The organism is Pantoea dispersa (assembly GCF_014155765.1).
In the GTDB taxonomy this organism is placed as follows: domain Bacteria; phylum Pseudomonadota; class Gammaproteobacteria; order Enterobacterales; family Enterobacteriaceae; genus Pantoea; species Pantoea dispersa.
This window is the reverse complement of the sequence record NZ_SCKT01000006.1, coordinates 1-57,671: the sequence shown is the minus strand read 5'-3', so window position 1 is coordinate 57,671 and position 57,671 is coordinate 1. Positions and strand designations below refer to the sequence as shown.

The window sequence follows — 57,671 nt, the reverse complement described above, 5'->3', positions numbered from 1 at the left end:
GAGCTGGCTAAGAAACACTGGAAGCAATGTGAGCAATGTCGTGCTTACCCGGTTTGTCAGGAGACGCTGCCGGATTCGCGTTGACAATAATAATCATTATCATTCGCGTCTGTAAAGCCCTTTCCCGATTTTTTTACCGTTGACGTTGCGCGCGAATTCCCTGATGTTAAAGGGGATTTCATTCACTGAGTGCAAGGAGCTGCTTTATGAGTCAGGTTACTGTTCGTCACGCAACGCCCGAAGATGCCGCCGTTCTGACGCGTATCTATAGCCAGCCGGAAACCCAGGCGGGCACGCTGCATCTGCCGTATCAGTCACCGTCACTCTGGCAGGAGCGGCTCGCGAATCCCCGTCCCCATGTCACCATGCTGGTGGCCTGTATTGACGGGCAGGTTGTCGGTCAGCTGACGCTGGAAGTTATGGCGGTGGCACGCCGCCGTCACTGCGCCACTATCGGCATGGGCGTTGATCCGGCATTCCATCGGCGCGGCGTGGGTAAAGCGCTGATGGCGGCGATGGTGGATCTGTGCGATAACTGGCTGCAGGTCACGCGGATTGAACTGACGGTGTTTGCGGATAACCACCAGGCCATGGGTTTGTATCAGCAGTTTGGTTTTGAGATTGAAGGTACCGCCAGAGGTTTCGCGGTCCGCGACGGCCAGATGATCGATACGCACTACATGTCGCGTCTGAAAGGGAATGCGCGATGAATCGCGCCGCTACCGGCCGGTGCACGGTGAGGTAGCGGCGCAATTTATTGCGCGACGTTAATACCCGGCACTCAAATCATCCACCGAGCGCGGGTCGGACGCGCCGTAGCGCATGCCGTCCGGGCCAATCATGATGCTCTGCGTGCTGCCCATCGCCGGCAGCACTTTCACATGCTGACCTTTTGCTTCCAGCAGACGCAGCGTATCCGGGCTGAAGCCCTTCTCGACGCGCAGCTGATCCGGCAGCCACTGATGGTGGAAGCGCGGCGCATTGGTAGCTTCCGCCACGTTCATGCCGAAATCGATACTGTTCACCACCATTTGCAGCACGGTAGTGATAATCCGACTGCCGCCCGGGCTGCCGGTCACCAGCCAGGTTTTACCGTCTTTCGCCACAATGGTTGGCGACATCGATGACAGCGGACGTTTGGCCGGCTGAATCGCGTTCGCCTCACCGCCCACCAGACCATAGACGTTTGGCGTGCCCGGCTTGGCGGAGAAATCATCCATTTCATTGTTCATCAGAATGCCGCTGTTACCGGCCACCACGCCGCTGCCAAAGTAGGTATTCAGCGTGTAGGTCACCGCCACCGCGTTGCCGTCTTTATCCACCACCGAGAAGTGGGTGGTTTGATTGCTCTCGTACGGTGCCAGCTTGCCGGGCTTGATGTCGGCTGAGGGGCGCGCCTTGTTGACGTCAATCTGCTGGGCCAGCGTTCTGGCGTAGGCTTTGCTGGTCAGCGCCTGCTGTGGCACCTTAACGAAGTCGGGATCGCCGAGATACTCGGAGCGGTCGGCGTAGGCATATTTTTCCGCTTCGGCCATAACCTGCATCGCGTCCGCGCTGCCAAAGCCCCATTTCGCCAGATCGAAGTTTTCCAGGATATTGAGGATCTGCACGATATGAATGCCACCGGACGACGGTGGCGGCATAGAGAACACCTCGTAGCCACGGTAGCTGCCGCTTACCGGCTTGCGTTCCACTGCGCGGTAGGCCGCCAGATCCGCCTTGCCAATCAGTCCGCCGTGCTGCGCCATTTCGGCAGCGATCTCATCGGCAATTTTGCCTTTGTAGAAAGCATCCGGCCCCTGTTGGGCAATCAGCTGCAGGCTGTGCGCGAGGTTTTTCTGCACCAGGCGATCGCCCTTCTGGTAAGGCTGACCGTCGGCTTTGTAGAAAATGGCGCGACTGTTGTCGTGGTTGATCAGGTTCTCTTTACCGTAGGTAGCGAGATCGTCAGCCAGCGCATCGTTAACGATTATGCCGTCGCGCGCCAGCTTGATCGCCGGCGCCAGCAGCGTGCTGAGCGGCAGCGTACCATACTTTTGCGCCGCCAGGGCAAAACCGGCTACGGTTCCCGGCGTGCCGGAAGCCAGATGAGAAGTGAGTGATAACTTACTATCCGCATTGCCCTGCTTATCCAGGAACATATCGCGCGAGGCACGCGCCGGCGCCATCTCGCGGAAATCGATGGCGGTGGTGCGGCCGGCAGCGGTGCGCAGCAGCATAAAGCCGCCACCGCCCAGGTTGCCCGCCTGCGGGTGAGTGACCGCCAGCGCAAAGCCCACCGCAATCACTGCATCTACCGCGTTACCCCCCTGTTTGAGGATATCGACGCCCGCCCGGGTTGCCATGGCGTCCACTGACGCAACCATCCCGTGCTGCGCTTTCACCGGGTGAAAGGTGTCGCTGTCGACGCCATATGACACTGGCGGTGCGCTGGCTGGCGCCGCCTGCGCCCCCTGCACCACGGTAAAACTCATTAACAGCGCCCAGCCGAACTGGCGCACACCGTTATGTATCCTCATCCCGCCACCATCCTTTCAGTTGTTTACATTTGTTATTGATTGCTGCAAGTGTTTGCAAATACTGTAAAAAAGATAGCAGTTAAGCCAAATTAGGTGCACTCCTGGTTTTGGGGTTTGTGATATCGCATAAACTTATGGTTGCGGCGGTTGCTGCCGGGTGGCGAGCAACCTCACACAGCAGGCCGCACTGATGGAGGAACACCATGAAAAAATGGCTGATTGTTATCGCGGCACTGATGCCGCTGAGCGGCATGGCGAACATGCTGAACAACACTAACCAACCGAATCAACCCGGCTATAACCCAAGCCAGCAGCGGATGCAGACGCGCATGCAGGTCCAGCAGCAGCAACAGCAGCAGCAGTTGCGTCAGGATCAGCAGCAGCAAAATCAGGAGATGCAGCGTAAGCTGCAGGAGCGGCGCGATAGCGCCCGGCAGCGCGTGATTCAGTCGCAGCCGGGCCAGCAGAACAGCAATGCGCAGACGCAGTACGGCAATTAACGGAAGTCCGGGCCGATAGCATCAATGCGATCGGTACAGATGGCATCCACGCCCCAGCTCAGCAGCTCGCGCGCCCGCGCGGGCTGATTCACGGTATACACCAGAATACGCAGACCGGCGGCTTTAAGCGCGGCGGTGCGTCCGGCGTCCAGCAAGCGATGATTTAAATGGATGGAGACGCAGTCGAGCGCGGCGGTCAACGCCTGCCAGTCGTCGTGCCACTCATCCAGCAGCAGGCCGCGCGGCAGCTCCGGCGCGGCCTGCATCGCCGCTTCCAGCGCCGCGTACGAGAACGAGGACAGCAGCGGTGCCGTTTGTCCCTGCCACAGCGTTCGTGCGGCCAGCGCTACATCACGTCCGGTTTCCACCTCGGTACCGCTGCTGGGTTTGATCTCAATGTTGGCCATCATCCGATGCTGGCGGCAGCGCGCGGCCACCTCGCTCAGCAATGCCAGCGGCTCACCGTCAAATTCACGGCTAAACCAGCTGCCGGCATCCAGCTGCGCCAGCTGCTGCCACGGCAGATCGCCCGCCACGCCCCAGCCGTTGCTGGTGCGGTCCAGCGTGTCATCGTGCAGCAGGAAAATCTGATTATCCTGTGACAGTTTGGCGTCGAATTCGATCATGGTATGACCGTAGTGCGCGCCGACATCAATCGCCGCCAGGGTATTTTCCGGGGCCAGCTTGCCGCCGCCGCGATGCGCAACAATGTGCGGATAGGGCCAGTTTATTACACTCATTCCAGACGCTTTCCATGGGTAGAATCGAAGAAGTGTAACGCATCTGGCGGCAGTTGTAGCCACAGGCCGCTCGCTGTGCGGCAAACGCACCACCAGCCGCGTGTTGCCAATGTGACCATGCGCAAGATTGTCCGCGCCGAGGATCTCCAGCGTATCCACCACCAGCGGCACACCGCCGGCCTCACGGTTGCTGAGCTGAATATGCTCGGGACGAATGCCGAGCGTCAGCGGACGGTTGGCCCATCGCGCTTTGCCTGCGCCGAGCGGCAGGCTGTTGAGCGCGTCGAGCGTAAAGCGCGAGCCATCGCTGTTGATCTGACCGGGTAGCAGGTTCATCGCCGGCGCGCCGATGAACGACGCAACAAACTGACTGGCCGGACGCTCATACACCTCCACCGGCGTGCCCACCTGCTCCACCACGCCTTTATTCATCACCATCACGCGCTGCGCCAGCGTCATGGCTTCAACCTGATCGTGCGTGACGTACAGGCTGGTGGTTTTCAGCCGGCGGTGCAGTTGCTGAAGCTCCAGACGCATCTGCACGCGCAGGCGCGCATCCAGGTTCGACAGCGGCTCATCAAACAGAAACACCGCCGGTTCCCGCACGATGGCGCGGCCCATGGCCACGCGCTGACGCTGGCCGCCGGAGAGCTCGCGCGGACGGCGCTGCAACAGGTGATCAAGCTCCAGACTGCGCGCCGCATCCATCACCCGCTGGGTAATCTGTTCCTTGCCCATGCCGCGGATTTTCAGGCCGTAAGCCATGTTTTCTCCCACCGTCATGTGCGGGTAGAGCGCGTAATTCTGGAATACCATGGCGATGCCGCGATCTTTCGGCTCCATGTCGGTGACGCGCCGATCATCGATGTAGATATCGCCCGAGGTGACGCGCTCCAGCCCGGCCACCATGCGCAGCAGCGTCGATTTCCCGCAGCCGGATGGGCCGACCATCACCATGAATTCACCGTCATTGATGGTGATGTTCAGCGGCTGAATGATTTGGTTTTTGCCGTCATACGATTTCGTCACGGTCTGAAGGGTTACCGCTGCCATCTATTTCTCACTCTCCACCAGGCCACGCACAAAGGCGCGCTGCATCACAAGCACCACCACCACCGGTGGGATCAGGGTTAATAACATCGCCGCCATCACTTCGTTCCACTGCGTCGGACCGCCGCTGGTGTTGATCATACTTTTCACCCCCGCCACGGCAGTGCTCAGGCCGGCATCGTTGATGATCAGCAGCGGCCACAGATACTGGTTCCAGCCGTAAATAAAGGTGATGACAAACAGCGCGGCGAGATTGGTTTTTGACAGCGGCAGCACGATATCCCAGAAAAAACGCATCGGACTGGCGCCGTCAATGCGCGCCGCTTCAATCAGCTCATCCGGCAGCGACATAAAAAACTGGCGGAACAGGAACGTGGCGGTCGCGGAGGCCATCAGCGGCAATGTCAGACCGCTGTAACTGTCCAGCATGTGCAGCGTGGAGATCACCTCCACCGTCGGGAAAATACGCACTTCTACCGGCAGCATCAGGGTGATAAAAATCAGCCAGAAAAACAGCGTGCGCAGCGGAAAGCGAAACCACACCAGCGCAAACGCCGAGAGCATCGACACCGTGATTTTGCCCACGGTGATGCCCAGCGCCATGATCAGGCTGTTCAGCATCATCAGGCCAAACGCCGCGCTGCCGTTGACGCCATCGCGCCAGATGTGGGTGATGTTGTCGATGAGATGCGGGCCGGGCACCAGCGTCATCGGCACCTGATACACCGCGTTGTTATCCAGCGTCGCGGCGACAAACGCCACGTACAGCGGGAACAGAATGGTCAGCACCCCCAGCGCCAGCAGCGTGTGGGCGAAGATATCCAGCCCGCGTCGGTTTTCAATCATTGGTATTGCACCTTACGCTCGACAAAGCGGAATTGCAGAATGGTCAGGCCGATAACCAGCAGCATCAGCACCACCGACTGCGCGGCGGACGACGAGAGATCGAGCCCGGTGAAGCCTTCGCGGTAGATTTTGTAGATCAGCGTGGTTGTAGCCTGTACCGGCCCGCCGCCGGTGGCAGCATCAATCACCGGGAAGGTGTCGAAAAAGGCGTAAACCAGATTCACCACCAGCAGGAAAAAGCTGACCGGCGTAATCAGCGGCAGCGACAGATTAAAGAAACGGCGCACCGGTCCGGCACCGTCAATCGCCGCGGCTTCCACCAGCGATTTAGGAATGGACTGCAGCGCGGCAAAGAAAAACAGAAAGTTGTAGCTCATTTGCTGCCAGATCGACGCTAATACAATCAGGAACATCGCCTGACCGCTGTTCTGCGCATAGTTCCAGTTGTAGCCAAGCTGGTTCAGCAGATGGCTGAACAGCCCCAGCCCGGGATTGAACAGGAACATCCACAGCACCGCCGCAACCACTGGCGCTACCGCATAGGGCAGCAACAGCAGCGTCTGATAGAGCTTTTTCAGCCGGATAACGTAATCCACCAGCGCCGCCAGCAGCAGCGAGAATGTCATGCCGCATACCGTCACCAGCGCGCTAAACACGAGGGTGGTCCAGAACGAATCAAGGTAGTAGTCGTCACTGAACAGGCGGCGGAAGTTATCAAGGCCAACAAAGGTGCTGGAGATGCCAAACGGATCGATGCTTTGCAGCGAGTACCACAGCGCCTCTCCGGCGGGCCAGAGAAAAAAGATCGCGGTGATCGCCAGCTGCGGGGCCACCAGCAGATACGGCAACAAACGGGCACGGAAAACCGGACGTGATGATGAAGACATAGCAGGCTCGTCAGAAAGAGACAGCGGGACGGACTTACCCGTCCATCCCGCCATTACGGAATTACTTCACTTGCTGTTCAAAGCGACGCAGCAGTTCGTTGCCGCGTTTCACCGCGTTGTCCAGCGCTGCCTGTGGCGACTGTTTGCCGGTCCACACGCCTTCCAGCTCTTCGTCGACGATGGTACGAATCTGCGGCATGTTGCCCAGACGCATCCCTTTGGTGAACGGCAGCGGATCTTTATTCAGCATCTGCCGCGTGGCGATGTCCGCGCCCGGGTTTTTGTCATAGAAGCCCTGCTGTTTGGTCAGCTCATAAGCCGCGGTGGTGATCGGCAGATAACCGGTTTTCTGGTGCCATTCTGCCGCAATATCCGGCTGGGCGAGGAACTTCATGAACTCCGCCGCACCTTTATAAGTCGCTGCATCTTTGCCTTTCATCACCCACAGGCTGGCGCCACCGATAATGGCGTTCTGCGGTGCGTTCGGCACGGTGTCATCGTACGGCATCATGCCCACGCCAAAGTTGAATTTGGCGTAATGCTTAATGTCGGCCAGCGAACCGGACGAGGCGGTGGTGATACCGCAGTCGCCGTTGTAGAACTTGGACGTCGACTCGTCTTTACGGCCAAAGTAGGTGAAATCACCTTTCTTATTCATCTCTTCCAGCAGCTGGATGTGGCGCACCTGCACGGGTTTGTTGAACTCCAGCACCGCGTCGGTACCGTCAAAGCCGTTGTTTTTGGTGGCAACCGGCAGACCATGCCAGGCGCTGAAGTTTTCGATCTGAATCCAGCCCTGCCAGCCGCTGGCATAGCCGCAGCTCATGCCGGCTTTACGCAGCGCGGCGGCATCCTGCGCCAGCGCCTGCCAGGTTTTCGGTGGCTGATCCGGATTAAGACCGGCTTTTTTGAACGCGTCTTTGTTGTAGTACAGCACCGGCGTGGAGCTGTTAAACGGCTGTGAGATCAGCTGGCCGTTGCTGTCGCTGTAGTAACCGGCAACGGCAGGGACAAACTGTTTCGGGTCCATCGGCACGCCGGCGTCTTTAAACACTTCATGCACCGGCACGATGGCTTTAGAGGCCATCATGGTGGCGGTGCCCACTTCGTAAACCTGCAGAATGGCCGGCGCCTTACCGCTGCGCACCGCAGCGATACCCGCGGCCAGGCTCTGCTCGTAGTTGCCTTTGTAGGTCGGAACGATTTTGTAATCCGGGTGAGCCTGGTTAAAACGCTGTGCCAGAGAATCGACTTCTTTGCCTAACTCGCCTTCCATTGAGTGCCAGAAAGGGATTTCGGTAGCAGCCAGCGCATTACCGCTGATCGCCAGACCGAGCAGCAGACTCATCAGGCGGGGACGAAGCGTAAAAGCGGACATAAGGGTTTCCTGTGCTTGTGGCGCGCGCGATATCACGCATTTTTTGTTCGCGAAGTAACATGACACGAGGAAATGACGGAAAAATAACAGGATTATGACGGGAATGTGACGGGATAAGCGCAGGGGCGATGGAGTGTAAGTGGGTGGGAATTATTGGTTATTCCGCACTCCGGTTAATGACCGTCGGCGGCGCAGTCAGATTACGGGCGGACAGCGCGCAGCCACCGCAGCGTACATCTAGTACGTGAGGATGGCGAGCACTGCCCAACCGCAATCTGACAAGTAAGCCAGGTCAGGCGCCTAAATACGCGCTTCTCACCGCTTCATTGGATAACAACGCTTCACCGCTATCCTCCAGCACCACGTGACCGTTCTCCAGCACGTAACCACGATCGGCCAGCTTCAGTGCCTGGTTGGCGTTCTGCTCGACGAGGAAGATGGTCATGCCCTCTTTACGCAGCTGTTCGATGGTGTCGAAAATCTGCTGGATAATGATCGGCGCCAGACCCAGCGACGGCTCGTCCAGCAGCAGCAGGCGCGGCTGGCTCATGAGGGCGCGGCCAATCGCCAGCATCTGCTGCTCACCGCCGGACATGGTGCCGGCGCGCTGCACTTTGCGCTCCGCCAGCCGGGGGAACAGCTGATAAACGCGCTCAATGCGCTCCTGATACTGCTGACGCGTCGCGAAGAAACCGCCCATCGCCAGATTCTCTTCCACCGTCATGCGCGAAAACACGCGCCGGCCTTCCGGTACGATGGCAATCGCTTCACGCATGATTTTTGCCGTCTGCCAGTCGGTAATCGTTTTGCCATCAAAGGTGATGGTGCCGCTGGTGGCGCGCGGCTCGCCACACAGCGTACCGAGCAGCGTGGTTTTACCCGCGCCGTTAGCGCCAATCAGCGTCACGATTTCGCCCTGACTGATATGCAGATTAATGTTATGCAGTGCCTGGATCGGGCCATAGTGCGCACTGACACCCTGTAAAGTTAAAATCGGGTTCGCCATGTTACGCCTCACCTAAATAAGCACGGATCACATCCGGGTTGTTACGCACTTCTTCCGGCGTACCGTTGGCCAGCGGCGTTCCCTGATTCACCACATAAATGCGGTCAGAAATGCCCATCACCAGTTTCATATCGTGTTCAATCAGCAACACCGTCACCTTGTGTTCGCCGCGCAGTTCAGCGATCAGCTCATCCAGCTCGTGCGTTTCGCGCGGGTTGAGGCCGGCGGCCGGTTCGTCGAGCATCAGGATTTCCGGACGCGTCACCATGCAGCGGGCGATCTCCAGCCGGCGCTGCTGGCCATAAGCCAGATTGCCGGCCTGACGGTTAGCCAGCTCCAGCAGACCAATGCGCTCCAGCCAGCTGGCCGCGCGGTCCAGCGCTTCGCTCTCGCCGCGCCGGAACGCCGGGGTTTTAAACAGCCCGGAGAACACGCCGCTTTTCAGATGCTGATGCTGCGCCACCAGCAGGTTTTCAATCACCGTCATCTCGCGGAACAGGCGCACGTGCTGAAAGGTCCGCACCACGCCCATGCGCGCAATCTTCTGCCCCGGCAGGCCCTGTAATGACTGATCGCGCAGTTTGATGGTGCCACCCGTTGGCTTATAGAAACCGGTCAGGCAGTTGAATACCGTGGTTTTCCCCGCCCCGTTCGGGCCAATCAGCGAGACGATCTCCTGCGGATGCAGTTCCAGCGCCACGTTGTTGACGGCCAGCAGGCCGCCGAAGCGCATCATCAGGCCTTCAACGGCTAATAAAGGCTGACTCATGCCTGCTCTCCTTGTTTTGCCTGTTTCAGCTTCAGGTGCGGACGCTTCATCGGCAGCAGCCCCTGCGGACGCCAGATCATCATCAGCACCATCAAACCACCGAGCACCAGCATGCTGTACTCGTTCAAATCACGCATCAGCTCGCGCGACACCACCAGCAGAATCGCGGCCAGGATTACCGCCAGCTGCGAACCCATGCCGCCCAGCACCACAATCGCCAGCACAAACGCGGACTCGACAAAGGTGAAAGATTCCGGGCTGACAAAGCCCTGACGCGCGGCAAACAGCGTACCGGCGAAACCGGCGAACACCGCGCTGATGGTAAAGGCCGTCAGCTTGATGCGCGTTGGGCTGAGACCGAGCGAACGGCAGGCGATCTCATCTTCACGCAGCGCTTCCCACGCACGCCCCAGCGGCATGCGCAGCAGACGATTGATGACGAACAGCGTCAGCACCACCAGCAGCAGCGCCACCAGATAAAGGAAAATCACGCGGTGATTGGGATCGTACGCCAGGCCCGTCAGCTCGTGGAAGGTGGTCCAGCCGCCTTCACTGACGCGCCGGCCAAATTCAATACCAAACAGGCTCGGCTTGGGGATCTGCGCGATTCCATTGGGACCGCCAGTGATTGATGTGCTGTTCAGCAGCAGAATACGCACGATCTCACCAAAGCCGAGCGTCACAATCGCCAGATAGTCACCGCGCAGCCGCAGCACCGGGAAGCCCAGCAGCAGGCCAAAGGCACCGGCGACAATACCCGCCAGCGGCAGACTTTCCCAGAAGCCAAAGCCGTAATAGTGATTCAGCAGCGCAAAGGTGTAAGCACCGATGGCGTAAAAGCCGCCGTAACCCAGCACCAGCAGGCCGGACAGGCCCACTACCACATTCAGGCCGAGGCCGAGCATCACGTAGATCAGCGTCAGTGTGGCAATATCCACGCTGCCGCGCGACACGAAGAAGGGCCAGGCGACGGCGGCAACAATCACCAGCAGCATCAGCAGCTTTTGTTTTGGTGTCGAACCGTCAAAACCCGGCAGCACCAGCCCTTTGCCACTGCGCTTAAACTTGCCCTGCAACAGCGGACGCAGCAGCTGGAACACAAACACCACTGCGCAGCCGAGGAAGATCCAGTTCCAGCGCACGGCGCCCGCATTCGCCACCACCAGTTTGGTGCCGTCGAGATCGAGGCGCATACCCATAAAGAAGCTGGCGAGTACCAGCAGCATCACCGTGGAGACCACGGCGTTAACCAGACCGAGGCGTTTCATACTTTCTCCACCTCCGGACGGCCAAGGATACCGGTTGGCATCACCAGCAGCACCACGATCAGCAGCGCGAACGACACCACGTCTTTATATTCGGTCGACAGATAGGCTGACGTCAGCGCTTCCGCAATGCCCAGCACCAGGCCGCCAATCATTGCGCCCGGAATGCTGCCGATGCCGCCCAGTACCGCCGCGGTAAAGGCTTTCATGCCAGCCATAAAGCCGATGAACGGGTTGATGGAGCCGTAAAACTGCCCCAGTAGCACGCCAGCCACGGCCGCCATCGCTGCGCCGATCACAAAGGTCAGTGAGATCACGCGGTCGGTGTTGATGCCCAGCAGGCTGGCCATTTTCAGGTCTTCAGCGCAGGCACGGCAGGCGCGGCCCATGCGCGAATAGCGGATGAACAGCGTCAGCGCCAGCATCGCGAGGAAGGTGACGACCCAGATAACCAGCTGCATGGTGGTGAGCGTGGCGGCAAAGCCGTTGCTCTCACCCAGCGTCCACTGGCCGGTGATCAGGCTGGGCAGCGCCAGATCGCGCGAGCCCTGCGTCAGGCTGACGTAGTTCTGCAGAAAGATCGACATACCAATCGCCGAGATCAGCGCGATCAGGCGTTTGGAGGAGCGCACCGGCTTATACGCCACGCGCTCGATGCTCCAGCCGTAGGCGCTGGAGATAATCACCGCCATCACGAACCCGGCGGCAATCATCAGCCACGAGGTGTCGATACCCATCATCATCAGGGCGGCAATCACGATAAAGGAGACATAGCTGCCGATCATGTACACCTCGCCGTGGGCGAAGTTGATCATGCCGATGATGCCGTAAACCATGGTGTAACCGATGGCGATCAGCGCGTAGGTGCTCCCGAGGGTGACCCCGTTGAACATCTGCTGAATGAAATAGAGAAACTGCTCGGACATAGTGAGGACCTGCATGTAAACGGGAAATCCCCGGTGCGTTCGGCACCGGGTTAGGGTGAGAGCACCGCGTCGCAGCGCCTCATTCAGCGCGCGTGCGCGGTGCCGCACCCTGCCCTCGCCCATCAGGAGAGGGACAATTCAGGAGCGTGCTTACTTAACTGCGGTAGAAGAACCGTCTTTGTGCCATTTGAAGACGCCAAATTCGAAGCCCTTCAGATCGCCCTTCTGGTCCCAGCTCAGGTTACCCATCACGGTGGGCACCGGCGCACCCTCTTTCAGGTTTTTAGCAATCGCATCAGGCTCATCGCTTTTGCTGCGCTCAATGCCCGCCACCAGTGACTGAATAGCCGCATAGGTGGTCCAGACGAACGGGCCGGTTGGATCTTTGCGGTTTGATGCGCTGTTGGCTTTGATCGCGTCCACAATCGCTTTGTTGTCTGGCAGCTGGTCGTAGCGCTTCGGCAGCGTCACGTACAGGCCTTCAGAGGCGTCACCCGCGATGTTAGACAGGGAAGCGTTGCCGACCCCTTCTGGTCCCATAAAGCCGGCTTTCAGACCGGCCGTTTTAGCCTGACGCAGAATCTGGCCCAGCTCCGGGTAGTAACCGCCGTAGTAAACGAAGTCAACGTTCTCTTTCTTCAGGCGCGCAATCAGCGTGGAGAAGTCTTTATCGCCAGCGGTGATCCCTTCGAACAGCACTACGTTGCCGCCTTTCGCCTTCAGGGTTTTCTGCACGGATTCCGCCAGGCCCTGACCGTACTGCTGCTTGTCATGTACCACGGCAATACGTTTTGGTTTGATCTGATCGAGGATGTAGTTGGCCGCGGTCGGGCCCTGATCGGAATCCAGACCGGTGGTACGCATCACGTCGGCATAGCCGCGCGCGGTCAGTTCAGGCGCGGTAGCCGCCGGGGTGATCATCAGAATGCCTTCATCGTTATAAATGTCTGATGCCGGCTGAGTGGAGGAGGAGCACAGGTGGCCGATAACGTATTTGATGCCGTCATTGACCACTTTGTTGGCCACCGCAACCGCCTGTTTCGGGTCACAGGCGTCGTCATATTCTACGCCGACCAGCTTGTCGCCGTTTACGCCGCCTTTGGCGTTGATGTCCTTGATCGCCTGGGCCGCACCGGTGAACTGCATATCACCGTACTGCGCCACCGGGCCGGTTGCCGCACCGACAATCGCAATTTTGATGTCTTTCGCCAGTACCGCATGGCTCATCGCCAGCGCTACGCAACCCGCCAGTAAAGCGCGTCCTTTACTCATTTTCATGCGAACTTCCCCATCTGTTGTGTCGTGTCTGTTGTGATTGGTTATTTATCTGCCAGTCAAAGAGCAAAACTGATTTGAGAATAATGAGTTAGCACTCTTTTCTGGCATTTTTTGTTAAGAAGGCTTTATTTTTCAGGTTATTAAACAGGAACTTTCTTCTGTAAATCAACTGACATATTCAGTAAAAGCTGACGAGAACAGCAGATTACTCTGGTTTTTATGGCCGGTTTTTCACCGCCAGGCCAGCGCGTTATGCTGGCTTTTTCAGCGATCGATGCGGGCTTACTCCACAATCCTGGCAAAGTGGCTGGCATTTGACCTCTTTTCATCGCAAAAAAGTGACAGCGCTCTGACTGTCTAAATTCGCTACACTAAGGCCTTTCTGCCAGTACAGGTAAGGGTTATGAAGCTCACTATTCAGCGCATCAGCACGCTGACGCCGCAGGATCGACTGGATTTAGCCAAAGTCTGGCCGCAACAGGATATCGCGCAGCTGGAAGCCAGCCTCAGTGAAGCGCAGCGGCTGTATGCAGCGCGCTTTAACGATCGCCTGCTTGGGGCGCTGCGGCTGGAGATTCGCGGCACGCTGGGCAAGATTACGCAGCTGGAAGTGCGTGAAGTCACGCGGCGGCGCGGCGTAGGGCAGTATCTGCTGGAAGAGACAATAGCGCAGAACAGCGCGCTGGATCACTGGTGGGTTGCCGATGACGGCGAAGACGATCAGCGCGTACGCGCGGCGTTTATGCAGGCGTGTGGCTTTCGCGCGCAGAGCGACGGGTGGATGCGTTAAGCGGCGATTTTACGCCGTGCAGAGCGGTGCGCATGAATACGTATGTGGCGCAGGAGCGTGATTAACGGTGCGCATGAATGCGCACCCTACGGGGATTGCGAACGAGCGTACAGATTGCGTGGGATCGTGATTAACGATGCCTATGAATGCGCGTCCTGAAGAGTCGCCATTCATGGCGACCGTGCTGCCATCCGCACAGGTCATACGTCGTCGCCGGTTATTGCGCGCATAAAAAAGGGCGACCCGCTGGTCGCCCCATTTATCTGTCAGCCGTTAATCAGGCTTCAATCGCCATACGCAGTTTCTTCATGGCGTTCTTTTCCAGTTGACGCACGCGCTCGGCAGACACACCGTACTGGTCAGCCAGCTCCTGCAGCGTGGTTTTGTTGTCATCATCCAGCCAGCGGGCGCGGATAATGTGCTGGCTACGCTCATCCAGGCTCAGCATTGCGTCACTCAGCTTGTCAGCGGCGTGCGCATCCCAGTTATCCTCTTCGATGCCGTCGGCAAAGTCAGAGGTTTTATCCTGCAGATACAGCACCGGTGCCATCGGCTTGCCTTCGCCCGCATCGTCATCAGACGACATGTCGAAGGTCATATCCTGGGCCGCCATGCGCGACTCCATTTCCAGCACGTCTTTGCTGCTGACACCCAGCTCGCGCGCCACCATTTCGACTTCATCCTGATTGAACCAGCCGAGACGCTGCTTGGTTTTACGCAGGTTAAAGAACAGTTTGCGCTGTGCTTTGGTGGTGGCAACTTTCACGATACGCCAGTTACGCAGCACGTATTCGTGAATCTCCGCTTTGATCCAGTGCACGGCAAACGACACCAGACGCACCCCGACTTCCGGGTTGAAGCGACGCACCGCCTTCATCAGGCCGATGTTACCTTCCTGGATCAGGTCCGCCTGCGGCAGGCCGTAACCGGAATAGTTACGAGCGATATGAACAACAAAGCGCAGGTGAGACAGGATCAGCGTCTTAGCTGCATCCAGATCGCCCTGGTAATGCAGCCGCTCAGCCAGTGCTTTTTCCTCTTCTGCCGTTAATACCGGCCAGTTGTTAGCAGCCCGGACGTAAGATTCCAGGTTGCCCAGAGGAGCAATCGCTAAAGTTTGCATTTCTTTGGTCATTCAAACCCTCACAAATTCAATGGACTTGCTGCTCGTTTCCCTGCGCAGCCGTTACATTATGTCAACGACGCGTGAAAACCAAAAGCAATCTGTGCTACTTGGACGTCAAAGTTATCCACAAGTTCAATTATAGCAGTGAATATTTTACACACAGATGACGGCGGGGGAAATCGGAGAAATCCTCTGCTCCCAGGTCGTCGGCAGCAGAGGAAGAGTATATCAAAAAATCGTTGCTATGGGTTACTGCGGCGTAAAACGACGTAAATGTTGCACCGTCGCCAGCCAGGCGGCAATCCAGCCGATGATGGCCGCGATTAACAGCAGCAGCAGACCTTCATCCCATGAAAAGCCCTCCAGCGCGAAGCTGGTGCCGAAGACGGAGGCGACCTGCGCCACCACCGACTGCAGGCGCAGTACCAGCACTTCCGACAGAATCAGCGACAGCACCGCACCGCTGAAACCGAGCAGCGCGCCGCCGTAGAGGAAAGGCCGCAGAATAAAGCCATCGGTCGCGCCAATCAGCTTCTGTACGTTGATGGTGTCACGCCGGGCAAAAATGCTCAGGCGCACGCTGTTGCCAATCACCAGGAACACCGCCACCACCATCAGCAGGCCGATCATTGACGCCACCTGCCCCACCAACCCGGTGAGTGCGGCTAAACGCGCAAACCAGCTGTCATCCATGCGCACTTCATCCACGCCCTGCACTTTCGCCACGCGATCGCGCAGATTGGCCATGGTATCGGAGTTCTGGAAGTTCAGCTTCGGCGTGATGATCGCCACCGCCGGCAGCGGGTTCTGCTCCAGCATATCCATCGCACCACCAAAACCGGACCAGTTGCGGAACTCGCTTTGCGCCTCTTCACGCGTCAGGTAGTTCACCTTGTCCACGCCATCGAGCTTTTTCAGCTCGGCGGTCACGTTCTCTGCCGCCGTGTCATCCAGCGCTTTGTCGAGGTAAACCGTCAGCTGCGGCGCCGGGTACCACTGCGCGGCGGCCTGGCTGACGTTTTTCCACACCATGTAGCACACGCTGGGCAGCGTCAGCGAAATTGCGATGACCATTACCGTCAGCAGCGTCGCCAGCGGCTGACGATACATGTCGGACAGCGTACCGCGCCACGCGTAGCGCCACTGCTCCTGCCAGCCGCCTTTCAGCGCTTTGCTCTTTGACGGCTGCTTCGCCGTTTTCGGCGCAGCCGGACGCTTGTTACGTTTATTGACCATCGTGGCCTCCGTGCAGACGTCCCTGATTAAGCGTCATCACGCGATAATTGCGGCGTGCGATCAGCCCGATGTCGTGCGTCGCCATCAGTACCGTAACGCCCACGCGGTTGAACTCTTCAAACAGGCGCAAAATATCTTCCGACAGCGCGTTATCGAGGTTACCGGTCGGTTCATCCGCCAGCAGCACGGCCGGTTTATTCACTACCGCGCGGGCAATGCCGACGCGCTGCTGTTCACCGCCAGAGAGCTGAATCGGATAACTTTTTGCTTTGTCGAGCAGGCCGACTTTGTCCAGCGCCGCCGACACGCGACGGCGAATATCCTCGCCGCTGGCCCCGGAAATAATCAGCGGGATCGCCACGTTGTCGTAGACCGAACGATCCATCAACAGGTGGTGATCCTGGAAAATCATGCCGATCTGACGGCGCAGGAAAGGCACTTCGCTGTGACGCAGCCGGGAAATATCGTGACCGCTGAACCAGATTTGCCCGGCGCTCGGGCGCTCAATGCCACAAATCAGCTTCAGTAAGGTACTTTTCCCCGCGCCTGAGTGGCCGGTCAGAAACGCCATCTCACCGGGACGCAAATGGAAATCCACGCCCTGCAGCGCCTGGCGTCCTCCCAGATAAGCCTTACTGACCTCTTCAAAGCGAATCATGCCAATTATTCCTCTCGGGCAAACAGTGCCTCAATAAAGTCGGCGGCCTTAAACGGCCGTAAATCTTCGATGCCTTCCCCGACACCGATATAACGAATCGGAATGCCAAACTGATCGGCCACCGAGAAGATCACGCCACCTTTTGCGGTGCCGTCGAGCTTGGTCAGGGTGATGCCGGTCAGGCCGACCGCTTCGTGGAACAGCTTCGCCTGGCTGATGGCGTTCTGGCCGGTGCTGGCGTCAATCGTCAGCATCACCTCATGCGGTGCCTCATCGTCCAGCTTCTTCATCACGCGGGTGATTTTTTTCAGCTCTTCCATCAGGTGCGCTTTGTTCTGCAGGCGGCCGGCGGTATCGGCGATCAGCACGTCAACGTGGCGCGATTTCGCCGCCTGGATGGCGTCAAAAATGACCGATGCAGAATCCGCGCCCGTATGCTGCGCGACCACCGGAATATTGTTGCGCTGGCCCCAGACCTGCAGCTGCTCTACCGCCGCCGCGCGGAAGGTGTCACCCGCCGCCAGCATGACGGACTTGCCCTGCGCCTGATACTGACGCGCCAGCTTACCGATGGTGGTGGTTTTACCCACGCCGTTAACGCCGACCATCAGGATAACGAACGGTGTTTTGCCCGCCACGTCCAGCGGGGCATCGACCTTTTCCAGAATGCCGGCCATTTCAGCCTTCAGCAGGCCATACAGCGCTTCGGCATCGCGCAGCTGCTTACGGCTGGCCTGTTGCGTCAGGCTGGTGATGATGCGGCGCGTGGTTTCCACGCCGACATCGGCAATCAGCAGCTGCTCTTCCAGCTCTTCAAACAGCTCGTCATCGATTTTTTTGCCGCGGAATAGGCTGATAAAGCCGGATCCGAGGTTTTCACGCGTTTTGACCAGGCTGCGTTTCAGGCGGGCAAAGAAGCCCTCTTTGGTGGGGCGCTCCTGCTCCTGGGCCACAATCGGCGCGGCCGCCAGCGGCAGATCGCTCACGGTGTCTGTCGCCACGCGCTCTTCTGCCGCGTCTTCGGCATAGGTTTCCGCTAACGCCAGCGCTTCCAGCTCTTCATCGCTCAGCGGTGCGTCTGCGTCCTCTGCGTCCTCTGGCTGAGGCTCCTCAGAGAAAACCGGTGCTTCAATAATCAGTTCTTCAGCCTGCGGCTCCTCTTCAACCGGCATCAGCTCCGGCTGCGGATGATCTTCCGGCAGTACCTCTTCTTCAATCGCGCTGACGGCAGTGGTTTCTGCGTCATCAGCGTTAGCATTGGATTCGGCTGCGGTTTCTGCTTCCGCAACGGGATGCATTTCAGCGTCGGCGTGAACCGACGATTCGGCCTGCTGTTCTGCCACCTGCTCAGTGACGATCACGGTTTCGGCGGCCTGCGCTTCGGCGCTTGCTAACGCGCTCTCTTCAGCGGCGGGTGCCGGTTGATCGGTCGGCTGCTGCTGCGCCTGCTCTTCCGCTGGCTGCTGCTCTTCTTTGCCAAAGCCCAGCCAGGAAAAAAAGCCGCGTTTTTTCTCTTTTGCCATTGTGTGACCACACTCCTCGATGGCTTATTCCCGGTAGCACGCTGTTCCCAGGGGATAAAAAATTCACTTTTTCGCGCGTGAGCGGCGTAAAAATCAGGCAATTACGTCCGCTTTATCAACTTAGTAGTCTAACACTTTCCTGCCAGCGCACCACAGCACCCTTTTTTAACGTTTCTTCTGCCTGCTACGCCCGTTAAACTACGCAACAAATTATGACGAGTTGTGAGCGAAATGAGTAAATCCCCCCGCAACAGCGGCGCGGCAGGCCAGATTCGCCTGATTGGCGGACAGTGGCGCGGCCGCAAATTGCCGGTGCCGGACAGCGCCGGCCTGCGCCCGACCACCGACCGCGTGCGTGAAACGCTATTTAACTGGCTGGCGCCGGATATCCAGCAGGCGCGCTGCCTCGATTGCTATGCCGGCAGCGGCGCGCTGGGCTTAGAAGCGCTGTCACGCTATGCCGCCTCCGCGACCCTGCTGGAACTGGAACGTCACGTGGCGCAGCAGCTGACGCAAAACCTGCACACGCTGCGCGCCAGTAACGCCAGCGTCGTCCAGACCAATACGCTGCAGTGGCTAAGCCAGCCCGGCGAGCCGTTTGACGTGGTGTTTGTTGATCCGCCGTTCCGCAAAGGCCTGCTGCAGGAGACACTAACGCTGCTGGAGAACAATGGCTGGCTCGCCGCCCACGCGCTGATTTATGTTGAGAGCGAAGTGGAACACGGCCCCCCGCTGGCACCGGCTAACTGGGATCTGTATCGCGAGAAGATTGCCGGTCAGGTGGCCTATCGCCTCTATCAACGCCAACAGGAGACCGATGATGTGGCTTAATCTGGGACGTTTGCTGATGATTTGCGTCTGGGCATTTCTGCTGCTTAACCTGGTGCACCCTTTCCCGACGCCGCTGCGCTACTTTGTCCACGTTGCGCTGTTCTTTATGGTGGTGATGCACGGCCTGCAGCTGGTACTGCTGCGTGCCACGCAACCAAAGGAGGCGCCAAAGCTGAGCCGCGTCACGCAGGCGAAAATCTTCTTCTTTGGCGTATTTGAACTGCTGGCGTGGCAGAAAAAGCACTATCCGTCGTAACGTAAGACAGCGCGCGCGGCTTCAGCCCCGTGCGCTTTAGTGCCTATTGCGCCGGGGTAAAGCTGACAAAGCGCGTGCCCTGCATTTTCAGCTCACCCTTCACGCCTTTGTCCATCTGGTGATAATCGCTGGCGCTGACGTTGACCTTAAAATCACCGGCGCCGTTCAGCGGATGGAACCAGGCTTCATACTTCATCTCTTCCGCCACAATCTCTTCGCGCTGACGCGAACGGCGATTGGGGGCCGGAAACTCTCGCTTGGTTTTCACTTCCACACTCATTGAGCGCACCGGTGAAGCGTCGTTGACCGCGGCTTCGCGGCGCTGCTTGATAAACTGACGGGTTGCCAGGATGGCAATTACAGCCAGGACGATAAAAAAGATTAGCGGTGGTTTGCTCATGTTTTCTCTCGCACTTTACGTCGGGGGTTAACAGATAAAAGACGCCAAAGCATACAACCAGAGTTGCCCGATTGTCACATTTGCCGCCAGTAACTTAAACTGAGATCGCGATTTTGGGAAAATTCATCAATGTGGGCGACACGTTCACAAAAGGGAGAAAAAATGCTTTGGTCTTTCCTTGCAGTCCTTTTTTCCGGTTGGCTGTATGTCGATGCCTCCTACCGCGGCCCGCAGTGGCAGCGCTGGCTGTTCAAACCCGTTACGCTGCTGTTGCTGGTTGCCTGGGCGTGGCAGGCTCCCACGCTTAACACCACCGACTACCTGATTCTGGCTGGCCTGGTCGCTACGCTGGTGGGCGATGCGTTAACCCTGCTGCCGCGTCAGCAGATGCTGTATGCGCTCGGCGCCTTTTTCCTTTCGCATCTGCTGTACACCATCAGCTTTGCCGCGCACATGACCATGAGCTTCTTCTGGCCGATTCCGCTCACCTTCCTGGTGATTGGTATCATCGTGATCGCCATTATCTGGTCAAAACTGGATACGCTGCGCTGGCCGATCTGTACGCTGATTGGTATGACGCTGGTGATGAACTGGATGGCGGCGGAAAATTACTTCTTCCGTCCGACCGATTACAGTTTCTCGCTGCTGGTGGGTGCCGTGCTGCTGTTGCTGGCTAACATCGTGTGGTTTATCTCGCACTATCGCCGTCGCTTCAGCGCTGACAGCGCCATCGTTGCCGCCTGCTACTTCGCCGGTCACTTCATGATTGTGCGTTCACTGTGGCTGTACTGAAAAAAGTGACCTCACCGCTTGACTCTGGAGTCCACTCCAGAGTGTAGCATGCAGACTGCGGGCATCGGCCCGCTTCTGCAACCGGAGGTCACATGCATCAACATGCCCACTCTTGCCGCTGTGGCAAATCACACCGTCAGCCAAAACCGCTGTGCGCGGTACGCAGCGTTCAGCCTGCATCCCTGAAGATTTCCGCCGCGCAGCCGGTGGCCGCGTCCAGTGATTGCGGCTGCTGCACCAGCGATGACGACAGTCCCGGCGGCGGCGACGCCGACAGCGACAGGCGCGCATCCGCGCCCTATCAGTTCCGCTGGCAGATTGCCGGCATGGACTGCCCGAGCTGCGCCCGCAAAATCGAAACCGCCGTGCAAAAGCTGCCGCAGGTCGCCAGCGCGCGGGTGATATTCGCCAGTGAAAATCTGCTGGTGGAGGCGCACAGCGATATTCGTCCGGCTATCGAACAGGCCGTTAACCACGCCGGCTTTAGCCTGAAATCCACTGAGAACCCCGCACCGGCGGCGCGCCGCTGGCGCGATAATGCCTCGCTCATACTGCTCACGCTGTTGATGATCGCCAGCTGGCTGCTGAGCCAGCTCACGCCGCTGTGGGGCGATCGCCTGTTTGTGCTTACCACGCTGGTTGGTCTGGTGCCAGTAGCCCGCAGCGCGTGGCAGGCCATACGCAGCGGCTCACCGTTCAGCATTGAAACCCTGATGACCCTCGCCGCCGCGGGCGCGCTGGTGATTGGCGCCCATGCCGAAGCTGCCATGGTGCTGCTGCTGTTCCAGCTGGGAGAACGGCTGGAAGCCTATGCCGCCGCGCGGGCGCGCCGTGGCGTCACCGCGCTGATGGCGCTGCGTCCGGACACCGCCACGCGCGTCAATGGCACACAGCGTGAGCAGGTGGCACTGGCGGCGCTGCAGCCTGGCGATGTGATTGAAGTGGCGGCAGGCGGTCGTCTGCCCGCCGATGCCGAGCTGCTGCACGCCAGCGCCAGCTTTGATGAAAGCGCGCTGACCGGCGAATCGCTACCGGTGGCCCATCAGCCGGGCGATGCCGTGATGGCAGGCGCAACCAGCGTGGATCGGCTGGTGACGCTGCGCGTGACCTCACAGCCGGGCCACAGCGCTATCGACCGCATTCTGCAGCTGATAGAAGAAGCTGAAAGTCACCGCGCGCCGGTGGAGCGTTTTATCGATCGCTTCAGCCGCCTCTACACGCCGGCCATCATGCTGCTGGCACTGCTGGTGATGGTGCTGCCGCCGCTGCTCGGATTAGGCGCCTGGCCGCCGTGGATCTACAAAGGGCTGACGCTGCTGCTGATTGGCTGCCCGTGCGCACTGGTGATCTCCACGCCTGCCGCTATCACTTCCGGCCTGGCGGCGGCGGCTCGCCAGGGCGCGCTGATTAAAGGCGGCGCGGCGCTCGAACGCCTCAGCCGGGTGCAGGCGCTGGCGTTTGATAAAACCGGCACCCTGACCGCCGGTAAACCGCAGGTTACCGACGTGCAGCCGTTTGGCGCGGATGCACAGCAACAGCTGCTCAGCCTCGCGGCCGCTATTGAGCAGGGCTCCGGCCATCCGCTGGCGCGGGCGATAGTCGCGGAAGCGCAGCGCCAGCAGCAGGTGATTCCACCGGCGCAGCATCAGCAAACACTGGCCGGCAGCGGCATTCGCGCGCAGATCAACGGCGTGATGCACCAGCTGCTGGCACCGCGCGATGTGGCGGCGCTGAGTGACGCGCAGCAGCAGCAGATTGCGCAGCTGGAGGCACAGGGCAAAACCGTGGTGGTGCTGTTGCGCGAAGCACAGCCGCTCGGGCTGCTGGCGCTGCAGGATTTGCTGCGCGAGGAGGCCCGCAGTGCGCTGGCGGCGCTGCAGGCGCTGGGGATTCGCAGCGTGATGCTGACCGGCGATAATCCGCGCGCCGCCGCCGCGATTGCCGCCGAACTCGGCATCAGCTATCGCGCCGGTCTGTTGCCTGCGGATAAGGTAGCCGCCGTGCGTGAACTGGGCGAACAGCAGCCGCTGGCGATGGTCGGCGATGGCATCAACGATGCGCCAGCCATGAAGGCCGCAGCGCTGGGAATTGCCATGGGCAGCGGCACCGATGTGGCGCTGGAAGCGGCCGATGCGGCTCTGACGCAGAATAACCTGGCGATTCTGCCGCGCACCGTGCAGCTGGCACGCCGCACGCGCGCCATTATCCGTCAGAATATTGCGCTGGCGCTGGGGCTGAAGGCGATTTTCCTCGTCACCACGCTGCTCGGCTTTACCGGCCTGTGGCTGGCGGTGCTGGCCGATTCGGGTGCCACCGCGCTGGTCACCGCCAACGCGCTGCGCCTGCTGCGTCAGCGCTGAGGCGGGCGGATGCCGCGATCAGGCCTCCGCGCCTTTCTGGATCAGATACTGGTACGGCAGGCTCTCGGTCTGCTGTGCCAGCAGCTGATGCTCCATAAAGCGGCAGAAGCCGGGAATATCACGCGTGGTCGCCGGATCGTCGGCGATGATCAGCAACGTTTCGCCCGCCTGCATGGTACGCACAGTTTTGCGCACCATCATCACCGGCTCCGGGCAGCGCAGCCCAAGCGCATCAAGCGTATGGTCCGCAGCGGAAAAAGGATCGCTCATGATTCTCTGTCTTTATTCAGGGTGGGCGCTCATTCTAACGCGCTACAGCGCGCGCGCAAGGCGAGAACGATTGCGTTAAAATTAACCATTGCATTTGTTGCGCAACACGCTAAGATGCCGTCCGATTTTTTAATGTTACTGCCAATTCCTCAAAATAATTCAGGTTTTAGGAAGGCGGCAAGCCTGCTCACCCCAGGAGCTTACTGAAGTAAGTGACTGGGGTGAGCAGGCGCAGCCAACGCACATAAAACCTGAAGTATGAAGAGGATGGGTTCCCTCACCCCATTTTTAAAAAAAGGCCTTTATGATTAACTTCTCTGCTCGTCAGCGCATGCATGCGCTATTCTGGCTGTCGCTGTTTCACCTGCTGGTGATTACCTCCAGTAACTATCTGGTGCAGCTGCCGGTCGCGATTTTCGGTTTCCACACCACCTGGGGTGCGTTTAGCTTCCCGTTTATTTTTCTCGCCACCGATCTCACCGTGCGTATTTTTGGCGCACCGCTGGCACGGCGCATTATCCTTGCGGTGATGATTCCGGCGCTGTTTATCTCCTACATCGTGTCGTGCGTGTTTTATCAGGGCGCGTGGCAGGGCTGGGCCTCGCTGCAGGAGGTCAATCTGTTCGTGGCGCGTATCGCCTGCGCCAGCTTTATGGCCTATGCGCTGGGGCAGATCCTTGATGTGCACGTGTTTAACCGCCTGCGTAAACTGCCGCAATGGTGGATTGCGCCTGCCTGTGCCATGTTCCTCGGCAATATCAGCGATACGCTGGCCTTCTTCTTTATCGCCTTTTATAAGAGTCCGGACCCGTTCATGGCCAGCCACTGGGTGGAGATCGCACTGGTGGATTACAGCTTCAAAGTGCTGATCTGCATGGTTTTCTTCCTGCCTGCTTACGGTGTTCTGCTCAATGCGGCACTTAAGCGTCTGGCGGAACGTTCGGCTCAGCGCCAGATGAATTTCGGCTAATTGAACGTAGACGAAACGCCACGGCACGCTAAGATTTCCTGACAAAGCGCTGATTGCTTTTAAGCACCGATTCCGTTTTGATAACGGCTGATGGAAACCTTACGAAGGGATAAGAATGCGTAACTTAGTGAAATATGCGGGCATCGGCCTGCTGGTGTTAGGCCTGGCGGCGTGTGATCAGAAGAAAGACGACACGGCGGCAAACAGCAACGGCGCCAGCGCCAGTCAGTCAGCACAGACAGTAAACCTGATGGACGGTAAGCTGAGTTTCAGCCTGCCAGCAGGCATGTCAGATAAGAGCGGCAAGCTGGGTTCGGAATCCACCAATATGCACGTGTATGCCGATGAAACCGGCCAGCGCGCAATTATCGTGATTGCGGGCGATCCGACCAGTGAAGGACTGGATGCGCTGGCTCAGCGTCTGGAGCAGCAGCAGCGCAACCGCGATCCGCAGCTGCAGGTGGTGTCGAACAAAGCGGTAACGCTGAAAGACCAGCCGGCACAGCAGCTGGATACGGTGATTTCCGCCAATAACCAGACCTCCTGGTCCTCGGTTATTCTGGCGAAGGTGGACGGTAAACTGCTGACGCTGCAGATCACTCTGCCCGCCGACAATCAGCAGCAGGCGCAGAGCGATGCCGATGCGATTGTGAAGAGTATTACTCTGAAGTAAGCCGTTACCAGGTGCGCATTAATGCGCACCCTACGACAAACAGCAAAGGTTGTGGGATTGAGCCAGTTGCGCATCAATGCGCACCCTGTGACAAACAGCAACGGTTGTGGGATTGTGCCAGTTGCGCATTAATGCGCACCCTGTGACAAACAGCAGCGGTTGTGGGATTGTATCCGATGCGCATCAATGCGCATCGGGCCATATTTTGTAGGGTCGCCATTCATGGCGACCTTTTTTATAACCTCACCGGCGAAATATGCCAGATCTCATCCGCGTACTCCTGAATGGTACGGTCGGCGGAGAAATAGCCCATATTGGCGATGTTCAGCGCCGCACGCCGCTGCCACTCTTCCGGCTGGCGATAAAGCTTATCCACCTTATCCTGGGTATCCACATAACTGCGGTAATCCGCCAGCAGCTGATAGTGATCGCCAAAGTTGACCAGCGCGTCGAACAGGTTACGGTAGCGCCCCGGCTCCTGCGGACTGAAGACGCCGCTGGCGATTTGCGTCAGCGCCTGGTGCAGTTCCGCATCCTCTTCATAGTATTTGCGCGGGTTATAGCCCTCAGTGCGCAGCTTCTCCACCTGCGGCGTGGTGTTGCCGAAGATAAAGATATTTTCTGCGCCGACGTGCTCGCGCATCTCCACGTTGGCCCCGTCCAGCGTACCGATGGTCAGCGCGCCGTTTAGCGCAAATTTCATGTTACTGGTGCCGGAGGCTTCGGTGCCGGCGGTAGAGATCTGCTCGGAGAGATCCGCCGCCGGAATGATGATCTGCGCCAGGCTGACGCCGTAGTTAGGGATAAACACCACCTTCAGCTTGTTCTTCACCTGCGGATCGTTGTTGATCACGTTGGCGACATCGTTGATCAGGTGAATGATGTGCTTGGCGACGTAATAGGCCGACGCCGCTTTCCCGGCGAAGATATTAACGCGCGGCACCCACTCTGCGGTCGGATCGGCTTTGATGCGGTTGTAACGCGTGATGACGTGCAGCACGTTCAGGAGCTGACGTTTGTATTCGTGAATACGCTTGATCTGCACGTCGAACAGCGCCTGCGGATCCAGCACGATATCCATATTCTTCGCCACCCACTCCGCGAGGCGCTTCTTGTTGGCGAACTTGGCATCGGCGATCTGTTCAATAAACGCCGGATAGTCAATGTGCGGCACCAGCTCGCTCAGCTGAGCCAGATCGGTACGCCAGGTGCGGCCAATGGCGTCATCCAGTACCTCTGACAAGGCCGGGTTGGCCAGCGCCAGCCAGCGGCGTGGCGTCACGCCGTTGGTTTTATTGCAGAAACGCCCCGGGAACAGGCGGGCAAAATCGGCGAACAGCGACTGCACCATCAGATTAGAGTGCAGCTCCGACACGCCGTTAACTTTGTGGCTAACCACCACCGCCAGCCACGCCATGCGGATGCGGCGACCATCGTTTTCGTCGATGATCGAGATGCGCGCCATCAGATCCCAGTCGTCCGGATAGTAGTCCTGAATGGTCTTCAGGAAGTAGTCATTGATTTCGAAGATGATGCTGAGGTGACGCGGCAGGATCTTGCCGATCATGTCCACCGGCCAGGTCTCCAGCGCTTCGCTCATCAGCGTATGGTTGGTGTACGAGAACACCTGACAGGTGACTTCAAAGGCGTCGTCCCAGGTAAACTTGTGCTCATCAATCAGCAGACGCATCAGCTCGGGAATCGCCAGCACCGGATGGGTATCGTTGAGGTGGATGGCAATTTTGTCGGCCAGGTTGTCCCAGGTTTCATGCATCTGCCAGTGGCGATTGAGGATATCCTGTACCGTGGCGGAGACGAGAAAATACTCCTGGCGCAGACGCAGCTCGCGCCCGGAGTAGGTCGAGTCGTCGGGATAGAGCACGCGCGACACGTTCTCCGAGTGGTTTTTATCTTCCACCGCCGCGAAGTAGTCGCCCTGATTGAACTTGCCGAGGTTGATTTCGTTACTGGCCTGCGCGCCCCACAGCCGCAGCGTGTTGGTGGCATCGGTGTCGAAGCCAGGGATGATCTGATCGTAAGCCATCGCCACGATCTCTTCGGTCTCAACCCAGCGTACCCGGCTGCCTTCATGCTGCAACCGCCCGCCAAAACGCACTTTGTAGCGGGTATTAAAGCGCTGGAACTCCCATGGGTTGCCGTATTCCAGCCAGTAATCCGGCGATTCACGCTGCTGCCCGTCAACAATGTTCTGTTTGAACATGCCGTAATCGTAGCGAATGCCGTAGCCGCGCCCGGGCAGGCCCAGCGTGGCCAGCGAGTCGAGGAAGCAGGCCGCCAGCCGGCCAAGACCGCCGTTGCCGAGTCCGGGGTCGTTCTCTTCTTCCATCAGCTCGCTGAGGTCGAGTCCCATCTCATCCAGCGCCTGGTTGAGATCGTCATAGATACCCATCGCCAGCAAGGCATTGCCCAGCGTGCGCCCCATCAGAAACTCCATCGACAGGTAATAAACCTGGCGCACATCCTGCGACAGCTGCGCACGGCTGGAGCGCAGCCAGCGCTCCACCATGCGATCGCGTACCGCCAGCAGCGCGGCGTTCAGCCACTCATGCTTGTTGGCGATCGACGGATCTTTACCAATGGTAAACATCAGCTTATAGGCGATTGAGTGCTTGAGGGCGTCAACCGTCAGCGTGGGTGAGGCATAGGTGAAAGGTGCGTTCATATGCGGTATCCCAATCTCTCATTACAGCAAGCGTTGATAAAGATCGCGGTAGGCTTGTGCTGCCACCTGCCAACTAAAATCCATCCCCATCGCCTGGCGCTGAACATAACGCCAGAGTGAAGGACGGGACCATAAAACAAAAGCACGACGAATCGCGCGCAGCAGTGACCAGGCATTGCTGTCTTCGAAGCTGAAGCCGCTGGCTACGCCGTCGGCGAGGTTTTCCAGCGAGCTGTCCTGTACCGTATCCGCCAGTCCACCGGTGCGCCTGACCAGCGGCAGCGTGCCATATTTCAGACCGTACAACTGCGTCAGACCGCACGGTTCGAAACGGCTGGGCACCATAATGACGTCCGCACCACCGACAATGCGGTGCGAGAAGGCTTCGTGATAACCAATTTGCACGCCGACGCTGCCCGGATGCTCAGCGGCTGCGGCGAGGAAGCCCTGCTGCAGTTCCGCATCGCCCTGACCCAGCAGCACCAGTTGCCCGCCCTGCGCCAGCAGTCCCGGCAGTGCTTCCAGCACCAGATCCAGCCCTTTCTGTTTGGTTAAACGGCTGATAACGCAGAACACCGGCACTTTGTCATCAACCTTCAGCCCCATGGCAATCTGCAGCTGACGTTTATTCTCCGCTTTGCTCTCCAGCGTGTCGCGGTCGTAGCGGGCGGTAAGCAGCAGGTCGTGTGCCGGATCCCAGATGCCGGGATCGACGCCGTTGAGAATACCGCTCAGCCGTCCTTCGCGCAGCCGCTGCTCCAGCAGCGCTTCCATGCCGTAGCCGAACTCCGGACGGGTGATCTCCAGCGCATAGGTCGGGCTGACCGCAGTTATATGATCGGCATAAAACAGGCCGGCCTTTAGGTAAGAAATCTGGCCGTAGAATTCCAGCCCGTGCATTTCAAAATAGGCGCGCGGGATCTGGATTTCGTCCAGATGCCGCGCGGAAAACAGCCCCTGATACGCCAGGTTATGCACGGTAAACACCGTTTTCGCCGGACGTCCGCGTGCGGCGATATAGGCCGGAGCCAGACCGGCGTGCCAGTCGTGCGCGTGCACGATGTCCGGCTGCCAGTATGTATCCAGCCCGCTGGCCAGCTCAGCCGCCATCCAGCCGAGCAGCGCAAAGCGCAGGTAGTTATCGACATAGGCAAACTGCGACGTATCGTGGTACGGGCTGCCGGGACGATCGTACAGTCCCGGCGCATCAATCAAATATATCCCCACGCCGTTGAAGGGCCCAAACAGCAAGCGGACCGGCCCGGCAAAGGTTTGCAGCTCCGCCACCACTTCGGTATCAGGAATCCCTTTACGCAGATCCGGAAACGCCGGAATCAGCACCCGCGTGTCCATACCTTCGGCAATTTGTGCCTGAGGCAATGCGCCGACGACATCAGCCAGTCCGCCGGTTTTTAGCAGCGGGAAAAGCTCTGAACAGACATGTAAAACCTGCATCCTGACCCCCTATTGTGTTATCGCCCGCGTTCCACGCGGCAATGTTCTTTGCCTTTCGTCACTTACTGACCCGCAGCGGCCAATTTGGCCAGCATGGCGCGCGTCACCAGTACGATGCCCTCTTCTGAACGGTAAAAACGGCGACTATCCTCATCCGGATTTTCGCCAATCACCATGCCTTCCGGAATGACGCAGGCACGGTCTATGACGCAGCGACGCAAACGGCACGATCGCCCGATAACCACATCGGGCAGCAGCACCGCCGAATCAATATTGCAAAACGAGTTAACGCGCACGCGCGGGAACAGCACCGAATTCACCACCACCGAGCCGGAAATAATGCAGCCGCCGGAGACCAGCGAGTTCATGGTCATGCCGTGACTGCCGGATCGATCCTGGACAAATTTGGCCGGCGGCAGCGGCTCCATGTGGGTACGAATCGGCCATTCGTGGTCATACATATCGAGTTCGGGCGTCACCGAGGCCAGATCGAGGTTGGCGCGCCAGTAAGCTTCCAGCGTACCGACGTCGCGCCAGTAAGGTTCCGCGTTTTCGTCGTTCTGTACGCACGACAGCGTGAAGGAGTGCGCGTAGGCTTCGCCGCTGGCGACGATCTTCGGCAGCAGATCTTTACCGAAATCGTGGCTTGAGTCGGCGATCTGCAAATCCTCCTCCAGCAGCTCATAGAGGTAATCGGCGTTGAACACGTAAATGCCCATGCTGGCCAGCGCTTTGCTGTCGTCGCCCGGCATGGACGGCGGCTGCGCCGGTTTCTCAACGAAATCGATTACATTGTTGTCCGCATCGACTGCCATCACGCCAAACGCGGTGGCCTCATGCAGCGGTACGGGCAGACAGGCGATGGTGCACTTGGCGCCACGATCGGCGTGGTCGAGCAGCATGCGCGAGTAATCCATTTTGTAGATGTGATCCCCGGCGAGAATCACGATGTACTGCGCGTTGTAACGGCGAATGATGTCGAGATTCTGCGTGACCGCATCGGCGGTACCGCGATACCAGTGTTCGGTCGAGGCGCGCTGCTGCGCCGGCAGCAGATCGACAAACTCATTCATCTCTTCGTTGAACAAGGACCAGCCGCGCTGAATGTGCTGCGTCAGCGTATGTGACTGATATTGGGTGATGACGCCGATGCGCCGAATCCCGGAGTTGATACAGTTGGAGAGCGCAAAGTCGATGATGCGGAACTTGCCGCCGAAGTGCACGGCAGGCTTGGCGCGTTTGGCGGTAAGATCTTTCAGGCGCGTACCGCGCCCGCCAGCAAGGATCAGGGCAACCGTCTGTGTAGGGAGCTGGCGCGCCAGCATCAGGGGGTCGTTTCTATCTAATTTCACCATGTCTGACTCCTTATGATTGCTTTAGGAACACACACACGCCGTGTGCGGGCCCGTGCCAGACAGTTGTCAGGATGGGGTTATCTTCCCCGGCGAAAGGAGGAATGGCTCGCCATTCTCCGTCTGGTAAGGCAAGGTCACTCACCGAATCCGTGGCGTTTATCGTTAGTAACCAGCGGCCGGAGAGCAGGATCTGCAGTCTGTGCATCCCCTGTTCCCACTCATCCCTTTCCAGTGGTTTGCCGCTGGCATTTAACCACTGCACGTTGCCATCGCCCTCCTGCCACCAGCTGTCCTGCGTCAGCGCGGGAATATGCTGACGCAACCGGATTAACGCGGCAGTGAAGTCGACCAGTCCAAAATCATCCTGTTGCCAGTTCAGCCAGGTGAGCGGGTTATCCTGACAGTACGCATTATTGTTGCCGTGCTGGCTGTGACCGCGTTCGTCACCGGCCAGCAGCATCGGCGTGCCCTGCGCCAGTAGCAGTGTGGTCAGCAATGCGTGCACGCTGCGCCGCCGCCGCTCGACCACATCGAAGTTGCCCTGCAGCCCTTCAAAACCATGGTTATGGCTGAAATTACTGCTGCTGCCGTCGCGATTATCTTCGCCGTTGGCCTGATTATGCTTCTGGTTATAACTCACCACGTCACGCAGCGTGAAGCCGTCGTGCGCGGTGATCAGATTAATGCTGGCGTGCGGCAGACGCGCCGCGCGCTGAAATACATCGCTTGAGCCGGCAAAGCGGCGGGCAAAATCACCGTTACTCAACTCACCGTGCAGCCAGTAGCGGCGCGCCGTATCGCGAAAATGGTCGTTCCATTCAGCGAAGCCCGGCGGAAAGTTGCCCACCTGATAGCCGCCGGGGCCGATATCCCAGGGTTCAGCGATCAGCTTCACCTGCGACAGCACCGGGCAGGCCTGCATGGCCACAAACAACGGCGCATCCTGGCGATAATCCGGCGTGCGCCCGAGCACGCTGGCCAGATCGAAACGAAAGCCGTCAACGTGGCAGGTTTGCACCCAGTAACGCAGCGCGCCCAGCGCCCAGTCAAGCACCTGCGGATCGCTGAGGTTCAGCGTATTACCGCAGCCGGTCCAGTTGTGATATTCACCGTTATCGCCCAGCCAGTAATAGCTGGCGTTGTCGACGCCGCGCAGCGACAGTGTCGGGCCAATCTCTTCCAGCTCGGCGCTGTGGTTGAACACCACGTCCAGAATCACTTCAATGCCCGCCGCGTGCAGCGCTTTTACCGCCTGCTGAAACTCCTGCAGCGGCGTCTGGCCCGCTTCACCCGCCGCGTAATGCGGATGCAGCGCCCACAGCGCAAACGGGTTATAGCCCCAGTAGTTGCTCAGGCCGAGCCGTTGCAGGCGCGGCTCGCTGGCAAACGCGGCTATCGGCAGCAGCTCCAGCGCGGTGATACCCAGCCGGCGCAGATAGCTCACCATAGCAGGATGCCCCAGCGCCGCATATGTCCCGCGTAGCCTTTCCGGAATTTCCGGATGCTGCTGCGTCAGGCCGCGAACGTGCGCCTCGTAAATCACCGTCCTGCCCCACGGCGTGCGGGGCGCACAATCGTCCTGCCAGTCAAAATCGTCGGCGATCACCAGCGATTTGGGCGCAACGCCAGCGCTATCGGCATCATCCTGCTGCCACTCTCCACCCAGCAGGCGCGCGTCGTCTGGCACCGCGCCGCATACCGCTTTGGCACAGGGATCGACCAGCAGTTTGGCCGGATTGAAACGATGACCGCGCTCTGGCTGCCACGGCCCATGCACGCGGTAGCCATAGCGCTGGCCCGGCTTTAGCGCCGGAACATAGCCATGCCAGATGTCACCGCTGCGCGCCGGCAGAGGAAAACGCTGCTCACTCCCCTGTTCATCAAACAGGCACAGCTCCACCCGCTCCGCGTGGCGCGAGAACAGCGTAAAGTTGACGCCGCGCCCGTCATAATGGGCACCCGGCGGTACCGGCTGGCCCGGCTGGAGCATCAATCGCCCTCCCGCACCAGCCACAGCGTGGCGAGCGGCGGCAGCGTCAGGCTTAGCGACTGCGCGCGCCCGTGGCTTGCGATGTCATCGGAATGGACGATACCGTGATTGCGCAGATCGCTGCCGTGATAATCATGCTGATCGGTGTTCAGCACTTCGCGCCAGCCGCCGCGCTGATTCACGCCGAAGCGATAGTTGTGACGCGGCACCGGCGTGAAGTTACTGGCGACGATCAGTTCGTTGCCCTCGCGGTCGCGGCGTACAAATACAAAGACCGAGTTTTCGTGATCGTCGACCACCAGCCACTCGAAGCCGCTGGCATCGAAATCGAGCTGATAGAGCGGCGAAAAGTGGCGATAGCTGTGGTTCAGGTCACGTACCAGACGCTGCACGCCGTGGTGCCAGTTATCCAGCCCCTCCAGCAGATGCCAGTCGAGGCTGGTGTCGTGGTTCCATTCCCGCCCCTGAGCGAATTCGTTGCCCATAAACTGCAGTTTTTTGCCGGGAAAGCCCCACATCCAGCCGTAATAGGCGCGCAGGTTGGCAAACTTCTGCCAGGTATCACCCGGCATGCGGTCGAGGATCGACTTTTTGCCGTGGACCACTTCGTCGTGCGACAGCGGCAGCACGAAGTTTTCCGTGTAGTTGTACAGCATGCCGAAGGTCATCAGCTGATGATGGTAGCGGCGATGCACCGGATCGAGCTTCATGTAGTCGAGGGTGTCGTGCATCCAGCCGAGGTTCCATTTGAACCAGAAGCCCAGGCCGCCATCCTCGGATGGCCGCGTCACGCCGGGATAATCGGTAGACTCTTCCGCCACGCTGATGCTGCCGGGTGCGGCGCGGCCCAGCGTGCGGTTGGTATGGCGCAGGAAGGCGATGGCTTCGAGATTTTCACGGCCGCCAAACTGGTTAGGTACCCACTCACCCTCTTTGCGGCTGTAGTCGCGATAGATCATCGACGCCACCGCATCGACGCGCAGGCCATCGATACCGAAGCGCTCCATCCAGTACAGCGCATTGCCGGAGAGATAGTTGCTGACCTCGCGCCGGCCAAAGTTGTAGATCAGCGTATTCCAGTCCTGATGGTAGCCTTCGCGCGGATCGCTGTGCTCGTACAGCTCGGTACCGTCGAATTTGGCGAGGCCAAAATCGTCGCTGGGGAAATGGCCCGGCACCCAGTCGAGCAGCACGTTGAGACCCGCCTCGTGGGCTGCGGCGATAAAGTGACGAAACTCATCGCGCGTGCCGAAGCGGCGCGTCGGCGCGTACATGCCGAGCGGCTGATAGCCCCAGCTGCCGTCGAACGGATGCTCGTTGATCGGTAACAGCTCGATATGGGTAAAGCCCATCTCTTTGACATAGGGCACCAGCTGTTCGGCCAGCTCTTTGTAACTCAGCCAGAAATTGTTGTCGGTGTGGCGACGCCACGAACCGAGATGCACCTCGTAAATGGAGATCGGCTGGTCAAAGCCGTTGGCGATTTTGCGCTGTGGCTGCATCTCCAGCTTCGGCGGCAGGCCGCAGATCATCGAGGCGGTCTGCGGGCGCATTTGCGCCTCGAAGGCGAACGGATCGGCTTTGATGCGCATCTGACCGTGCGCATCAATGATCTCGAATTTGTACAGCTGGCCATTAACCGCGCCGGGGACAAACAGCTCCCAGATGCCGAGTTCGCGGCGGAAACGCATCGGATGGCGGCGACCATCCCAGAAGTTAAACTCGCCTACCACCGAAACGCGCTGCGCGTTCGGGGCCCAGACGGCGAAGCGCGTACCGGCGACGCCATCAATGGTGGTGCCGTGCGCGCCGAGCGTTTCATACGGCCGCAGGTGCGTGCCTTCGGCCAGCAGCCAGGCATCCATCTCCGCCAGCAGCGGGCCAAAGCGGTAGGCATCGTCGATCAGGTTTTGCTGGCCGTGCCAGTTGACTGCCAGCTGGTAGCGAAACAGGTTTTTACGGCGCGGGATCACGCCGCTGAAGAAGCCGCGCGAATCAAGACATTTAAGCTGGGCGCATTTGCGGCCGGTGTTGGTTTCAATCACCCAAACTTCGGATGCATCCGGTAACAGCGCACGCACTTCGAGACCTTGTGTGGTCTGGTGCATCCCCAGTACTGAGAAGGGGTCGGCATAATTCCCGGCGAAAAGGGCATTGATCGCATGGCGATCGGGAAGCTCTGACATGACTTTCTTCCTATGATTTTTTGCGCAGGCGACCGGAGAGACAGGATTGTCGCTATAGGTGCGCTGCTTTTCATGAGCCATACATACAGCAGCAAGGAAGGACACCCTCCGTGGGAAAGATCCTGGCCGTGTACAACAACTATTCCATTCGCAAAGTAAAAACAGTTAACAACCGGCACATCACTGTTAAATCATAGCTTGGGGTTGGCAGAAGCCAGGGTGGAACGCAAAAAATTGTTATCGGGCGAGCAAAAAGGGGAAGCTGATCACTTGTCGGGCGCAATTTGGGTTAAGTTTTGCACTCCCGTGGAAAGAAAAAAGGCCGGGAAACCCCGGCCTGTCTGGATTCGCGCTGCGCTTAGTCGATCAGCAAACGCAGCATGCGACGCAGCGGTTCGGCAGCGCCCCACAGTAACTGATCGCCGACGGTGAAGGCCGACAGATACTCCGGCCCCATGTTCAGCTTACGCAGACGGCCCACCGGCGTGGTCAGCGTACCGGTCACCGCGGCAGGCGTCAGTTCACGCATGGTGATGTCGCGATCGTTCGGCACCACTTTCACCCACTCGTTGTGCGCGGCCAGCAGCTGTTCGATTTCGTTCAGCGGCACATCTTTCTTCAGCTTCAACGTGAACGCCTGACTGTGGCAGCGCAACGCGCCGACGCGCACGCACAGGCCATCGACCGGAATGGTGTGACGGGTCGAGAGAATTTTGTTGGTTTCCGCCTGGCCTTTCCACTCTTCACGGCTCTGGCCGTTGTCCAGCTGCTTGTCGATCCACGGTATCAGGCTGCCGGCCAGCGGTACGCCGAAGTTGTCGGTCGGCAGCGTGCCGGAACGGGTAAAGTCAGTCACGCTGCGCTCGATGTCGAGAATGGCGGAGGCCGGATTTTGCAGCGAAGTCGCAACGTGGTCGTGCAGCATGCCCATCTGGGTCAGCAGTTCGCGCATATGGCGCGCGCCGCCGCCGGAGGCCGCCTGATACGTCGCGACGGAGGCCCACTCGACCAGGTCGTTAGCGAACAGTCCGCCCAGCGACATTAGCATCAGACTGACGGTGCAGTTACCGCCGACAAAGGTTTTGATGCCGCTGTCGAGGCCCTGACGAATCACCTGATGGTTGACCGGATCAAGAATAATGATGGCGTCATCTTTCATGCGCAGCGTGGAGGCCGCATCAATCCAGTAGCCCTGCCAGCCGCTCTCGCGCAGCTTCGGGTAGACTTCACTGGTATAATCGCCGCCCTGGCAGGTGATGATGATATCCAGCGCCTTCAGCGCCTCAATATCAAACGCATCCTGCAGCGCACCGGTCGACTTACCGCCAAACGTCGGCGCAGCCTGACCCAGTTGCGAAGTGGAGAAGAAGACCGGATTGATCACATCGAAATCGCGTTCTTCGCTCATACGTGACATCAGCACAGAGCCGACCATGCCACGCCAACCAACAAAACCTACATTCTTCATTTTCTGTCCGTCTCAGGAACTCGGGCCGGGGCCTGGGTGGTGCGAAAAAAGACCAGCGCCAGCAACGCGCCAGTCTGCGTAATAATCAGGTTTACCTATGACCCACAACTCTACAAAATGCAGCACTTCTGGCAAGTGAATTAATTCGATTGCGCTAACTTTTTCAGCAGTACAACTTATAACGGCTGTGGCCGACCTGAAGGGATGGTTTACCTCTGATGACTGAAATGATATCCGCGACCATATTGTTGCTGTTGATTATGGACCCGCTGGGCAACCTGCCGATTTTCATGTCGGTGCTGAAGCACCTAGAGCCGAAGCGCCGCCGCGTGGTGCTGATGCGCGAGATGCTGATCGCCTTGATTCTGATGCTGCTGTTCCTGTTCGCCGGTGAACGCATCCTGGCGTTTCTTAATCTGCGCACCGAAACGGTATCGATTTCCGGCGGCATCATTCTGTTTCTAATCGCCATTCGCATGATTTTCCCGTCCGGCGAGACCAGCACCAGCGGCCTGCCCGCCGGCGAAGAGCCGTTCCTGGTGCCGCTGGCGATCCCGCTGGTCGCCGGGCCCTCGCTGCTCGCCACCCTGATGCTGCTGTCACATCAGTATCCCAACCAGATGACGCACCTGGTCGGCGCCCTGCTGATTGCCTGGGGCGTCACGGTAGTGATTCTGCTGATGTCCGGCCTGTTCCTGCGCCTGCTGGGGGATAAAGGCGTCAACGCGCTGGAGCGATTAATGGGTTTGATCCTGATTATGCTGGCGACGCAGATGTTCCTGGACGGGATTCGGGTTTACCTGAAGCTGTAATGTTTCGCGTTTGCGGTCGCCATGAATGGCGACCCTACAAGATTATTGCGCGTTTTACAGAGGGCGCATTTATGGGGGAACCCTTGACCGTTGAGCGTTTACGGTCGCCATGAATGGCGCCCCTACAAAGTTATCGCACGTTTTGCAGAGGGCGCATTTATTGCCCCTCTGCAAGGTTATCGCGTGTTTTTTGTAGGGTGCGCATTTATGCGCACCGGCATCAACAGGACGATGGTGCGTAACCGATCGTCATTGATGACCACCGGTACGCATGCCCCGTTATTTCTGCTTCTTCTCAATCGTTTTACCCGACCAGTAACCCGCCAGTAGCGAACCGGAGAGGTTGTGCCACACCGAGAACAGTGCGCCGGGCAGTGCGGCCAGCGGTGAGAAGTACAGTTTGCCCAGCGTGGCCGCCAGTCCGGAATTCTGCATACCGACTTCCAGCGCCAGCGTGCGGCAGGTGGATTCGTCAAAGCCAAACAGCTTGCCACCCCAGTAGCCGCCGAGCAGCCCAATGGCGTTGTGCAGGATCACCGCCGCGATCACCATCAGCCCTACCGAGCCGATAAAGCCCTGGCTACCGGCGACCACCGCGCTAATGATCAGCAGAATACACACCATCGAAAACGCCGGCAGATACGGCTCAACGCGGCGCACCACGCTGTTCATGGAGTGGTGAATAATCAGGCCAAGCCCAATCGGGATCACCACGATTTTGACGATGCTGAGCAGCATGCCCACCACATCGACCTGAATGTGGGTATCTACGTAGAAGCGCGTCAGCAGCGGCGTCGCGAACACGCCCACCAGCGCCGAAACCGACGAGATGGTCACCGACAGCGCCACGTCGCCCTTCGCCAGATAAATCATCACGTTCGAGGCTGTCCCGCTGGCCACGCTGCCGACCAGAATCATCCCGGCGGCCAGATCCGGCGGCATCTGGAACAGTTTCGCCAGCGCCCAGGCCGCCAGCGGCATTACCAGATAGTGCAGGAACGTGCCGGCAATCACCGGTGCCGGACGCACCAGCACGCGTTTGAAATCGTCAATGTTGAGCGTCACGCCCATGCCGAACATGATCAGCATCAGCAGGTAGGTTACCCACGGCCCGATGCCGAGGAAGGTGGACGGCGAATAATAGGCTGCAACGGACAGCAGTACGGCCCAGAGCGGAAACAGGCGGGTGAGTTTGGCGAGCATGAAGAAATGTCCTTAGCGTTTTACTTAATTGGTTTTTTGCCACAGATGAAACGGCGCGCGGGGAACGACCGCAGCGACCTGCGCCGGATCATAACATTTCATTATCATAAGCGTGGCCGACGACAGAAAATGCCTATCGGCTGCTAAAGATCGCCGGGCAGGCATAGGCATTCCGCTGGCATTTGTCCGAAATAGCGTCAGGCTGAACGGCAGAAATAAAAAAAGCCGGACATTGTCCGGCTTCAGGTGGCTTATGCGTCAATTAAGATTCGAACAGATTCTTATGCAGCGCGCGCACCACCTCTTCCGCGTCCGGCGTTGGCACCAGGAAGCACAGGTTGTAGCTGCTTGCGCCGTAGCAAATCATGCGCAGGTTAAACGGCTCCAGCGCGCCGAACACCTCTTTGCCGACGCCGCAGGCTTTCGACAGGTTGTTGCCGATGATCGCCACCAGCGCCAGATTCTCTTCCACTTCCACCCGGCACAGGGAAGAGAGCTCGGTCAGCAGCGCCTGGGTCAGCAGACTGTCGGCGGTGCTGGTTGAACCGGTGGTATCCAGCGTCAGCGCGACGCTCACTTCCGAGGTGGTAACCAGATCAACCGAAATACTGTGGCGCGCCAGGATAGCAAACACTTCGGCCAGGAAGCCGTGCGCGTGCAGCATGTTCAGACTGTGCAGCGTCAGCAGCGTCTGTTTGCGCCGCAGTGCCAGCGCGCGGAACAGCGGCGGATTTTTAGTCTCGTTGCAGACGCGCGTGCCGCCCGCCGCCGGATCTTTACTGGAGCCGACAAACACCGGAATATCACTGCGCACCGCCGGCAGCAGCGTCGCCGGATGCAGCACTTTCGCGCCGAAGATTGCCATCTCCGCCGCTTCTTCAAAGGTGATCTCTTCGATGCGTTTCGCCTGCGGCACCACACGCGGGTCAGTGGTGTAGATGCCCGCCACGTCGGTCCAGATATCCACACGCGTCGCCTGCAGCGCTTCGCCGAGCAGCGCAGCGGTGTAATCGCTGCCGCCACGGCCCAGCGTGGTGGTGCGGCCTTTGCCTTCGCTGCCGATGAAGCCCTGCGTGATCACCAGCGCTTCTGCGGTGCGCGGCTGCAGCTGAGCCGCTGCCAGCGTTTTCAGCTCGGCCACATCCGGCTCGGCGCGGCCGAAACGGTCGCTGGTGCGCATCACTTTGCGTACGTCAAACCACTCGGCATTCACCTGGCGCTCGCGCAGAATCTCCACGAACAGCAGGCTCGACATCAGTTCGCCGTGGCTCACCAGCTCATCGGTCAGCGCGGCCGAACGGGCTAATGCCGCCGCTTCCGCCAGCATGATGATGTTCTCCAGCATGCGATCAATCTCCTGACGGATGACGTCCGGCGACTGCAGGCGATCGATGATGGCATATTGAATGGTGCGGATTTGATCCAGCAGATAAGCGCGCTGCTCGAGTTCCTGGCCTTCAGCCAGCGAAACCAGCAGGTTAGTCACGCCCGCCGAGGCAGAGAGCACCACCAGACGGGTATTGGCATCAGACAGCACGACGTCCGCGCTGCGGTTCATGGCATCGAAATCGGCAACGCTGGTGCCGCCAAATTTTGCCACGATCAACGATTGAGACATGTAACAAAACCTCGTGTCAGGTTATCTCCTCCCATTCGCGGAAGAGAAGATCGGGTAACAGCCTTGGCACAAGAGAAGAGCAGAATTGGACAGACAAGATCAGGAGATGAGTCACCAAAAGCACTTCACCTTGCGAAACGTCCGACTGCGGACGCTTCTGGTGACAACCCAGAGGATTCAGCCCCTGCAGCCGACAGCACAACACTCCGCGTGTTGCACCACCTCGGCGTCGCACCCCCTGATGTGTTCTCGCCGGATACGGATCCTCAAACACACTGCCTGGGCGACGCGCCTCTTCTGGCTTGCACCCGGAGGTGCAAGTCGCGCGCACAAAATACTGATTAATTGTTCCGCTGTCCAGCCTTGCGGCGCCGGGAAAATTCATTTTTACACTTATGCAGCGCATTGCTAAACAAACCCGGAAGCCGCCAGCCGCCTAAAGTAGTCAGCGGTGCGAAAAAACCGGTGTTTTGCTGATGCCGCGCAGAGTAATGCGCGGCGAACCGGCCGACAATCGCCGCCGGATTTACCTGAAACGCTGCGGCTGGCGTCACAAATTTTTTCCTTTCAGTTGCAACTGTGGTCATACTGAAACGCGTGCAAGCCGTAACAAATGCTCAGCATGCCGGGCCAGACAGGATGCGCCCGGATGGAATGACGGTTCTTATATCAACAAGAGTGTTGCCATGAAAAATATCAATCCGACACAAACCGCAGCCTGGAAAGCGCTGCAGCAGCATTTTGATCAGATGAAATCGGTAGAGATTGCCGACCTGTTTGCGCAGGATGCCGATCGTTTTGCGAAATTCTCTGCCACCTTTGATGATCAGATGCTGGTGGATTTCTCAAAAAACCGCATCACCCAGGAAACCCTCGACAAACTCCAGGCGCTGGCGAAAGAGACCGATCTGGCGGGCGCCATCAAATCCATGTTCTCAGGTGAGAAGATTAACCGCACCGAAGATCGCGCCGTGCTGCACGTAGCCCTGCGCAACCGCAGCAACACGCCGATTCTCGTGGATGGCAAAGATGTAATGCCGGAAGTGAACGCGGTGCTGGCGAAGATGAAAGCCTTCTCCGAGCGCATCATCAGCGGCGAGTGGAAAGGTTACACCGGCAAGCCAATTACTGACGTGGTGAACATCGGTATCGGCGGTTCAGACCTCGGCCCGTTCATGGTGACCGAAGCGCTGCGTCCGTATAAAAACCACCTCAACATGCACTTTGTTTCCAACGTTGATGGCACGCACATTGCCGAAACGCTGAAACCGCTTAGCCCGGAAACCACGCTGTTCCTCGTGGCGTCGAAAACCTTTACCACGCAGGAAACCATGACCAACGCCCACAGCGCGCGCGACTGGTTCCTGAACACCGCCGGCGATCAGCAGCACGTGGCGAAGCACTTTGCCGCGCTCTCAACCAACGCGAAAGCGGTCGGCGAATTTGGTATTGATACCGCCAACATGTTCGAGTTCTGGGACTGGGTCGGTGGCCGCTACTCACTGTGGTCCGCCATCGGTCTGTCGATCATCCTGTCCATTGGCTTCGAAAACTTCGAACAGCTGCTGAGCGGCGCGCATGCCATGGACCAGCACTTCGCGAACACGCCAGCGGAGCAAAACCTGCCGGTGCTGCTGGCGCTGATCGGTATCTGGTACAACAACTTCTTCGGTGCCGAAACCGAAGCGATTCTGCCGTACGACCAGTACATGCACCGTTTTGCCGCTTACTTCCAACAGGGCAACATGGAATCCAACGGTAAGTACGTCGACCGCGACGGCAACCCGGTGGATTACCAGACTGGCCCAATTATCTGGGGTGAACCCGGCACCAACGGGCAGCACGCGTTTTATCAGCTGATCCATCAGGGCACCAAACTGATTCCATGCGACTTCATTGCGCCGGCGCAGACCCACAACGCGCTGGCCGATCACCACCAGAAGCTGCTTTCCAACTTCTTTGCTCAGACCGAAGCGCTGGCGTTTGGTAAAGCCCGCGAGGTGGTAGAGAAAGAGTTTACCGATGCCGGTAAATCAGCGGAGTCCGTCGCGCATATCGTGCCGTTCAAGGTGTTTGAAGGTAACCGCCCGACCAACTCGATTCTGCTGCGTGAAATTACTCCGTTCAGCCTCGGCGCGCTGATTGCGCTGTACGAGCACAAGATCTTCACTCAGGGCGCGATTCTCAACATCTTCACCTTCGATCAGTGGGGCGTTGAGCTCGGCAAACAGCTGGCTAACCGTATTCTGCCGGAGCTGGAAAATGACGCGCCAATTAACAGCCACGATAGCTCCACCAATGGCTTAATTAATCGCTATAAATCCTGGCGTTAATTCACCACTCAGCTTCATCAGGCGGCAGCTCCTGCCGCCTTTTTTCTGCCCCGATTTACCGGTCCCGCTGAAATAAGCCGGTTTCACTGCTGCGCTGCGGTTAGAAAATTCTTAAAATGCCCTAAGGAAAATCGGAAGATGCCAGGATTGCCAGCCGGTTCATTGGGTAAAAAATGGATCTGATTTTGCCGCCATTCTTACCTAAGTGACTGATTAATTTTCCCTTTCTATTTTACTGCTTTCAGGAAAATCTGATTATTCCTATTCCGTGCCATTTTTTAATGCAAAAGTGAAAAATCCTGCCGTGCCATTACGGCCTGCGCAAATATTCCAGCCAGCGAAAAAAGCACAATTAAAAAAAGCAGCTATCGCCAATTCGCCTTATTTATCACCAGAATTGTCTCGCTTAAACCCCCTCTTTTTCTGGCGCTGAACTCTGGTAATTTGTTGCCCTATACTGAACGCGCCTTCAAGGCTGCCCTGAATACTTCCCCGCTGTCGCCAGCCGGCCCGGGAAACATGACCGCGCGCTGACCACGGTTAGCCAGCTGCATGCGGCCCAGCGGCCATCGGACGGCAGCGTACGGTATGACGGGTATTATCCTTCATTCACGTTTTATCAAGATGCAGGAAACGTTGTTATGAAAAAACTGATGGTTGCCGGTGCAGCCTTACTTTACGTTGCCGTTTCTTCCGCTGCGATTGCCGCACCGGAAGAAGCCGGTGCTGCAGCAGGCGCGCAGGCGGGAGCAATCTCGACCGGTGCGACCACCGCTGTGGGTATCGGCGCACTCGGTGCGTTAGTGGGTCTCGGCGTTGCCGCTGCTGGCGGTGGCGACGGTGCAAATACCGGTACAACAACCACTACCACAACGAGCACCACTCGTTGATGTAGCACCTTTAAACATAACCACACAGTCGTGTGGTTATTTTTTGTTTTTTTGCCTCTATTGAGACAGGGATACACAGTGCGCCGACTCTCTTTGCTGCTTCTTTGCCTGTTGCTGCAGGCTTGCACACAAACGCAAAAAGGCCTCGAACAGACCGTGATGCTCGCCATCAGCGGTCCGGACGATGTCACCGTCAGCGATGAACAAATCGCTAATCTGCCCTATGCCAGCCTGTATGCGCGCGTCGACAACGGTCCGCGCATTTTTGTGGTGCTGGGCTACCTGGAAAACGGCCAGCAGAAATGGGTAACCCAGGATAAAGCCATGCTGGTGATGCAGCACAGCCGTCTGGTGAAAACCCTCGGCCTGCGCGACAACCTGCAGGCCGTCAGTAACCTGGCGCAGGATCCGCTGGCCGATGCGCTGCGGCTGCAAAATGGCGCGCAGTGGACGCGCGTCGTGCAGTGGCGCGAGCAGGACAACGTGCGCGCCGCCACCGCTCACTCCACCTTTCAGCGCGGTGACGATGAAGTGCTGAACCTCGCCGGCGAGCGGGTGCCCTGCCACGTCTGGCACGAAACGGTAGAGATGGAGAGCCCCGGCGTCATCTGGCAGAACACCTTCTGGATCGATAACCGCGACGGTACGGTGCTGCAGGCGCAGCAGATGCTGGCGGCTGACCAGTTCCCGATTGCAACCACCCTTCTGAAGCCGGCGAAATCATGAAAAAAATCAATTGCTTGCTGGCGGCACTCGCCCTCACGGCGGCCAGCCATGCGCTGGCGGATAGCCAGGTGACGGTACACCCTGCGCACGATCAGCGCAGTTTCCAGATCGATCATGCCAGCACGCTTAGCGAACTGGTAACGAACCCGGCGCTGCACAGCTGGTGGCCGGGCACGGTGATTGCCGAACGCGGTGCGACCGCCGTGGCGCAGCAGCAGCACGCTCAGCTGCTGGCGGATCTGCGCGCCTGGCAGGCCGACAGCGGTACTTCACTGGCCGCAACCATCGGCAGCGTAATCCAGCAGCTCAGCGCCCTGCAGGTTACCGGGCGCCAGTTTACTTCGCTCGATCCCGACTGGGTGCGGCTGCGTCCGGAAGCCAACCGTAAACTGCAGGGCAGCTACGACCTGTACATCGTGGCAGCGCCGACGCAGGTACGGGTGATGGGCGCACTCAGCCATCCCGGCAGTGAGAGCTGGCAGCCAGGACGCACGGTGCGTGACTATCTCGCGCCGCATGCGCGTTTATCGGGTGCCGAACGCAGCGTGGCCACTGTGATTGCGCCGTCAGGTGAGACGCAACAGGTGCCGATCGCTTACTGGAATCAGCGGCATGTTGAAGTCGAGCCTGGCAGCACCATCTGGCTGGGCTTCTCCACATGGAGCCTGCCCTGGGGCCAGCCTGATTTGAATGCGCGCATGCTTTCCGTTCTGACTCACCGGATGCCAGACTGATGAAAAAACAATTACTCCTCAGCCTGTTGGCTGCTTCTGTCGCCGCCGCATGCCAGGTGCAGGCGGAAACCTGGCCGGAACCGGTCGGTCCTTCACAATCTGATTTTGGCGGCGTGGGCCTGATGCAAACGCCGACCGCGCGCATGGCAAAAGAGGGCGAATTTAGCCTGAACTTCCGCGATAACGATCAATATCGTTACTATTCTGCGTCATTGCAGCTGTTCCCATGGCTGGAAACCACGGTGCGCTATACCGACGTACGCACCCGCCGCTACAGTGCGGTGGAAGGCTTCAGCGGCAACCAGAGCTATAAAGACAAAGCCTTCGACCTGAAGCTGCGCCTGTGGCAGGAGAGCTTCTGGCTGCCGGAAGTGGCGGTCGGTTCGCGTGATTTGGGCGGTACCGGCCTGTTCGACAGTGAATATCTGGTGGCGAGTAAAGCCTGGGGGCCGTTTGATTTCAGCCTCGGCCTGGGCTGGGGCTATCTCGGCAACAGCGGCACTATCAAAAACCCGTTCTGCTCCTACAGCGATAGCTTCTGCAGCCGCACCGGCGGCGGTTCGGCGGGTTCCATTAACGGCTCGCAGATGTTCCACGGTCCGGCGGCACTGTTTGGTGGCATCGAATACCAGACGCCGTGGCAGCCACTGCGTCTGAAGCTGGAGTATGAAGGCAACGATTATCAGGACGATTTTGCCGGCCGGCTGGAGCAGCGCAGTAAGGTCAACGTTGGCGCAATCTATCGCCTTACCGACTGGGCGGATATCAACGCCAGCTACGAGCGCGGCAATACCTTTATGTTTGGCGTGACCGTACGCACCAACTTTAATTCGTTACACCAGTCGCACCTTGATAGCGCAAAACCGGCTTATCAGCCACAGCCGCAGGGCGATCTGCTGCAGCCGACGGTGGTCGCTAATCAGCTTACCGATCTGCAATACAATGCCGGACTGAATGGTCCGCGCATCCAGACCAAAGGCCGCACGCTGTACGTCTCCGGCGAGCAGACCAAATATCGCGACACGCGCGAAGGCGTTGACCGCGCTAACCGCATCATCATGAACAATCTGCCGGCTGGCATTGATACGATTGAAGTCACCGAGTCGCGCTTTAACATGCCGCAGGTCACCACGCGCACCGATGTGGCCAGCCTGAATAACGAACTGCGCGGCTATCCGCTCGGTCACGAGCAGCCGCTGCAGCAGACGCGTGAAGAACCGATCGATCCGGGCACCACCGAACAGGGCTATTTCATCCGTAAGGATCGCCTTAACTACAGCCTGTCGCCGGTGCTGAACCAGTCGGTCGGCGGCCCGGAAAGCTTCTACATGTACCAGCTCGGCGTAATGGGCAATGTCGATTACTGGCTGACCGATCACTGGCTGATTGGCGGCAGCCTGTTTGGCAACATCGCCAACAATTATGACAAGTTCAACTACAACGGCGCGCCAGCCGACTCGACGCTGCCGCGCGTGCGCACCCACATTCGCGACTACGTGGAGAACAACGTTTACGTGAATGATCTGCAGGCCAACTACATGCGCTATCTCGGCAATGGCTTCTACGGCCAGGTGTACGGTGGCTATCTGGAAACCATGTATGGCGGCGTGGGCGGCGAGCTGTTGTATCGCCCGGTGGACAGCAACTGGGCTTTTGGTCTCGATGCGAACTACGTGAAGCAGCGTGACTGGGACAACATGATGCAGTTTACCGATTACAAGGCGCCCACCGGGCACCTTACCGCCTACTGGCGTCCGTGGTTCATGCAGGATGTGCTGGTGAAAGCCAGCGTCGGTGAATATCTGGCGAAGGACAAAGGGGTCACGCTGGATGTGTCGAAGCGCTTTGACAGCGGCGTGATGGTCGGCTTCTACGCCACCAAAACCAACGTGTCAGCCGAAGCGTATGGCGAAGGGGATTTCACCAAAGGTTTCTATATTTCGATTCCGATGGATCTGTTTACCGTCACGCCAACCCGTGGCCGTGCGCAGGTGAACTGGGTGCCGCTGACGCGTGACGGCGGTCAGATGCTGGGCCGTAAGTACCAGCTGTACGATCTGACTGCCGATCGCGATGCGCGTTTTAATTAAAGCGTAGCGCGGGGTTAAACCCGCGCCATTTAACGGTGCGCATTAATGCGCACCCTACGTGAACCATGTAGGGTCGCCATTGATGGCGACCGCCTGCCAGCATTTCATTGCGCGCGCTCTGCGCCGGCAATTCATCAATCCGCGTCGTAGCCTAAATTCGGTGCCAGCCAGCGCTCCACGTCGCTGACGCTCATGCCTTTACGCGCCGCGTAATCTTCCACCTGGTCGCGCTGAATCTGCGCCACGGCGAAATATTTACTCTCCGGATGACTAAAATACCAGCCGGACACCGCGGCACCGGGCCACATGGCAAAAGATTCGGTCAGTTTCATGCCGGTGTGATGTGCCACATCCAGCAGCTGCCAGATTTGTGCCTTCTCGGTGTGTTCCGGACAGGCCGGATAGCCCGGCGCCGGACGAATGCCCTGGTAATTTTCGCGAATCAGCTCGTCGTTGCTGAGATTTTCATGGGCGGCATAGCCCCAGATCACCTTACGCACGCGCTCATGCAGATATTCGGCAAACGCCTCCGCCAGGCGATCCGCCATCGCTTTCACCATGATTTTGTTGTAATCATCGTGCTGCTGGTCGAACGCCGCCGCCAGCGCATCCTCCTCCAGCCCGCCGGTGACGGCAAACGCGCCGAGATAATCCGCTTTACCACTGGATTTCGGCGCCACGAAGTCCGCCAGACAGTAGTTGGCGAAGTCGGTTTTTTCCGTTTGCTGGCGCAGATGATGGCTGACGCACAGCACCTCGCGCCGGGTCTCGTCACGGTAGATTTCAATGTCGTCGCCGACGCGGTTAGCCGGGAAAATGCCGACCACGCCGCGCGGCCTGAGCGTGTCCTGCGCGCTGAGGTTATCCAGCATCGCATTGGCATCGGCAAACAGCCGCGTGGCTTCTTCGCCCACCACCTCATCTTCCAGGATACGCGGATATTTGCCGGCCAGCGACCAGGTCATAAAAAACGGCGTCCAGTCGATGTAGTTGCGCAGCGTATCGATACTGGCCTCCACTGCGCTGACGCCGGTACGATGCGCCACCGGTGGCGTGTAGCGTTGCCAGTCAATGACGTAATGATTATCGCGCGCGGCCTGTAGCGTGACCGGCGGCGTGCGCGGCTTTTTACGCGCGTGCTGAATCCGCACGGTTTCGTACTCCTTACGCGTGCGCGCCACAAACGCCTCTTTCAGCGTGGGTGACAGCAGCGAAGAGACCACGCCGACGGTGCGCGAGGCGTTCTGCACATAGACCGTCGGGCCGCTGTAATTCTGCTCAATTTTCACCGCCGTGTGCGCTTTCGAGGTGGTGGCCCCGCCAATAAGTAGCGGCAGCGTAAAGCCCTGGCGCTCCATCTCTTTCGCCACGTTCACCATCTCGTCGAGCGACGGGGTAATCAGGCCGGAAAGTCCGATGATGTCGGCGTTTTCCTCACGCGCGGTTTTCAGGATTTTGTCGCCCGGCACCATCACGCCCAGGTCGATGATTTCGTAGTTGTTACACTGCAGCACCACACCAACAATATTTTTGCCGATGTCGTGCACGTCGCCTTTTACCGTCGCCAGCACGATTTTACCGTTGCTGCGGCCGGCCTCTTTGCTCGCCTGGATAAAGGGTTCGAGGTAGGCCACCGCCTGCTTCATCACGCGCGCCGATTTCACCACCTGCGGCAGAAACATTTTGCCCTCACCAAACAGATCGCCGACCACATTCATGCCGGACATCAACGGTCCTTCAATGACTTCAATCGGCCGTGCCGCGGCCTGGCGCGCCTCTTCGGTGTCCTGCTCGATAAACTCGGTGATACCTTTCACCAGCGAATATTCCAGTCGCTTCACCACGTCCCAGCTGCGCCATTCGGCCTGCTGCTTGTCCTGCTCACCCTCGCCTTTGTTGCCGCGATACTTCTCCGCCAGCGCCAGCAGTCGCTCGGTGCCATCGTCGCGCCGGTTGAGGATCACGTCCTCAACCGCATCGCGCAGCTCCGCCGGCAAATCGTCATAAATCGCCAGCTGACCGGCGTTGACGATGCCCATGTCCATACCGTTGCGGATGGCGTAGTAGAGGAACACCGCGTGAATCGCCTCACGCACCGGTTCGTTACCGCGGAACGAGAACGACACGTTGGAGACGCCGCCGGAGATCATCGCATGCGGCAGTTCGCGTTTGATGTCTTCACAGGCACCGATGAAATCCATCGCGTAGTTGTTGTGCTCTTCGATGCCGGTGGCCACGGCAAAGATATTGGGGTCGAAAATGATGTCTTCCGGCGGGAAACCAACCTCTTCAGTGAGGATGTGGTAGGCGCGGCGGCAGATCTCAATTTTGCGCGCGCGGGTGTCCGCCTGGCCCACTTCGTCGAACGCCATCACCACCACCGCCGCGCCGTAGCGCCGCACTTTGCGCGCGTGCGCAATAAACGGCTCGATGCCCTCTTTCATCGAGATGGAGTTGACGATGCCTTTGCCCTGAATGCACTGCAGACCTTTCTCAATCACCTCCCATTTCGAGGAGTCGATCATGATCGGCACACGCGCAATATCCGGCTCACCGGCAATCAGGTTGAGAAAGCGCACCATGGCCGCTTCCGCATCCAGCATGCCTTCATCCATATTGATATCGATAATCTGCGCGCCGTTTTCCACCTGCTGGCGCGCCACGTCCAGCGCTTCGTTGTACTTCTCTTCTTTAATCAGGCGCTTAAATTTGGCCGAGCCGGTCACGTTAGTGCGCTCACCCACGTTGACGAACAGTGAATCGGCCTGAATATTGAGCGGTTCGAGGCCAGACAAGCGGCAGGCGACGGCTATTTCCGGCAGCGGCCGCGGTGGCACGCCCTCGACCGCTGCCGCCATCGCCGCAATGTGCTGCGGCGTGGTGCCACAGCAGCCACCGATAATGTTGAGGAAGCCGGCGCGCGCCCACTCGCCAATCTGCGCCGCCATCGTCGCCGCATCAAGGTCATATTCGCCGAAGGCATTTGGCAGACCGGCGTTGGGGTGGGCGCTGACATAGCCTTCGGCAATGCGCGACAGCTCCTGCACATACTGGCGCAGTTCGTCCGGACCAAGCGCGCAGTTGAGGCCGAACGACAGCGGCTCCGCGTGGCGCAGTGAGTTGTAGAATCCTTCCGTGGTCTGGCCGGAGAGCGTCCGGCCTGACGCATCGGTAATGGTGCCGGAGATCATCAGCGGCAGCGTCACGCCCATCGCTTCCATCTCGCTCTGTACCGCATAAATCGCCGCTTTGGCATTCAGGGTATCGAACACCGTTTCGATCATGATGATGTCAGCACCGCCGCTAATCAGCGCATGGGTCGATTCGCGGTAGGCGTCCACCAGCTGATTGAAGGTGATGTTACGAAACGCGGGATCGTTGACGTCAGGCGAGATCGAGCAGGTGCGGTTGGTCGGGCCGAGCACGCCAGCAACGTAGCGCGGGCGATCGGGCGTTTTTGCCGTCCACGCGTCGGCGCAGGTGCGCGCCAGTTTCGCCGCTTCGAAGTTGATCTCCGCCGACAGCGCGGCCATTTCATAGTCGGCCATGGCAATCGGGGTGGCGTTGAAGGTGTTGGTTTCGAGAATATCCGCGCCAGCCGCCAGGTAAGCATCGTGGATTTCGCGAATGACGTCCGGCTTACTCAGCACCAGCAGGTCATTATTGCCTTTCACATCGCACGGCCAGTCAGCGAAGCGGCTGCCGCGAAAATCCTGCTCATCCAGTTTGTAACTCTGGATCATGGTGCCCATGCCACCGTCCAGAATCATGATGCGTTGTGCCAGCTGCTGCTGTAGCGTTGCGGTTTTATTGCTCACTCTTGCCCCATCCACGTCATTACGCTGGCTAAATGCCAGCCAGTCATACTGGCACAACTTTCAAATGAGCAAAAGTCACCCGTTTGCGGCCACCGGCGGCAAAATGACCAGCAGATCCGACCAGTCAGCCAGCGTTTGCATTCATACCATTAAAAACGAAAATGGTTTCCATACCTGCAATGACTGTGGAGATGTTATGGCAACCCCTGCGCCCGCGAAACGCGGCAAAAAACCCCGTACGGCTCCGGCGGCCAGTGCCCCTGCCGGCGGCCAGGTACAATCTCTGACGCGCGGGCTGCGTTTGCTGGAGCTGATTGCCGAATCACACGGTAGCGTGGCGCTGACCGAGCTGGCGCAACAGGCCGGGCTGCCCAACTCCACCACTCATCGCCTGCTGACCACCATGCAGCAGCAGGGATTTGTGCATCAGGTGGGCGACCTCGGTTTATGGACCATTGGCGCTCATGCCTTTGTGGTCGGCAGCAGTTTTCTGCAGAGCCGCAATCTGCTGGCGATTGTGCACCCGATTCTGCGCCGGCTGATGGAAGAAGCCGGCGAAACCGTGAATCTGGCGGTGCTGGATCTCAGTGATTATCAGGCGGTGATTATTGACCAGGTACAGTGCACCCAGCTGATGCGTATGTCAGCGCCGATTGGCGGCAAGTTGCCGATGCATGCGTCCGGTGCCGGCAAAGCGTTTCTCGCTCACCTTAGCGATGATCAGGTCACCGCTCTGCTGCATCAGAAGGGATTACATCACTACACGCCGAAAACCCTGATGTCGCCGCATAGCCTGAAGGAGAATCTGGCGCTGATCCGTAAGATGGGTTTTTCGCACGACGACGAAGAGCACGCGCTCGGCCTGCGCTGTGTGGCGGCACCGATTTATGATGAACACGGCGAACCGTTTGCCGCCATCTCCATCTCCGGCCCGCTGGCGCGTATGACCGACGACCGCATTACCGAGCTCGGGGCGCTGGTGATCCGCGCGGCGAAGCAGGTAACACTGAGCTATGCCGGCCGCTAGGCGGCCACTGACGCGTAGCGCGCGCTGAAACGCTGTCCGGCGCGCCACGCCATCACCTCTTCAATATGCCCGGCACGGATCCGCGCCTGCAGGGCGCGCCACCAGCCAGGATCGAACAACTGCGGATGCAGCGCCTGCAGCAGTTTTCCGGTCGCCGGTTCGCTGCACAGCGCGTAGCGGAAGGTTTCCGGAAACACATCATCCGGCCCGACGCTGTACCACGGCTCGGCCTGCAGCTCATCCTCTTCGTAACGCGCCGCCGGAACATCGCGGAACACCAGCTCGGTCATCGGGCGGATTTCATCATAGTCGTAAAACACCACGCGGCCATGGCGCGTCATGCCGAAGTTTTTAAACAGCATATCGCCGGGGAAGATATTGGCCGCCGCCAGCTGACAAATCGCATCGCCGTACTCCTCAATGGCGTGCTGGCGCTGTTCCGGCGTCGCCTGCATCAGCCACAGGTTAAGCGGCTGCATGCGACGCTCCAGCCATAAGTGGCGGATGATCAGTACGTCATCGCGCAGCTCGATTTTTTCCGGAATCTCGCGCTCAAATTCCGCCATCAGCGCCGCCGGAATGCGCGCGCGCGGGATGGCGAAATGCTCAAACTCCTGGGTGTCAGCCATGCGCCCGACGCGGTCATGCTCTTTGACCAGCCGGTAACAGGCGCGCACCTGCGCATCCGTCACCTCTTTTTGCGGCGCGAAGCGATCTTTAATCACCTTAAATACCCGATCAAAACCGGGCAGCGTAAATACCAGCATCACCATACCGCGCACGCCGGGTGCGATGGTGAATGCTTCCTGACTGTGCGCCAGGTAATCTAAATATTCGCGATAGCATTCGGTTTTACCGTGTTTCTGGCAGCCAATCGCCATATAGCGCTCGGCGAGGGTTTTGCCCGGCAAAATCGGCTGCAGCCAGGCCACCAGCGCGGCTGGCACCGGCGCGTATACCATGAAATAGGCGCGGGCAAAGCCAAACACGATGCTGGCGTCATTGCTGTCGGTGAGGCAGGTATCGATCCACAACCGGCCGGCGTCATCGCGCTGAATCGGCAGCAGACACGGCACAATCTCGCCCGCGCTCAGCTGCAGCCGCGCCACAATCCAGGCGGTTTTGTTGCGATAAAACAGCTCGCTGGCGACGTCCAGCGTGGCATGGGCCAGCTGTGCCGCGCTGAACTGCTCGTGCAGATGACGCACAATCCAGCCGATGTCGCGCGTCTGATCCTGCCACGTCAGCCGCAACGGAATGTCATTTAATACCTGACGCAGCGTCTCATGCCAGCTGTGCTGCGGCCGGTACAGGCGCGACAGCGGTCGCTGCGCCGGCGGCGCGGGCGCGTACGGCTGTGACGGCAGGATAAACAGCCGCTCAGGCAGTAAGTGGCTGTGCCCCAGCAAGCGACAATAGACAGAATTAAAAAAGCTTTCGGCAATTTCATGACGCGGATAGCCCGGCAGCAGCGTGGCATAGTGGCTTTTCACCCGCAGCCAGAAGGCGTCATCCCAGTCGGCCATCTCGTTGAGGATGCGCAACTGATTGGCGACCAGCCCGACGTGATGATCATACAAATGGATACGCGCTTTCATCGCCTGCTGCACCGCCTGCCAGTCCGCCTGTTCAAAGCGCTGCTGCGCGCCTGCGGTAATATCGAGAAAGCGACCGTACTGCGCATCAAAACCCTGCAGAATCGTGTGGGCGATAAGGGATTCTCTCGGTGACATCGGCAATCTCCGGCAAGCGTGAGCCAGTGAAACGGTGCGCCATGCTGCGCACCGGGAGTACGCTGATCAGAACTGTGCGGCTTCGGTGGAGCCGGTCAGCGCGGTGACCGACGAGCTGCCGCCCTGAATCACCGTGGTGATGCGATCAAAATATCCGGTGCCCACTTCCTGCTGATGCGCAGAGAAGGTGTAGCCGCGTTCGCGTGCGGCAAATTCCGGCTGCTGCACTTTTTCCACGTAGTGGCGCATGCCTTCGCCCTGCGCATAAGCGTGCGCGAGGTCGAACATGTTGAACCACATGCTGTGGATACCCGCCAGGGTGATGAACTGAAAGCGGTAGCCCATTTCGCTCAGCGCCTGCTGGAAGCGGGCAATGGTGCGATCGTCGAGATTCTTCTTCCAGTTAAACGAAGGCGAGCAGTTGTAAGCCAGTAGCTTGCCGGGATACTGCGCGTGAATCGCCTCGGCGAAGCGCTGCGCCAGCGCCAGATCCGGCGTGGAAGTTTCGCACCACAGCACATCGGCATACGGCGCATACGCCAGGCCGCGGGCTATCGCCTGTTCGATACCGGCATGGGTGCGGAAGAAGCCTTCAGCGGTCCGTTCCCCGGTGATAAACGGCGCATCGCGCTCGTCGCAATCGGAGGTAATCAGATCGGCAGCGTCGGCATCGGTGCGCGCAATCAGCACCGTGGGCACATCCATCACATCGGCCGCCAGCCGCGCCGCCACCAGTTTCTGAATCGCTTCCTGCGTCGGCACCAGAACTTTGCCGCCCATGTGCCCGCACTTCTTCACCGCCGCCAGCTGATCTTCAAAGTGCACCGCGCCGGCACCGGCCTGTATCATCGCTTTCATCAGCTCAAAAGCATTGAGCACCCCACCAAATCCGGCTTCCGCATCGGCGACAATCGGCAGGTAGTAATCGATAAAGCCGTCATCTTCAGGCGACAGTCCGCTCGCCCACTGGATTTGATCGGCGCGCTGAAAACTTTGGTTAATACGTTCCACCACGTTCGGCACCGAATTGACCGGATACAGCGACTGGTCCGGATACATCTGCCCGGCCAGGTTTGCATCGGCCGCCACCTGCCAGCCGGAGAGATAAATCGCCTCAATGCCAGCTTTCGCCTGCTGCACCGCCTGCCCGCCGGTCAGGGCACCGAGGCTGTTGATATAGCCTTTGCGCGCGTCACCGTTCAGGAGTGCCCACAGCTTTCTCGCGCCGCGATTCGCCAGCGTGCAGGCGGGATTAACGGAGCCGCGCAGGTTAATGACCTCTTCGGCGCTGTAAGGACGGGTAATACCCTGCCAGCGTGATGCCAGCCAGCTGTTTTCCAGTTGAGCGATCTGTTGGGTACGATTTGACATAGCAGTATCTCCAGAGTCAGGGCAGCAGGCGGTAGCCCGGCAGGGTGAGGAAAGGAACCAGTTGTTCGTCGGTGGTGATTTGCGCCATCAGCGCAGCCGCATCTTCATAGCGACCGGCGTCAAAGCGCGCGTCACCCAGGCTGTGGCGCAGGGCCGCCAGCTCTTCATCAAGAAACTGTTCGAACAGCGCGGCGGTCACCAGCTGACCATCGCTGAGGATTTGCTTGTGGTGAATCCACTGCCAGATGGAGGTACGGGCAATCTCCGCGGTAGCGGCATCCTCCATCAGCCCATCAATAGGCACGCAGCCATTGCCGCTGATCCACGCTTCCAGATACTGCAGCGCAACGCGGATGTTGGCACGCATCCCGGCTTCGGTGCGCTGACCACGGCACGGGCGCAGCAGGCGCTCGGCGGTGATCGGCGTATCCTGTTCACGACTGACGTGCAGCTGATTGGGGCGATCGCCCAGCTGGCGGTCAAACTCCGCCATGGCGATGTCTGCCAGGCCGGGATGGGCGACCCAGGTACCGTCATGGCCGTTGCCCGCTTCCCGTGCTTTGTCCTCCTGCACTTTCTGCATCACCCAGGCGTTGCGTTCAGCGTCTTTGGCCGGGATGAGCGCCGACATGCCGCCCATCGCCAGCGCACCGCGCCGGTGGCAGGTTTTGATCAGCAGGCGCGAATAAGCCTCGAGGAACGGCTGGTCCATGCTGATCTGCTGACGATCCGGCAGAATGCGGTCACCATGCTGGCCCAGCGTTTTGATGTAGCTGAAAATGTAATCCCAGCGGCCACAGTTGAGGCCAACCACGTGATCGCGCAGTTCCCACAGGATCTCATCCATCTGAAATACCGCGGGCAGCGTCTCGATCAGTACCGTGGCTTTGATGGTGCCGCGCGGCAGATCGAAACGATCTTCACTGAAGCGGAAGATTTCCCGCCACCATGCCACTTCCGCCGCATGCTCGGTTTTCGGCAGATAGAACCACGGACCGTGGCCCTTCTCCAGCAGCGCGGTGACGTTGTGAAACAGATAGAGCGCAAAGTCGAATAACCCGCCGGGAATGGCTCGATCGCGCCACTCAACATGCTTCTCATCCAGATGTAAGCCGCGAACCCGGCACATCAGCAGCGCCGGATCGGATCGTAACTGGTAGATCTTGCCGTTTTCGCTGGTGAAGCTCAGCGTGCCGTTAACCGCATCGCGCAGCGCCAGCTGGCCATCAAGCAGTTTTTGCCAGGTCGGTGCCAGCGAATCCTCAAAATCGGCCATGAACACTTTGACGTTAGCGTTCAGCGCGTTGATCACCATTTTGCGATCTGGCGGACCGGTGATTTCGACGCGGCGATCGCGCAGTAGCTGAGGAATGGGCCTCACCTGCCAGTCACTTTGCCGAATGGAAGCGGTTTCCGAATTGAAATCTGGCAACGCCCCCTGATCGTAGCGCTGCTGGCGCTGCTGACGCGCTTTCAGCAGACGCTCGCGCTCGGGTGCAAAGCGCACCACCAGCGAGTGCAGGAAATCAATGGCTTCGGGCGTCAGCAGCTGCTTTTCCGCGTGGGTAAAGGGCTGGCTAAAGGTCAGTGTCGGGCTGATAACCGTGTCTGTCATGCGGGCTGCCTCCTGGTTTGATCCTTTTTCTAACGACAGGATCGGGCTGTAGGGTATTTTTTAACCGGCAAGATCAGAGCATAATCATTTTTATTTTAATTTCAAAAACTATTTCCATTTTATGGCTTTATTGATTTTATTTATCTGATTTAACTGTAATTTAATCTCACGAAATAAAGGCAATACGTTCCATCATAGAAAAAAGGCAAAAAAAAGCCGCGACCACACGCGGCTGTCACGGCAGGTTTAAACGCGTTGTTAGCGGGCGTTTTACTCGAGCGTTGGATTCATGTGGCGCAGATCGAATGGCGTAATCTGATAGACGTAGTAGTTGAGCCAGTTGGAGAACAGCAGGTTGCCGTGGCTACGCCAGGTGGCGCGCGGCGGCAATTCCGGGTTGTCCTGCGGGAAGTAGTTGAACGGCACCTCAGGGTGCAGGCCGGCCTCGTAGTCCCGATGGTACTCACCCGACAGCGTAAGAGCGTCATATTCCGGATGGCCGGTAACAAAGGCCAGGCGCTTGTCTTTACTCGCCATCAGATAGGCACCGGTGCTTTCTGATTCGGCAAACAGCTCGAGATCGGTATAGTCACGAATCAGCTGGCTGGGAAAATCAGCATAGCGTGAATGCGGTGCCAGGAAGTTGTCATCAAAACCGCGCGTCAGTAGCGCGTGCGGATGAAGGATCTGATGCTCATAGACGCCAGACAGCTTGTTCTGTCGCGTTTGTTTAGGAATGCCATACAGGATGTTAAGCGCCGCCTGCACCGCCCAGCAAACGAACAGGGTAGAAGTGACGTGCTCTTTTGCCCAGTGCAGCACGCGCTGAATTTGTGGCCAGTAGGCAACATCATTGAAATCAACCAGCCCCAGCGGCGCACCGGTGACGATCAGGCCATCAAAGTTATCGTTAGCGATATCGTCGAAGTTGCAGTAGAAGTTGTTCAGATGCTCGCTTGGCGTGTTGCGCGACTCGCGGCTGTCGATGCGTAACAGCTGAACATCGATCTGCAGCGGCGAGTTAGAGAGCAGGCGCAGAAACTGGTTTTCGGTCTCAATTTTTTTTGGCATCAGGTTAAGGATCAACACTTTAAGCGGACGAATCTCCTGAACACTGGCGCGCGATGAGGTCATGACAAAGACATTCTCATTACGCAAAAAATTCACTGCCGGTAATTCGTCGGGGATCCTGATTGGCATAACCTGCTGACCTCTTGCTGATAACCATATAAACGTTTAGACATCCAGATGCCCGAGATTAGCCTGGCTGCCGCTGGATGTCGAGTCTTCATGCGGTTTATGAAAATGTTTCAGCATTGAGCGGCAATAGCCCCGAGCGCCGCGCGGTGAGCAGCAGCAATAAGGTCGGAATAAAAGCGCGTTAGAATTTTTTCAGGATTAAATAAGTCGTTATGGAGGGGTTTTTGGCGGCAAATTTGCCGGAGTGCGGATGTAAAAAAGCCCCGGACTCTCGTCCGGGGCTTCTTCACTTATTTAATGCCTGGCAGTTCCCTA

Annotated in this window: 46 protein-coding genes, 1 pseudogene and 1 riboswitch; of the genes and pseudogenes, 16 read left to right on the top strand and 31 right to left on the bottom strand. The window is 58.6% G+C overall.

The window, feature by feature from the left end; all coding sequences use genetic code 11:
* The first annotated feature begins 206 nt into the window (after positions 1-206).
* Positions 207-710: a GNAT family N-acetyltransferase gene (locus H7K56_RS16695; RefSeq protein ID WP_150360502.1), complete on the top strand. Its 504-nt coding sequence runs from the start codon at positions 207-209 to the stop codon at positions 708-710.
* 57 nt (positions 711-767) lie between these two features.
* Here the strand turns inward: H7K56_RS16695 and ggt are convergent, their stop codons facing one another.
* Entirely contained in the window at positions 768-2,519 is a 1,752-nt protein-coding gene (ggt, locus tag H7K56_RS16690) for a gamma-glutamyltransferase (protein WP_150360503.1), read from the bottom strand.
* Positions 2,520-2,722: 203 nt separating this feature from the next.
* Here ggt and H7K56_RS16685 point away from each other — a divergent pair, with 203 nt between their 5' ends.
* Complete coding sequence (locus tag H7K56_RS16685) at positions 2,723-3,019, top strand: DUF2756 domain-containing protein (RefSeq protein WP_150360504.1); 297 nt, start codon at positions 2,723-2,725, stop codon at positions 3,017-3,019.
* Here H7K56_RS16685 and ugpQ read toward each other — a convergent pair.
* The 10 genes and pseudogenes from ugpQ to H7K56_RS16635 form a co-directional block, all read right to left on the bottom strand.
* Positions 3,016-3,759: a glycerophosphodiester phosphodiesterase gene (gene ugpQ, locus H7K56_RS16680; protein WP_150360505.1), complete on the bottom strand. Its 744-nt coding sequence runs from the start codon at positions 3,757-3,759 to the stop codon at positions 3,016-3,018. The genes H7K56_RS16685 and ugpQ overlap by 4 nt on opposite strands.
* Positions 3,756-4,812 (bottom strand): annotated as a pseudogene (locus H7K56_RS16675) (sn-glycerol-3-phosphate import ATP-binding protein UgpC). Before H7K56_RS16675 ends, ugpQ begins: the two are co-directional and overlap by 4 nt.
* Entirely contained in the window at positions 4,813-5,655 is an 843-nt protein-coding gene (gene ugpE, locus H7K56_RS16670) for a sn-glycerol-3-phosphate ABC transporter permease UgpE (RefSeq protein WP_021508002.1), read from the bottom strand.
* Positions 5,652-6,542, bottom strand: coding sequence for a sn-glycerol-3-phosphate ABC transporter permease UgpA (gene ugpA, locus H7K56_RS16665; protein WP_031279792.1), 891 nt, complete (start codon positions 6,540-6,542; stop codon positions 5,652-5,654). Before ugpA ends, ugpE begins: the two co-directional genes overlap by 4 nt.
* Before the next feature lie 61 nt (positions 6,543-6,603).
* Complete coding sequence (gene ugpB / locus H7K56_RS16660) at positions 6,604-7,920, bottom strand: sn-glycerol-3-phosphate ABC transporter substrate-binding protein UgpB (RefSeq protein ID WP_058757579.1); 1,317 nt, start codon at positions 7,918-7,920, stop codon at positions 6,604-6,606.
* A gap of 292 nt (positions 7,921-8,212) precedes the next feature.
* The gene (gene livF, locus H7K56_RS16655) at positions 8,213-8,926 is read right to left on the bottom strand and encodes a high-affinity branched-chain amino acid ABC transporter ATP-binding protein LivF (protein ID WP_010615896.1); all 714 of its coding nucleotides are present in this window, start codon (positions 8,924-8,926) and stop codon (positions 8,213-8,215) included.
* 1 nt (position 8,927) lies between these two features.
* The gene (gene livG / locus H7K56_RS16650; protein WP_150360506.1) at positions 8,928-9,695 is read right to left on the bottom strand and encodes a high-affinity branched-chain amino acid ABC transporter ATP-binding protein LivG; all 768 of its coding nucleotides are present in this window, start codon (positions 9,693-9,695) and stop codon (positions 8,928-8,930) included.
* Positions 9,692-10,963 (bottom strand): high-affinity branched-chain amino acid ABC transporter permease LivM, encoded by a 1,272-nt coding sequence (locus tag H7K56_RS16645; protein WP_150360507.1) that lies wholly within the window; start codon positions 10,961-10,963, stop codon positions 9,692-9,694. Before H7K56_RS16645 ends, livG begins: the two co-directional genes overlap by 4 nt.
* A complete protein-coding gene (livH, locus tag H7K56_RS16640; protein WP_010615899.1) occupies positions 10,960-11,886 on the bottom strand; it encodes a high-affinity branched-chain amino acid ABC transporter permease LivH in 927 nt (308 codons plus the stop codon). The genes H7K56_RS16645 and livH overlap by 4 nt, the downstream gene beginning before the upstream one ends.
* Positions 11,887-12,036: 150 nt before the next feature.
* Positions 12,037-13,164 (bottom strand): branched-chain amino acid ABC transporter substrate-binding protein, encoded by a 1,128-nt coding sequence (locus tag H7K56_RS16635; protein ID WP_021508007.1) that lies wholly within the window; start codon positions 13,162-13,164, stop codon positions 12,037-12,039.
* A 403-nt stretch (positions 13,165-13,567) separates the two neighbouring features.
* Between H7K56_RS16635 and panM the strand changes: the two genes are divergently transcribed.
* Positions 13,568-13,954, top strand: a complete 387-nt coding sequence (panM, locus tag H7K56_RS16630; protein WP_058774946.1) for an aspartate 1-decarboxylase autocleavage activator PanM — start codon at positions 13,568-13,570, stop codon at positions 13,952-13,954.
* A gap of 277 nt (positions 13,955-14,231) precedes the next feature.
* On the opposite strand, the gene rpoH is transcribed toward panM, so the two are convergent.
* The 4 genes from rpoH to ftsY all read right to left on the bottom strand — a co-directional run bounded on the left by rpoH (position 14,232) and on the right by ftsY (position 18,497).
* Complete coding sequence (rpoH, locus tag H7K56_RS16625; RefSeq protein WP_021508009.1) at positions 14,232-15,089, bottom strand: RNA polymerase sigma factor RpoH; 858 nt, start codon at positions 15,087-15,089, stop codon at positions 14,232-14,234.
* A 240-nt stretch (positions 15,090-15,329) separates the two neighbouring features.
* Positions 15,330-16,316, bottom strand: coding sequence for a permease-like cell division protein FtsX (gene ftsX / locus H7K56_RS16620; RefSeq protein WP_021508010.1), 987 nt, complete (start codon positions 16,314-16,316; stop codon positions 15,330-15,332).
* On the bottom strand, positions 16,306-16,974 hold the full coding sequence (gene ftsE / locus H7K56_RS16615) for a cell division ATP-binding protein FtsE (RefSeq protein WP_021508011.1): 669 nt from the start codon (positions 16,972-16,974) through the stop codon (positions 16,306-16,308). The genes ftsX and ftsE overlap by 11 nt, the downstream gene beginning before the upstream one ends.
* Positions 16,975-16,979: 5 nt before the next feature.
* Positions 16,980-18,497, bottom strand: coding sequence for a signal recognition particle-docking protein FtsY (gene ftsY, locus H7K56_RS16610; protein ID WP_058774947.1), 1,518 nt, complete (start codon positions 18,495-18,497; stop codon positions 16,980-16,982).
* A 231-nt stretch (positions 18,498-18,728) separates the two neighbouring features.
* On the opposite strand from ftsY, the gene rsmD reads away from it, so the two are divergent.
* Complete coding sequence (gene rsmD / locus H7K56_RS16605) at positions 18,729-19,328, top strand: 16S rRNA (guanine(966)-N(2))-methyltransferase (protein ID WP_021508013.1); 600 nt, start codon at positions 18,729-18,731, stop codon at positions 19,326-19,328.
* A complete protein-coding gene (locus tag H7K56_RS16600; protein ID WP_150360519.1) occupies positions 19,318-19,584 on the top strand; it encodes a DUF1145 family protein in 267 nt (88 codons plus the stop codon). Before rsmD ends, H7K56_RS16600 begins: the two co-directional genes overlap by 11 nt.
* Before the next feature lie 43 nt (positions 19,585-19,627).
* On the opposite strand, the gene H7K56_RS16595 is transcribed toward H7K56_RS16600, so the two are convergent.
* The gene (locus H7K56_RS16595; RefSeq protein WP_021508014.1) at positions 19,628-19,984 is read right to left on the bottom strand and encodes a DUF2500 domain-containing protein; all 357 of its coding nucleotides are present in this window, start codon (positions 19,982-19,984) and stop codon (positions 19,628-19,630) included.
* Between the two features lie 162 nt (positions 19,985-20,146).
* Between H7K56_RS16595 and H7K56_RS16590 the strand changes: the two genes are divergently transcribed.
* Complete coding sequence (locus tag H7K56_RS16590; RefSeq protein ID WP_021508015.1) at positions 20,147-20,776, top strand: lysoplasmalogenase; 630 nt, start codon at positions 20,147-20,149, stop codon at positions 20,774-20,776.
* A gap of 92 nt (positions 20,777-20,868) precedes the next feature.
* Complete coding sequence (locus H7K56_RS16585) at positions 20,869-23,136, top strand: zinc/cadmium/mercury/lead-transporting ATPase (protein ID WP_150360508.1); 2,268 nt, start codon at positions 20,869-20,871, stop codon at positions 23,134-23,136.
* Between the two features lie 18 nt (positions 23,137-23,154).
* On the opposite strand, the gene tusA is transcribed toward H7K56_RS16585, so the two are convergent.
* Positions 23,155-23,406 carry a sulfurtransferase TusA gene (gene tusA, locus H7K56_RS16580; RefSeq protein WP_059009884.1) on the bottom strand — a complete coding sequence of 84 codons (252 nt, stop codon included), beginning with the start codon at positions 23,404-23,406 and terminating at the stop codon, positions 23,155-23,157.
* A gap of 304 nt (positions 23,407-23,710) precedes the next feature.
* Here tusA and H7K56_RS16575 point away from each other — a divergent pair, with 304 nt between their 5' ends.
* Both H7K56_RS16575 and H7K56_RS16570 read left to right on the top strand, forming a co-directional pair.
* Positions 23,711-24,376: a 7-cyano-7-deazaguanine/7-aminomethyl-7-deazaguanine transporter gene (locus H7K56_RS16575; protein ID WP_021508018.1), complete on the top strand. Its 666-nt coding sequence runs from the start codon at positions 23,711-23,713 to the stop codon at positions 24,374-24,376.
* A gap of 115 nt (positions 24,377-24,491) precedes the next feature.
* The gene (locus H7K56_RS16570) at positions 24,492-25,049 is read left to right on the top strand and encodes a DcrB family lipoprotein (RefSeq protein ID WP_021508019.1); all 558 of its coding nucleotides are present in this window, start codon (positions 24,492-24,494) and stop codon (positions 25,047-25,049) included.
* A 235-nt stretch (positions 25,050-25,284) separates the two neighbouring features.
* On the opposite strand, the gene glgP is transcribed toward H7K56_RS16570, so the two are convergent.
* The 6 genes from glgP to asd all read right to left on the bottom strand — a co-directional run bounded on the left by glgP (position 25,285) and on the right by asd (position 36,186).
* Positions 25,285-27,732, bottom strand: a complete 2,448-nt coding sequence (glgP, locus tag H7K56_RS16565; protein WP_058769996.1) for a glycogen phosphorylase — start codon at positions 27,730-27,732, stop codon at positions 25,285-25,287.
* 21 nt (positions 27,733-27,753) lie between these two features.
* Entirely contained in the window at positions 27,754-29,187 is a 1,434-nt protein-coding gene (gene glgA / locus H7K56_RS16560; protein ID WP_058757589.1) for a glycogen synthase GlgA, read from the bottom strand.
* Between the two features lie 62 nt (positions 29,188-29,249).
* A complete protein-coding gene (glgC, locus tag H7K56_RS16555) occupies positions 29,250-30,542 on the bottom strand; it encodes a glucose-1-phosphate adenylyltransferase (protein WP_058757590.1) in 1,293 nt (430 codons plus the stop codon).
* A 10-nt stretch (positions 30,543-30,552) separates the two neighbouring features.
* Positions 30,553-32,532, bottom strand: a complete 1,980-nt coding sequence (gene glgX, locus H7K56_RS16550; protein WP_021508023.1) for a glycogen debranching protein GlgX — start codon at positions 32,530-32,532, stop codon at positions 30,553-30,555.
* Positions 32,532-34,718, bottom strand: coding sequence for a 1,4-alpha-glucan branching enzyme (gene glgB / locus H7K56_RS16545; protein WP_031279793.1), 2,187 nt, complete (start codon positions 34,716-34,718; stop codon positions 32,532-32,534). Before glgB ends, glgX begins: the two co-directional genes overlap by 1 nt.
* 358 nt (positions 34,719-35,076) lie before the next feature.
* Positions 35,077-36,186, bottom strand: coding sequence for an aspartate-semialdehyde dehydrogenase (gene asd, locus H7K56_RS16540; RefSeq protein WP_031279794.1), 1,110 nt, complete (start codon positions 36,184-36,186; stop codon positions 35,077-35,079).
* Positions 36,187-36,404: 218 nt separating this feature from the next.
* Between asd and H7K56_RS16535 the strand changes: the two genes are divergently transcribed.
* Entirely contained in the window at positions 36,405-36,998 is a 594-nt protein-coding gene (locus tag H7K56_RS16535; protein ID WP_031279795.1) for a YhgN family NAAT transporter, read from the top strand.
* A gap of 279 nt (positions 36,999-37,277) precedes the next feature.
* Here H7K56_RS16535 and panS read toward each other — a convergent pair whose 3' ends face one another.
* The 3 genes from panS to H7K56_RS16520 all read right to left on the bottom strand — a co-directional run bounded on the left by panS (position 37,278) and on the right by H7K56_RS16520 (position 40,406).
* A complete protein-coding gene (gene panS, locus H7K56_RS16530; protein WP_021508027.1) occupies positions 37,278-38,201 on the bottom strand; it encodes a ketopantoate/pantoate/pantothenate transporter PanS in 924 nt (307 codons plus the stop codon).
* A 262-nt stretch (positions 38,202-38,463) separates the two neighbouring features.
* The gene (gene lysC, locus H7K56_RS16525; protein ID WP_150360509.1) at positions 38,464-39,819 is read right to left on the bottom strand and encodes a lysine-sensitive aspartokinase 3; all 1,356 of its coding nucleotides are present in this window, start codon (positions 39,817-39,819) and stop codon (positions 38,464-38,466) included.
* Between the two features lie 110 nt (positions 39,820-39,929).
* A riboswitch (Lysine riboswitch) is annotated at positions 39,930-40,124 on the bottom strand.
* A 36-nt stretch (positions 40,125-40,160) separates the two neighbouring features.
* Positions 40,161-40,406 (bottom strand): hypothetical protein, encoded by a 246-nt coding sequence (locus H7K56_RS16520; RefSeq protein WP_125309290.1) that lies wholly within the window; start codon positions 40,404-40,406, stop codon positions 40,161-40,163.
* A gap of 99 nt (positions 40,407-40,505) precedes the next feature.
* On the opposite strand from H7K56_RS16520, the gene pgi reads away from it, so the two are divergent.
* The 5 genes from pgi to H7K56_RS16495 all read left to right on the top strand — a co-directional run bounded on the left by pgi (position 40,506) and on the right by H7K56_RS16495 (position 46,592).
* On the top strand, positions 40,506-42,152 hold the full coding sequence (pgi, locus tag H7K56_RS16515; protein WP_150360510.1) for a glucose-6-phosphate isomerase: 1,647 nt from the start codon (positions 40,506-40,508) through the stop codon (positions 42,150-42,152).
* 641 nt (positions 42,153-42,793) lie between these two features.
* Complete coding sequence (yjbE, locus tag H7K56_RS16510; RefSeq protein WP_021508031.1) at positions 42,794-43,042, top strand: exopolysaccharide production protein YjbE; 249 nt, start codon at positions 42,794-42,796, stop codon at positions 43,040-43,042.
* 78 nt (positions 43,043-43,120) lie between these two features.
* Entirely contained in the window at positions 43,121-43,768 is a 648-nt protein-coding gene (locus H7K56_RS16505; RefSeq protein ID WP_150360511.1) for a YjbF family lipoprotein, read from the top strand.
* Positions 43,765-44,502 carry a capsule biosynthesis GfcC family protein gene (locus tag H7K56_RS16500; protein ID WP_150360512.1) on the top strand — a complete coding sequence of 246 codons (738 nt, stop codon included), beginning with the start codon at positions 43,765-43,767 and terminating at the stop codon, positions 44,500-44,502. The genes H7K56_RS16505 and H7K56_RS16500 overlap by 4 nt, the downstream gene beginning before the upstream one ends.
* Positions 44,502-46,592: a YjbH domain-containing protein gene (locus H7K56_RS16495; protein WP_150360513.1), complete on the top strand. Its 2,091-nt coding sequence runs from the start codon at positions 44,502-44,504 to the stop codon at positions 46,590-46,592. The genes H7K56_RS16500 and H7K56_RS16495 overlap by 1 nt, the downstream gene beginning before the upstream one ends.
* A 134-nt stretch (positions 46,593-46,726) precedes the next feature.
* On the opposite strand, the gene metH is transcribed toward H7K56_RS16495, so the two are convergent.
* Positions 46,727-50,410, bottom strand: coding sequence for a methionine synthase (metH, locus tag H7K56_RS16490; protein WP_150360514.1), 3,684 nt, complete (start codon positions 50,408-50,410; stop codon positions 46,727-46,729).
* A 196-nt stretch (positions 50,411-50,606) separates the two neighbouring features.
* Between metH and iclR the strand changes: the two genes are divergently transcribed.
* Positions 50,607-51,437 (top strand): glyoxylate bypass operon transcriptional repressor IclR, encoded by an 831-nt coding sequence (gene iclR / locus H7K56_RS16485; protein ID WP_058757603.1) that lies wholly within the window; start codon positions 50,607-50,609, stop codon positions 51,435-51,437.
* Here the strand turns inward: iclR and aceK are convergent.
* The 4 genes from aceK to metA all read right to left on the bottom strand — a co-directional run bounded on the left by aceK (position 51,434) and on the right by metA (position 57,356).
* On the bottom strand, positions 51,434-53,170 hold the full coding sequence (gene aceK / locus H7K56_RS16480; protein ID WP_136546760.1) for a bifunctional isocitrate dehydrogenase kinase/phosphatase: 1,737 nt from the start codon (positions 53,168-53,170) through the stop codon (positions 51,434-51,436). The genes iclR and aceK overlap by 4 nt on opposite strands.
* A gap of 66 nt (positions 53,171-53,236) precedes the next feature.
* Positions 53,237-54,541 carry an isocitrate lyase gene (aceA, locus tag H7K56_RS16475; RefSeq protein ID WP_150360515.1) on the bottom strand — a complete coding sequence of 435 codons (1,305 nt, stop codon included), beginning with the start codon at positions 54,539-54,541 and terminating at the stop codon, positions 53,237-53,239.
* A 16-nt stretch (positions 54,542-54,557) separates the two neighbouring features.
* Positions 54,558-56,156 carry a malate synthase A gene (gene aceB / locus H7K56_RS16470; protein WP_150360516.1) on the bottom strand — a complete coding sequence of 533 codons (1,599 nt, stop codon included), beginning with the start codon at positions 56,154-56,156 and terminating at the stop codon, positions 54,558-54,560.
* Between the two features lie 270 nt (positions 56,157-56,426).
* The gene (metA, locus tag H7K56_RS16465; RefSeq protein WP_031279798.1) at positions 56,427-57,356 is read right to left on the bottom strand and encodes a homoserine O-acetyltransferase MetA; all 930 of its coding nucleotides are present in this window, start codon (positions 57,354-57,356) and stop codon (positions 56,427-56,429) included.
* Positions 57,357-57,671 lie beyond the last annotated feature (315 nt).

Bases quoted from the DNA above. Each gene is read 5' to 3' on its own strand.
- H7K56_RS16695 (WP_150360502.1), top strand. From the start codon at position 207: ATGAGTCAGGTTACTGTTCGTCACGCAACGCCCGAAGATGCCGCCGTT.
- ggt (WP_150360503.1), bottom strand. From the start codon at position 2,519: ATGAGGATACATAACGGTGTGCGCCAGTTCGGCTGGGCGCTGTTAATG.
- H7K56_RS16685 (WP_150360504.1), top strand. From the start codon at position 2,723: ATGAAAAAATGGCTGATTGTTATCGCGGCACTGATGCCGCTGAGCGGC.
- ugpQ (WP_150360505.1), bottom strand. From the start codon at position 3,759: ATGAGTGTAATAAACTGGCCCTATCCGCACATTGTTGCGCATCGCGGC.
- ugpE (WP_021508002.1), bottom strand. From the start codon at position 5,655: ATGATTGAAAACCGACGCGGGCTGGATATCTTCGCCCACACGCTGCTG.
- ugpA (WP_031279792.1), bottom strand. From the start codon at position 6,542: ATGTCTTCATCATCACGTCCGGTTTTCCGTGCCCGTTTGTTGCCGTAT.
- ugpB (WP_058757579.1), bottom strand. From the start codon at position 7,920: ATGTCCGCTTTTACGCTTCGTCCCCGCCTGATGAGTCTGCTGCTCGGT.
- livF (WP_010615896.1), bottom strand. From the start codon at position 8,926: ATGGCGAACCCGATTTTAACTTTACAGGGTGTCAGTGCGCACTATGGC.
- livG (WP_150360506.1), bottom strand. From the start codon at position 9,695: ATGAGTCAGCCTTTATTAGCCGTTGAAGGCCTGATGATGCGCTTCGGC.
- H7K56_RS16645 (WP_150360507.1), bottom strand. From the start codon at position 10,963: ATGAAACGCCTCGGTCTGGTTAACGCCGTGGTCTCCACGGTGATGCTG.
- livH (WP_010615899.1), bottom strand. From the start codon at position 11,886: ATGTCCGAGCAGTTTCTCTATTTCATTCAGCAGATGTTCAACGGGGTC.
- H7K56_RS16635 (WP_021508007.1), bottom strand. From the start codon at position 13,164: ATGAAAATGAGTAAAGGACGCGCTTTACTGGCGGGTTGCGTAGCGCTG.
- panM (WP_058774946.1), top strand. From the start codon at position 13,568: ATGAAGCTCACTATTCAGCGCATCAGCACGCTGACGCCGCAGGATCGA.
- rpoH (WP_021508009.1), bottom strand. From the start codon at position 15,089: ATGACCAAAGAAATGCAAACTTTAGCGATTGCTCCTCTGGGCAACCTG.
- ftsX (WP_021508010.1), bottom strand. From the start codon at position 16,316: ATGGTCAATAAACGTAACAAGCGTCCGGCTGCGCCGAAAACGGCGAAG.
- ftsE (WP_021508011.1), bottom strand. From the start codon at position 16,974: ATGATTCGCTTTGAAGAGGTCAGTAAGGCTTATCTGGGAGGACGCCAG.
- ftsY (WP_058774947.1), bottom strand. From the start codon at position 18,497: ATGGCAAAAGAGAAAAAACGCGGCTTTTTTTCCTGGCTGGGCTTTGGC.
- rsmD (WP_021508013.1), top strand. From the start codon at position 18,729: ATGAGTAAATCCCCCCGCAACAGCGGCGCGGCAGGCCAGATTCGCCTG.
- H7K56_RS16600 (WP_150360519.1), top strand. From the start codon at position 19,318: ATGTGGCTTAATCTGGGACGTTTGCTGATGATTTGCGTCTGGGCATTT.
- H7K56_RS16595 (WP_021508014.1), bottom strand. From the start codon at position 19,984: ATGAGCAAACCACCGCTAATCTTTTTTATCGTCCTGGCTGTAATTGCC.
- H7K56_RS16590 (WP_021508015.1), top strand. From the start codon at position 20,147: ATGCTTTGGTCTTTCCTTGCAGTCCTTTTTTCCGGTTGGCTGTATGTC.
- H7K56_RS16585 (WP_150360508.1), top strand. From the start codon at position 20,869: ATGCATCAACATGCCCACTCTTGCCGCTGTGGCAAATCACACCGTCAG.
- tusA (WP_059009884.1), bottom strand. From the start codon at position 23,406: ATGAGCGATCCTTTTTCCGCTGCGGACCATACGCTTGATGCGCTTGGG.
- H7K56_RS16575 (WP_021508018.1), top strand. From the start codon at position 23,711: ATGATTAACTTCTCTGCTCGTCAGCGCATGCATGCGCTATTCTGGCTG.
- H7K56_RS16570 (WP_021508019.1), top strand. From the start codon at position 24,492: ATGCGTAACTTAGTGAAATATGCGGGCATCGGCCTGCTGGTGTTAGGC.
- glgP (WP_058769996.1), bottom strand. From the start codon at position 27,732: ATGAACGCACCTTTCACCTATGCCTCACCCACGCTGACGGTTGACGCC.
- glgA (WP_058757589.1), bottom strand. From the start codon at position 29,187: ATGCAGGTTTTACATGTCTGTTCAGAGCTTTTCCCGCTGCTAAAAACC.
- glgC (WP_058757590.1), bottom strand. From the start codon at position 30,542: ATGGTGAAATTAGATAGAAACGACCCCCTGATGCTGGCGCGCCAGCTC.
- glgX (WP_021508023.1), bottom strand. From the start codon at position 32,532: ATGCTCCAGCCGGGCCAGCCGGTACCGCCGGGTGCCCATTATGACGGG.
- glgB (WP_031279793.1), bottom strand. From the start codon at position 34,718: ATGTCAGAGCTTCCCGATCGCCATGCGATCAATGCCCTTTTCGCCGGG.
- asd (WP_031279794.1), bottom strand. From the start codon at position 36,186: ATGAAGAATGTAGGTTTTGTTGGTTGGCGTGGCATGGTCGGCTCTGTG.
- H7K56_RS16535 (WP_031279795.1), top strand. From the start codon at position 36,405: ATGACTGAAATGATATCCGCGACCATATTGTTGCTGTTGATTATGGAC.
- panS (WP_021508027.1), bottom strand. From the start codon at position 38,201: ATGCTCGCCAAACTCACCCGCCTGTTTCCGCTCTGGGCCGTACTGCTG.
- lysC (WP_150360509.1), bottom strand. From the start codon at position 39,819: ATGTCTCAATCGTTGATCGTGGCAAAATTTGGCGGCACCAGCGTTGCC.
- H7K56_RS16520 (WP_125309290.1), bottom strand. From the start codon at position 40,406: ATGACCACAGTTGCAACTGAAAGGAAAAAATTTGTGACGCCAGCCGCA.
- pgi (WP_150360510.1), top strand. From the start codon at position 40,506: ATGAAAAATATCAATCCGACACAAACCGCAGCCTGGAAAGCGCTGCAG.
- yjbE (WP_021508031.1), top strand. From the start codon at position 42,794: ATGAAAAAACTGATGGTTGCCGGTGCAGCCTTACTTTACGTTGCCGTT.
- H7K56_RS16500 (WP_150360512.1), top strand. From the start codon at position 43,765: ATGAAAAAAATCAATTGCTTGCTGGCGGCACTCGCCCTCACGGCGGCC.
- H7K56_RS16495 (WP_150360513.1), top strand. From the start codon at position 44,502: ATGAAAAAACAATTACTCCTCAGCCTGTTGGCTGCTTCTGTCGCCGCC.
- iclR (WP_058757603.1), top strand. From the start codon at position 50,607: ATGGCAACCCCTGCGCCCGCGAAACGCGGCAAAAAACCCCGTACGGCT.
- aceK (WP_136546760.1), bottom strand. From the start codon at position 53,170: ATGTCACCGAGAGAATCCCTTATCGCCCACACGATTCTGCAGGGTTTT.
- aceA (WP_150360515.1), bottom strand. From the start codon at position 54,541: ATGTCAAATCGTACCCAACAGATCGCTCAACTGGAAAACAGCTGGCTG.
- aceB (WP_150360516.1), bottom strand. From the start codon at position 56,156: ATGACAGACACGGTTATCAGCCCGACACTGACCTTTAGCCAGCCCTTT.
- metA (WP_031279798.1), bottom strand. From the start codon at position 57,356: ATGCCAATCAGGATCCCCGACGAATTACCGGCAGTGAATTTTTTGCGT.